Here is a 57671-nt window from a genome sequence, read left to right on the forward strand (position 1 = left end):
CCAGTCGAGCTCCACCTTCAGCTTGCCAATCTCGCTGTACAACAGTTCAGGTTCTCGATGTGCCGCGATCGGTGTAGGACCTCGCTTTCCTTCAAAGAGCGTTTTTGCCTGCTCTTGAAGTTCCTTCTTCCAATGCCCAACCGTAATAGGGTGGACCCCAAATTCTTGCCCTATCTCGTTGAGCGTTTTTATCCCTCGCAATGCCTCCAGAGCTACCTTGGCCTTGAACTCGGGAGTATGGAACTTTCTCTTCTTTCCTTCACTCATCTTTTCCTGTTCCTCGGGATTGCGTCTAGCTTAAACTACTGTCTTAAAACTGGGGTCCACTATACAAGACGGTGTTCATCTCGACAGCGAAGGTAGGATTATTAGCTAGCAGAAATTACTTGTAATTTGTGGGGTTACCCACGGCACAAGATAATCACCTGCAATTGCTTCTTTTTACAGGGTCTCCTCTCCGTGAGGGGACCCTGTTCGTTATTTTGGAGTGACAACATTATTTATAGCGATTTTCCTTTTGCAAAGATTTACCAAGTATCTATACTAGTCGACCAATAACGATTTTGTTTCATCCACGGAGGAAACAGTGCCTTGGAACTAAAAAGACATACCTACGCAGACCCTATAGTTTCTTATATCAAAAAGGGCATACTAAACGGAACCTACAAACCGGGTGACAAGGTAAAAGAACTGGACATCTCTAAAAAGTTATCCATTAGCAGAGCTCCCGTACGTGAGGCACTTCAGGTACTGATCAAAGAAGGCTTGGTGGTTTGGATCCCTCAAAAAGGAAAATTTATAACTAAACTCAACCCCAAACAAGTCAAAGACAGTTATTTCACTGGTGGCGTTCTCGAAGCTGCGGCTGTTTCAAGAGCACTTCAGCTATTCACAGAAAAGGATATAAGCAAATTAACTGAATTGACTGAAAAAATGAAAGAAATAGCTGATGGCAAGGAATCCGCCAATAAAATTGCTGAACTTGACGATAAATTCCACCAGATACTCTTTTCCCGGGTTGATAACGATTTTGTCGTCGAGTTCTGTCGCAGATCCTGTCAGGGACTGTCGAAGTTCCTGTTTTTTAAATATTGGATCAATATGTACACACCCCATGAGGTTTATTTGAGACATAAAGTAATCGTGGAAGCCATAAAAAAGGGGGATGCGACCGCATTGGAAAAACAGATTCGCTCACATTATTTCGACGCAGGTGAGAGAATGTCGATACTAAGCGCCAACGAAGAATGAGAAATGATTGCGATCTTCAATTCCCTCCGATTTTCCAAACACGAATCCTGCCCCCATACAAGGAAAACAATGTATCGTCCTTCCGCCCTTTCAACACCTATCGCTCTCAAAGGGGAGATTGAAAAAATCGGCATTTCGTTCAAGATCAAGGTGCGCAAGAAAATTTTATCGCAAGCATTTGACTCTGCCACAGGCAGCATTACTGGGGACCTGGGGGACTCTGGGCCAGCCCAACGCTCAAACCTGTGGTCTTGCCAGGAACCGCCCAACCAACCAGTTAGGTTATCGACCAAAGTCCGCTGTGGTATAGATCTCCGCAAGAAGATAACAGCTCTTGGCCCTTACGGTTCCACCTGCAGAAAAAATGAAACCGCAGAAAATGTCCTGCAACGCTTGCTGCAGTCGATTACGAACGGAGCCCGTTTTACCGCTGGGGACCGTTGCCCATCGCCATTGCTTCATTTTGGCGGTTGCTTCCCAGTATTGATTTCAGCTAAATAGCAATTGCGCTCTGATTATTGACAAGGTACCTTTGCTATTTCTGACTGATAGGCTTTTCATCTGAAACAGCCTTTTGGTACCCCCTCGTTTTTTGGTTGCTGCAATTCACCGATCCACCACCTTTATAGAGGAGTGACGCAATGAGCGTAATGGTTATCATTAAGCGTGTCTTCCGAATGGATCATACCGATGATTTGATTCCCTTGCTCAAGGAGTTGAGGAAAAGATCAGAAAAACAGCCGGGCTTTATATCGAGAGTGACATACTCAAAATTGAATGATCCAGGAGAATGCATAGTCATCAACGAGTGGGAAACTGCAGATGACTGGATAAACTGGATGAGCCGGGCAGAAGCGAAGGAATTGCAGTGGAAAATCGATTCTCTTATCGGGGAAAAAACCACATTTGAAATCTATAGACCCGAGGATTTCTGAAACAGCCCTCTTCTCCTTGTCCCAGATCAGCAAGCACATAGACCAACAGGCCGTGCTCAACTGACAGGGCCGCTGAAACGTGACTTGTATTGTTCCTGTGGTTCGTCGTTATTTTTTCTGGTTATTGTCCTGTATCGGCCGTAAAGAATCGACGCTCCCAAAGACACTTCTATTCATTTCCATTCAATGCATGATCGGTATCATGACCGGCGAGTTGCATCGCTTATGTTTCTGTTTTCTATCGTTTTTTATATGAAAATCGGCGGGACTGGTTTTAACCTGTCCCCCGCTAACTTTTAAAACCAACCGGCCATTCCGACCACGGCGCTGATTTTCATCGTTCGTTGTGACGCTCCGTCATGGGGGTTGAACCGGCCAGTCGTGCCGAGCGAGACGACGATTTTCATTGTTCGACGTGCCCCCGGTTATTGGATTTAGAGCGCAGATGGCGACAAATTTCCTGTTGAGTGGTTCCGGCCCTGTAAGAAAATTAATCCTGCAGCATACAGGACCGGAAGTATTTGAAGGGTGTCGTGCTGATCGGTTATGCCCGATTCCGGTTTCTCAAAGAAATTCCACCTCTCCGGACGTCAGATCGTAATAGGCGGGTACGACTTTCACTTTCCCGCTTTGTACCAAATCTGCAACAATTGGTTCTGACTGAGAGATTTTTGCTGAAACCTGCCGGGCCAGCTCTTTGGATGCATTGTTCACCTGGTCTCCTCCGGCGGCATCCGGTATCGTTTTGAGAGCAGTCTGAATGGCCGGACCGAGAGTGGCAATGTGACCTTCAAGAGTGGCACCGCTCGAAACTGCACCAATTGCCCCACAGCTCGAATGACCCATGACAACGACAACAGGAGTATGCAGGTGCTTGACCGCATATTCTATTGATCCAAGGGAATGATCTCCGATTATATTACCGGCAACTCGTACAACAAAAAGATCGCCCAGCCCTTGATCAAAGATATCCACAGGGGGAACCCTGGAGTCGGAACAGGAGAGGATCGTTGCTATCGGCTCCTGGCCCGCAATCAGACTCTGGCGGCTTTCTTCGCAATGGTTTGGATGTTCGAGTTTACCGGAAACAAATCGTTTGTTGCCGTCTTTGAGGATATGAAGAACCTCTTCAGCAGTGGGGTGTCCTGATTGTTTTTGGGTCATGTTTTTCCCCTATTTGCATATCAACAGGGAACCTTGAAAAATTGTCATTTCCCCCAATCTCGTCGTTGCGCAATCAAACTTTGTCATTGTAATATCATATATATGTCTGCGGAAAAATTTTCTTGCGCGCCTCGATTTTGAACGAAATTCCGATTTTTTCAAGCTCCTCAACAGTATCCGCTCTCAGCATGAGCGTCGTTTCTCTTGGTCCTCACAGGCTACAATGCTGACTGTGCAGCTCCCATCATATCTTCTTCATTTCTCCTTCGAAAAGGTTTTTCACTATCCTGATATGAGATTTTCGGCCAACAGTTCATTCCTCAGCTGTTCGGATTGGCCCTGGAGAGATTTACGCGTGTTATCTCGGTAAGCCGCTAATCTCTCCTCTATTTCCGGATACTTGATAGAAAGGATGGAGCAGGCCAGGAAGGCTCCGTTTTTGGCGCCGTCAATAGCTACTGTCGCAACGGGGATACCTGGTGGCATCTGCACCGTCGAGTAGAGCGCATCCTCGCCATTCAAAGCCCCCGAGGCGAGTGGCACACCAATTACAGGCAGGGTCGTATGGGCAGCGATGACGCCGGCGAGGTGGGCAGCTATGCCGGCGCCGGCGATAATTACCTCGATGCCGCGTCCTCTGGCGCTCTTCGCATATTCTGCCGTTTTATCAGGAAGACGGTGAGCGGAGCTGATATCCATTTCGAAGAGAACTCCCATCTCTTTGAGGATTTCAGCAGCTTTTTTCATGACGGGCAGATCCGAGGCACTGCCCATAACGATGCCGACAATGGGTTTTTCTTTCAAAACGTAAGGTCCTCCTATGCTGACTTCGACGAAATAATCATTGTTGAACACTACTAGTTAGGCAAGTTAGACTTTCTGTCTGCGAGCGGTGGAACCTGACCGGGTCAGGTTTCGCCGGAAAACATTCCTCGTCAGGGCTCTTCGTCCCCTGCCGGGACAAGAGGAGCCGCCTGTTCCATTCGACCTATGTCATCATGATGGCTGTATCGAGCGACAGGGGTTGTCTGATGCGTTCCGGTAATAGATAAGTCGCAAAAAGCTCTTGGTCAAATAGATAAATACAGTATTATACTTCGTAATATTCGAATCATTGAGGTCTCTATGGCATGGCTTAATTATCATCACCTTTACTATTATTGGACGGTTATGCGTGAGGGTGGCATATCTGCAGCCAGTGAAAAACTCAGCCTTGCTCAGTCCACCATCAGCGCCCAGTTGTCAAAATTGGAAGAAAGTCTTGAGGTCAAGTTGACCCAAAAGGTGGGTCGGAATCTGGAACCTACAGATGCAGGGCTGCTTGTCTTGAGATATGCAGACGAGATTTTTCCATTGGGCCGAGAAATGCTGGACGCATTGAAAGGACTCCCGGTCTTCGGGCCATGGTCCCTCAGAGTCGGAATCGTTGATGTGATGCCAAAACTTGTTGCCCAGAAGTTACTGGCGCCAATAAACCTCCTGCCGGAAAAGGTTCGGCTGGTCTGCCATGAAGGGAAAAACGAACATCTTCTGGCTGAACTGGCAATGCACAACCTTGACGTGGTCCTGACCGATACCCCTTTGCGATCGAGGCTGAGCATAAAGGCCTATAATCATCTTTTGGGGGAGTGCGGAGTTTCTTTCTTGGGAACGCACGCTCTGGCAAAACAACTTCATGGCACATTTCCCTCTTCTCTGAACAATGCCCCGATGTTGTTTCCCATGGGTATGAGCACATTACGAGGGATTCTTGACCAATGGCTGGAGAAAATGGATATCCAGCCGCTCATCGTTGGCGAGTTTGACGACAGTGCCCTTTTGAAAGTTTTTGGTCAAGCGGGCGATGGGATATTTATGGCCCCGACAGTTATCGAGGAAGAGGTGGTAAAGCAGTACCATGTTCAGGTAATTGGTCGGACACGAGATATCAAAGAAAGATTTTACGCCATTTCAGTAGAGCGAATTATCAAACATCCTGCAGTAGTAGCAATTTCAGAGGCAGCACACCAAAAACTGTTTTTTGCTATCAAGTGATCAGGAGCATGATGATTTTGGCAGGTCACTCTGCTCAATCGAACCTATTTCGTCGAAGTAATGGGGAGTTTGAAAAATCTGAAATTCCATCCAAGCTCGAGGCGTGCATCAAAATTTTACCACAGGCATACATTTGATATTCAAAGATTAAATTTGATTGCTCAATAATGAGATTGGGCGAAATGACATTTTTCAAGGATCCCTAACGTCTCAGCTGTCACTCTTCGACGATGATCTTCTGGTCCTGACCAGGGCCATATCAAAGTGGGTGTCAGACCTGATCGCAATTTTATAGGCAACTGGGGAGGACAGGTTAAAGCCTGTCCCGCCATTGGTCAGCTTGTGGAGGACAGCTTAAAACCCGTCCCGCCATTGGTGGAGATCGTGCCCTGAGCAGCAGCGTCTGTCTGCCGAAACAATGGTGAGAAGATGGTTGCCTGTTGACCGCTCTGGTGATAAACTATCGATATAGCAGCAGACGGGAGACGCTCCACGATGAACCTTTGCGGTGGATAAACCATGGGGTCAACGCTCGCTGAACAGGCCGGCCCGGAAAATCGGCTGGAAGATGAACAGATCAAAGCCCGTAGCCTGGACGAGTTGGTCCAGCGGTTTCTTCAGCTCGACACCGAACTCAACTCCAATATCCCAACGACGTTGTGGATCAGCGATCTGCACGGCGAAGGGGACCGGTTCAAATCAATCCTGCGCGGCCGGTTCGGAGTCCTTTATCAAACCTGCCGCGAAGCGCTGCCAAACACCTTTACCACCGACAAGATCCAGCACCTGGTGCGGATCATCCGCAGGCAGTTCTACCTGGAAGACCCGAACATCTCGATGGACAAGCAGGATGTCATCCTGTGCCTGATCGAGGTCCTCAAGTACAAGATGACCAATGTCCGCTACCGGGTCGAGGATATCGCCATGCCCGAGTTCCAGGAGACCATCGGCAGACTGCTCTCCGGGCTGCCGGTCCCGGATCCTATCTTCGAAGAGGAGATTATCTCGGTCCGCCTGATCCATCACCTCTGTCATGCCATTCGCAACGTACTGCTCGATCGCATTCAAGTCCTCGGCGACGTTTTCGATCGCGGGCCGCAGCCGGACAAGATCATCCGCTTTCTCTCCTCCGCCCCCTATCGCCGCATCGTCGACTACGTGCTGGGCAACCACGATATCCTCTGGATGGGCGCAGCGTCGGGTAACAGATCGCTGATTGCCGAAGCTATTCGCATTACCTGCCGCTATGATCACTTCCCGTTTATGGAACGGCTCGCTTTCGACGCGTCACGCCTTGCAGCCTTTGCCGAGAAGACCTATCCGGCCGACCGGGTCACCGGCAATTTCAAGGCCAAGACCGAGCCCGGCCGCGCCATGGAGAAAGCCCTGGCGATCATCCAGTTCAAACTCGAAGAGCAGACCATCCGCGATTTTCCGGAATACGAGATGTCCTCCCGGCTGTGGCTCGACAGGCTGGCCGCGCTGCTGAAACAGGGCGATACCGACGGACTCAACGACACCTTCTTCCCGACCATCGACCTCGATGATCCCGGTCGACTGACGCCGGAAGAGCAGGCGGTGATCGACGATCTGACCGAACAATTCCGCACCAATAGGAAGCTCAAGCGGCTGCTCAGCTACCTGTTCACCGTCGGCAAGACCTATTCGACCTACAGCAATATCCTCAACATCCACGCCTTGGTACCATCGACGCAGGACGGCGATTTTGAGGAGTTTCTCGGACGCAAGGGGCGCGCGCTGCTCGACTTTATCCAGGCTACCATCACCAGGGTCGGCAAAAACTATATCGCCGGCACTCCGCAAGACCCGAAAGACCAGGCCCTGTTCTTCTACCTCTGGTGCGGTCCGCGCTCACCCTTCTTCGGCAAGCACGCGATGAAGACCTTCGAGCGTTATTTTCTGATCGATAAAGAGACCCATGCCGAAAAGACGCTCTACTGGCAGCAGAACCTGGCGACCGATAGCTTCAAACGCAAACTGCTCGCCGAATTCGGCGTTAAACGGGTCGTTTATGGACATACGCCAGTCAACTACCTGAAAGGCAAACACATGGCCAGTGACGACGGGGTCGCCATCAATGTCGACGGCGGATTCGCCGCCGCCTACTACAATCGCGGCCACTCCCTGGTGCATACGCCGCACCAACTCTACGGCATCATCCTGCCGACCCCGGACGAAATCAAGAAGGCCGAACTGAAATTCGAATCGGCACCGCTCGATATCGAATTGATCGATGAATTTCAGCACCCGATGAAAGTGAAAGAAACCGCCGAAGGCAAAAAACTGAAAGACGAGAGAGAGGCCTTGTTGCGCCGGATCAAAGCGCTTGCAGTGGCTAACGGTCAGGGCTTTCTTCACCCCCCGCTCAACACCGACGGATAAATGGATACCAACTACGGCATGGAGATCGTCAGGGCGACGGAGATCGCCGCTCTGACCGCGGCACGCGAGCAAGGCCTCGGTGATTACCGGGAAATCCTCAATCATGCCCGGGCCGCCATCGCCAAGACCCTGAACAGACTACGAATCGACGGATTTGTCGTCAACGATCGATTCCAGAATCGTGACGATCTCTTTCCGATGCCGGCCACGCTCGGTCAGGGCGGGCCGACCATGGACCTGATGGCCATTGCCCTCGAGGCCCATCACTCGGCGGCCAACGGCGGCAACAATGCGACCAGTTATGCGGTCATTGCGCCGCGCGGCGTTATTCAGTCGGTACCGAACCTGAATATGTACAAAATCGTCGTCGGACCGCAGGTCGGCAACGTCATCGATATCAACCAGCCGCCGATTATCAATGTCAAGCGAGTGGCCCGCGCTCTGCGCAAATACACCGAGAATGTCACGGTCTGTATCCTCAATCAAGCCCGGCACAAGCAGTTGATCAAAGAGATCCGCGAGTGCGGCGCCCGCATCAAACTGATCGAGGAAGGCGAACTGTCCGGCTGTCTGTCGGCGATCACCGGTGAAAAGACAGACCTTTACCTCGGTTATGGTTATGCTCCCGAAGGGGCGCTGGTGGCAGCTGCCATCAGCTGTCTCGGCGGCTATTTCGAGGGTAAGATCTTCTACGAAAACGATCGGGATCGGGAGCAGGCCGAGGAGCACGGCATCAGTGATTTTGAAAAAATCTTCCGCCCCCAGGATCTGGTCCGTTCAAAAGAAGTGGCGATCGCGGCAACCGGCGTGACCGACGGAGAATTTCTCGAGGGTGTGCGATTCACATCAAACGGCGCAGTCACCAGTTCCTTTATCGCCCGCGCCGAAACCAAGACCTATCGTAAGCTGGAAACTCGTCATTTCTTCGATTATAAACCGGTATTCTGATCGTGCCTATCCAGGGGAGCAGTAATCCTCCAGGAATCGCCGGGCGTGACCTCTCTGTTCCGGTCAGGACTTCAGTACGACACCAACCGCCCCCGGTCGTCATCCGGACACTGATCAACAGAGCGTGCCATGAAAACCAACCTGTTCTGGTTGCAGTGCGGCGGGTGTGGCGGCGACACCATGTCGCTGCTCAACGCTTCATCACCGACGTTCATCGAGGCCGTCCGGGGACTCGGCCTGAATATCCTGTGGCATCCGAGTTTTTCGGCGCTGACCAGCCGTGCCTATCGCCATCAGCTCGACCGATTGGTGGCCGGCAGTGAGCACCTGACCGTCCTCTGCGTTGAAGGTGATCTGGAACTGATGATCGAAGTCAGCGACGGAATCGTGGTCGATGCCTGGAGCTGCGGCACGATGTATCGCGATTTTGAAAATATGCTCAAAGGGCGTGCACCGAGAGACAGCCTGGTCTTGACCCCCCGGGTCTGCGGCATTAGCGGCACCGCCCACCTGATTGCCGCAGCCGAGGCCCCCGACATGGTGTGCGGCGTCACCATCCCGGACAATGCCCTGCTGTTCAGGAACCTCGCCTCAATGGCCGAACTCCTGCAAAGCGATATGCGCCATGGGCTGTTGATGTTCATGCCCGATTTCACCAACCAATGCTACGAGCAAACTACTTTTTATCAAGAAGCCGTTGAACGCTATCGGCCGCTCAGTGGCAGTTCAACCATCGACGCGATTAAACACACCAGGCGCATTATCGAAATCGTCGCTATTATCGGCGGTCAGTGGCCGAACTCCTCCTACATGGTACCGGGCGGTGTCGCCGGAACAATGTCCAGGGACGACCTGATCAACTGCCGCTATGTGCTCAGCTGTTTTCGTGACTGGTACGAAACGAGTGTGCTCGGCTGTTCGATCAAACGATGGCAAGCAGTGACCTGCAGTAAAGACCTGGCGCTCTGGTATCAGGAAGCGGCAACGCACCGCGCCGGCGAGGTCGGCTTCCTGCTGCGCTGCTGCCGTGAGAGTGGTCTCGATCGGCTCGGTGGGGGACATCACCGTTTCATCAGCTACGGGCAATTCAACTACTCGGCCGGAGACGGACTACCACCCGGCGCCAAGGTCCTTGCCTCCGGTTTTTGTGACGGCGAACTCTTCGAGCCGTTCAATCAGGAAAATATCACCGAGCATGTCACCCACTCTCGATTCAGGGATTATCTCGGCGGCCTGTACCCGTTCAACGGAGAGACCGTACCGCTGAGCGACGCTGCCGACCAGGGCAAATATTCGCTGACGAAGGCCCCGCGCTATCGCGATAAACCCGCTGAAACCGGGCCGCTGGCGGAAATGCTCTGCAGCGGCGTAGCGCTCTTTCGTGATCTGGTCAAAACCGACGGGGTCAGCGTCATGACCAGACAACTCGCCCGCCTGGTCCGGGGCGTCATTCTCATTCCGGTCATGGAGCAGTGGCTGGCGGCCATCGATCCCGACGAACCGTTCTACACACCGGTCAAAACCATCCCCGACGGTCGCGGCTACGGCGTGACCGTCGGCTGTCGCGGGTCGTTCGGCCACTGGGTCACCATCGAAAACGAGATGATCAGTCGTTATCAGATCATCACACCGACCGCCTGGAACGGTTCACCGCGGGACACCAACCATGTCCGCGGACCATGGGAAGAGGCGGTGATCGGCACGCCGGTCGACGATCCCGACAACCCGGTACAGGTCGCTCAGGTCATTCGCTCGTTTGATGCCTGTCAGGTCTGTTCGGTGCACTGTATTCAAAAGTCATGACCGGACCAGCCGTTCAGCATGATCTTCTCGGTCTGATCGCCGAGAACGAGGCACTGATCAACGAATTGCGTGTTGCCCGTCAGGCCGCGGCAATCACTGCCGAGCTGGTGGCCGAGCAGTTTGCCAAGCTCGACGTTATCCTCAGGGAGCTGGATCAGCGGGCCCGCAATGAAAAAGTGCTCCGGCAGGATATGGCCCAGGCTCGCCAGGCGGGCGAAGCTGCCAATGTTGCTAAAAGTGAATTCCTCGCCAATATGAGCCATGAAATCCGGACGCCGATGAACGGCATCATCGGCATGACTGATCTGGTACTGGCCACGGAATTGACCGATAGCCAGCGGCACTGCTTGGTGATCGTGAAACATTCCGCCAACCGTTTGCTGCGGGTGATCAACGATATCCTCGACTTTTCCCTGGTGGAATCTGGCAAGCTGGAGCTCGACCCGACCGTCTTCGACCTCGCAGAGGCGCTGAACAGCGCCTTGACCATGTTCATCCCGGCCGCACAGCACAAAGGGTTGCAGCTGAACATCAGCATTGCCCCGACCGTTCCCCGGCAGGTCTATGCCGATGCCAACCGGCTGCTGCAAATCATCGTCAATCTGGTCAACAACGCGATCAAGTTCACCACTAGCGGCAGCGTTTCCGTGACCATCGCCCCGCATCGGAAATCCCGGCGCAAAACCCACTTCATTCGTTTCAGAATCAGCGACACCGGCATCGGTATCGCCCGGGAGAAACAGCAACAGATTTTCGAGTCCTTTCGTCAGGCGGACAGCTCCATCACCCGGCAATACGGGGGAACCGGTCTGGGTCTGGCCATATCCTGCCAGCTCGCCGAACTAATGGGCAGTCGAATCGAGATGAAAAGCGAGAAAGGACGCGGTTCAACCTTCTGGCTGGACTGTATCCTGCCCGCCGAGTCGCCGACGGAGCCGCATCTGCCTTCGGATGTTCCGATCGATAAAACTTCGTGGAGTACAGCCGATGATCTGAAGCACTTTCGCGTCCTGCTTGCCGAAGACGACTATATCAACCAGACCGTAGTCACCGCTCTGCTCGATCAGCTCGGCCTGTCGGTGACCGTCGTCGGCAACGGCCGAGAGGCGGTGGCCGAGTTGCTCGCCGATGACTACCAACTCGTCTTGATGGATCTGCAGATGCCCGACATCGATGGTCTCGAGGCGACCCGGCAGATCAGACTGCTGGAAGGGAACAAGGGGAAAATCCCGATTGTTGCCCTGAGCCCACGTGATGGAGAAAGACCGGGAAAAATGTCGGTAGGCCGGCATGAATGATTTCCTCAGCAAACCGATCGATAGTGATCAACTCAATCTCGTGCTCAGCACCTACCTCAGACCAACCGGCCACCGCTGACAACCAAACCATTTACAGATATGCCAGCTGTGTCGACAGCTTATTACCCCACCCAACACCAAGGAGAATTACCGATGACCACCCCTGTTACTCCCCCCGGCGCAATCCTGCAACGTGACCGGCAATCCTATGCCATCGTCCCCCGACTGCCCGGCGGCCTGCTCGACCTGAACACCCTGAAACGATTAGCCCAGGTCGTCGAGACCTACCAGATCCCGATCGTCAAAATCACCTCCGGTCAACGCATCGCCCTGGTCGGCATGAAGGCGGATCAACTAGACGCGATTTGGCGTGATCTCGGCCTGGACGCCGGCAAAGCGACTGAACTCTGCCTGCATTACGTGCAGGTCTGTCCCGGCAACACCGTCTGCTCGTTTGGTCTGCAAGACTCTCTTGGCTTTGGCATCATGCTTGAGGAACATTTCTCCGGTCGCGACTTTCCGGCCAAGGTCAAGATCGGCGTCTCCGGCTGTCCATTCACCTGCGCCGAAAGCGTGGTCCGGGATGTCGGCGTGATCGGCAAAAAAAAAGGTTGGACCGTCAGTTTCGGCGGCAGTTCGACCAGGACTCCTCGAGCTGGAGACATTCTCGGCGAGGGGCTGTCCGACGATCAGGCCAGGGATCTCATCGACCGATGCCTGCGCTTTTATGCCGAAAATGCGAACAAAAAAGAACGTACCGCTCGCTTCGTGACCCGCGTCGGCATCGATTCCATCCGCCAGGCGGTCTGTACCGATTAACCCGCCGCCACTTCTGTCGGCCCGTGCTATGAAGATATCCCGCCCAGCGCGGGCCGACATTTCTCCTTTTCCTTTGCCCCGCTCCTGCCGATACGATCGTTAGACATCGTAACCAACCGCTGCCCCAGCGCAGCCACAATACCGAAGCCTCGATGAACGATCTCGACTCTTTACATGATGAACAGCGGCAGCATCCGGTCCCGCCGTCCTGGCGAGGTCTGTCGGACGGTTTTTACTCGGGCGGTGACTCCGAGTTCATCTCGAACAAAGGAACGTTTCTCGGCGATGAAGACGCACTCAGGTCCTCCCAGCCGCGGATCAGCCACTGGTCGATTGCCTGGTCCGATCTGATGATGACCATGTTCGTGTTGTTTCTCTCACTGTTTGTCTATCAGGCCGCTCACCGCGAATTTCTGGTCAGTGACGAAATCGAGGTAATCGGCGGAGAAACGGCGAATGCCCTGGAAATCGCCGATGAGCCCTCGGCTACACTCCCGTTCGTGCCGATCAGACCGGCGGCACCATTGATAACTGCCGGGACCGTCAGGAAAGTCGAACCGATCCGGCTTGCCGAGCTCGACAGCGATCTGGCTTTTTTCGATGACCAGGCCCGGGGCGGCAAAAAACGCGTCGCGGCACACCTGTCTGCGGACGGGCAGGAAGAGGCGCCTCCAGCGATTCCCGACGACGCAATAACAGCGGCTGCTCCCTCTCCGCCATCCCTGGCTGATTCACCATTACGCCAGCCTGCTCTGCCGGACGACATATCACCGGACGTATCAACCAAGCAGGCAGAGCAACACGATTTCGTGCCGGATTTTACCGTCGATAAGGCACTGCTCGAACAACTCGACCTTGATCGATTCGCCTCGATCAACCTGGTGCCGGATCACGCCATGCGCATCATCCTCACCGGTGACCTGCTCTTTGCCACCGGCCGCGCTGAATTGTCGACCTCGGCCATCGGATCGCTGCAAAAAATTGCCACCGTGATCAAAGATTCCCCCTATATGATCAATGTCATCGGCCACACCGACAACGTGCCGATGCAATCGCCGCGTTACGAGACAAATTGGGAACTGTCGGTGGCCCGGGCCTCCCGGGTAGCCCGGTTTCTGATTGAAGAGATAGGGATGAACCCGCAGCAGTTCGTGGTCAGCGGCTACGGCGCCCAACGACCGTTGCACCCCAATGCAGACAGCAGCCGGCGTGCCGCCAACCGCCGGGTCGAAATCATCATCAGCAGAAGATTGCCGGCTCCACTGGCCGTCTCTGTCGCCAACCACCTTCAGCCAGCACGAAATTCTGATGAGATATAAAAACGTTATCGGCCTGTTCCTGTTCTCCTCGCTCTTTGTCGCCGGCTTTTTGATCAACGGCAATCTTGGCCTCTATTTCAATATCTCCGGTCTGCTGATCGTCATCGGCGGGACCACTGCAGCGGCTCTGCTCAGTTTCAAGACCGAACAGCTGAAAATCGTCTACAAGGTGATGAAAGCCTCCTATCACCGTCCGGTAAAAGAGGAAACCGAGATAATCAATATCCTGATCGACCTATCGATCAAGTCTCGTATCGACGGCATCCTCTCCCTGCAAAAAGAAGAAAACGAGACTACCATTCTCTTTCTGCGCCGTGCCCTGAGCTGCCTGGTCGACGGTTACGGCACGGAACAGATCAGAGATATTCTCAACACGGAAACCTATTTCTTCAAACTGCGCCGCGACGACCTGCAGCGGGTCCTCCGGTCGATTGCCGATTTTTTCCCGGCTTTCGGCATCATCGGCTCGGTGGTCGGCCTGATCGCCATGCTCGGCGGTATCGGCGACACCGCGGTCATCCTCAAAGCGGTCCCGATCGCGCTGACCTCCACCTTATACGGACTGATTTTTGCCAATTTTTTCTTCCTACCCTTTGCTGCCAATCTCCGCGAACGAACCAACCACGAATTGCTGCTGCAAAAAATCATCACCGAGGGGGTCATCGCCATCAATTCGGAGATGAATCCGGTCATCCTGAAAACCAGGCTCGAATCCTTCCTCACCCCCTCGGCCCGTGACCACGACCTGGTATCCTACCGCAAGATCCGTGAACGATTTAACATCCAGGTCCAGGAGAAAAACACCATCCAAGAAGCATGACACGCCGTCCTGCGGTGTTGCGACCGCCACCTGACTCCTCCTGCAGGAAGCTGACCAACATACTGTTTTTTCTCTTATTTCAATTACTCTTCAGTTGTCTGCTTTTTCTGTGCAACACAGGCGTGTTCATGGTATTTTTTCAGACGGTTTGACACCCTTCCTGACGTTTCATCATCTGCAAACCTGGAGTCTATCGCCATGCAATTCAGGCCGTCGCCATTGTTTTGTCCGCTGTCCCCACTTGTGTCTGTCGTCGCAGTAATCACGGCAGCTTTTCACCCAACATCAACTCCGGAAGACCGCTCATGAGTGCCGGTTTTGTTCATCTGCACGTCCACTCGCAGCACAGCCTGCTCGACGGTGCGATCAGGGTTTCCGACCTGCTCGCCAAATGCCGGGAATACGAGATGGATGCCGTGGCCCTGACCGACCATGGCGCCATGTACGGAGCCCTGGAATTCTATACCAAGGCGAAAAAGGCCGGCGTCAAGCCGATTGTCGGCTGCGAGTTCTATGTCGCCCCCGGACACCGCAGCGAAAAAAAGACATCCGAGGCAGGTCCGGCCTTTCATCTGATCCTGCTAGCCATGAATTACGAAGGCTACCGGAACCTGATGAAGCTCTCGAGCATCGCCCAATTCGAAGGATTCTACTACAAGCCGCGCATCGATATGGAGGTGCTCGAGCGCTACAGCGACAATCTGATCGCCCTGAGCGCCTGCCTGCACGGTGAAGTGCCCTGGCTGCTCAGTCACAACCGGCCGATCGAGGCCCGCGACAAGGCACTGCAGATGCAGCGGTTATTCGGCGATCGCTACTATTTCGAACTTCAGGAAAACGGCATCCCCGAACAGAAAGTCGTCAACGAAGGCTTGATCGGGCTGAGCCGCGAACTCGGCATCAAACTACTGGCCACCAACGATTGTCACTACCTGAACAAAGAAGAAGCGCACGCCCACGAGGTCCTGCTCTGCATCCAGACCGGCAAGACCATCAACGACAACGACCGCTTCAAGTTCCCTTCCGACGATTTCTATTTCAAGTCGCCCGACGAAATGCGGCAGCTCTTCTCCTATTGCCCCGAGGCTGTGGCCAATACCGTTGAAGTTGCCGAGCGCTGCAACCTGGAGATCGAACTCGGCCAACATCATTTCCCCCGCTTTCCGATCCCCGAAGGCGAGACGCTTGAATCGATGTTCACCAAGGCGTGCTGGCAGGGTCTGCAGGAACGTTTCGCGGTGATGCGACAGGACAAAACGCTGTCGCCCGATGTCGAGAAAGCCTATAGCGAGCGGCTCAAGAAAGAAATCGACGTGATCAACAAGATGGGCTTTCCCGGTTACTTCCTGATCGTCGCCGATTTCATCAACTGGGCCAAGGACCGGGACATTCCGGTCGGGCCCGGCCGGGGCTCCGGGGCCGGCAGTCTGGCCGCCTACTGCCTGCGCATCACCGACATCGACCCGCTGCCTTACGGCTTGATTTTCGAACGATTCCTCAATATCGAACGCAAATCGATGCCCGACTTCGATGTCGATTTCTGCCAGGACCGGCGCGGCGAAGTGATCGACTATGTGCGGAGCAAATACGGCGGCAATGCTCATGTCGCCCAGATCATCACCTACGGTTCAATGAAGGCCCGCGGAGTTATCCGTGATGTCGGCCGGGCGCTGGATATCCCGTTCGGCGACGTCGACAAGATTGCCAAGCTCGTCCCCGAGCAGCTGAAGATGACTATCGCCAAGGCCATCGATGAAGAGCCGAAATTGAAGGAAGCGGCGGCCCGCGACCCGCAGATCGCCGAGCTGCTCAACGTCTCGCAGACCCTGGAAGGACTGGCCCGCCACACCTCGACACACGCCGCCGGGGTGGTTGTCTCCCCGGAACCGATGGTCGAATACCTGCCGACCTGCAAAGGAAAAGAAGACGAGACCATTACCCAGTATGACATGAAACACACCGAGATGACCGGGCTGATCAAGTTCGACTTTCTCGGACTCAAGACGCTGACCGTCATCCAGAAGGCCCTGCGCCATATCAAATCGGATTGCGGCACCGATCTTGATATCTCGACCATCCCGATGGATGATCTGAAGACCTACAAGCTGCTCTGTGCCGGCGATGCACTCGGGGTCTTTCAGCTGGAGAGCAGCGGCATGCGCGAGCTGCTGGTAAAACTGGCGCCGGAGCAATTCTCCGACTTGATCGCCCTGATCGCTCTTTACCGCCCCGGGCCGCTCGATTCGGGTATGGTCGACGACTTCGTCAACACCAAACACGGCCGGCAGGAAGCCCATTATCCACTGCCGCAACTCAAGCCGATTCTCGAGGAAACCTACGGGGTCATCGTCTACCAGGAACAGGTGATGAAGATCGCCAACGTACTGGCCAACTACAGCCTCGGCGATGCCGATACGCTGCGTCGGGCGATGGGCAAGAAAATCGCCGAGGTGATGGACCAGGAAAAAGAAAAGTTCATGGCCGGCGCCCGGCAAAACAATATTCCGGAGGACAAGGCTGAACATATCTTCGACCTGATGGCCAAGTTCGCCGGGTATGGCTTCAACAAGTCACATTCCGCGGCCTACGCGTTGATCGCCTACCAGACGGCCTATCTCAAGGCCCACTACCCGGCCCAGTTCATGGCTGCCCTGCTCTCCTGCGACATGGCCAATACCGACAAGGTCGTGCTCTATATCAACGAGTGCCGGGAACACCAGATCGACGTGCTGCCTCCGGATATCAACGAGAGCGTTCAGGACTTCAGCGTTCGCCAGGACCGAATCCGTTTCGGACTGGCGGCGGTGAAAAATGTCGGCGAATCGGCGCTGGCCTCGATCATCGAAGAACGGGAAAAAAACGGTTTCTACACGTCGTTGGTCGACTTCTGCAACCGGGTCGATTCCCGGCGGGTGAACAACCGGGTCATCGAGAGCCTGATCAAATCCGGCTCTTTCGATTCGCTCGGCGCCAAACGCTCGCAATTGATGGCCATCCTGCCGAAGGCCATGGACCAGGCCAAGGCCCATCAGCGCGATCGCCTCAGCGGTCAGCTCTCTCTCTTCTCCGTCGGCCCGCAGGAAACAACCGGCGATATGAACGACATCATGCTGCCGGACGTAGCGGAATGGGATGAGCGCCAGAAACTGATCTTTGAGAAGGATACGGTCGGCTTTTATATCACCGGTCATCCGCTGGACGACACCTTGCAGGAAATCAGAACAGTCACCGACAGCGATATCGCCAACCTCGATAATTTCAACGAAGGCCAGCCGGTCAGGGTCGGCGGCCTGATCAGGAGTTGCAAGCAACTCAAGAGCAAACGAGGTGATGCGATGGCCTTCGTGACACTCGAGGACATTCTCGAAGCCGTCGAGGTCATGGTCTTCCCGGAAACCTATGGTGTCTGCCAGCATCTGTTGAGCACGCCGGACCCGGTGATCATTCGCGGCACCGTCCAGAAAAACGAGCGGGGCGTCAAGATCATCGCCGAGGAAATCGACCTGCTCGCCGAGGCCCGCGTCAAATACACCGAGGCCGTCCATGCCCGACTGAGAGCCGACAGCGTCACGCGGATCAGGCTCGACGAACTCAAGCAGATCCTGTTCAGCTATCACGGCACATGCCCGTTCTCAATCACCCTTTATTTCCCCGGCGAGGGGGAAGTGGATGTCGAGATCAACCGGGATTTCACGGTCAGGCCCTGCCGTGAACTGAGCGAGCGGGTCAGCGCGTTGTTCGGTTACGACCCATTGGCGTTTCGCAAAAAAGCACTGGAGGCGCCGGTCAAACGGCGCGGCAGGACCCCCGCCTGATCGGCGGCAATATACTGTTTTTAAAAAGGAATGAAGCTCACCGGGCTGTCCGGCCCTGCCGACCATGACGCCGATCATCACAGTTCGTTGTGACGTCCCGTCACGGAAATCAGTCCGACGGGGGGCGACACAGACCGCAATCGGGACATTCCAGCTGACCGTCCGTCAAGACATGGCCGCAGGCGGCGCAACGCGCCACTTCGGCCTGTTCCGCCCCGTGTCGCTCAGCCTCGGCCGCTGTCTGCAACTCAGTCAATCCGGTCAGTCGCCGATAGTCTTCCTGCAGCAACCGTTGTGCCGCTTCAGCGTCACGAGGCCTGATCTGCAGCTGTATGGAAGCCGGCGGGCAACAGCCGCCACCCGCTGGCGGTCCGTCCCCGACCAGTACTGCAGCAATACCGTGCCGGCCGAGCAGCCGACGCAACCGCTTGCCCTCCGCCAAGGTCACCTGGCGAATGGTAACCACCTCCTCACCGGCACCAATCTCAACCGTATCGTCGCCGTGCCGTTCTTCAAGCCGCGTCCCGTCACTACCGCTGCCCCTGCCCGTCGCTGGCACGAGTTCGCACCCACAGGCAGCGCAGTTGTGAAAACCGGCCCGGTACTCATCACCGCATGACGGGCAGACGAGCAGTCGATCCGCATCGTCCGGCGGGCTACCTCCATTCTCCCGGCCTGATTCGCCCCGCCCGAAGATCTTCGCCAGTAATCCTGCCATATTGTTTTGCTCCGCTGTATCCGCTACGCTACAGAATGAACCGGCTCAGATCTCGATCCTCGATGATAGTCTGCAATTGCCGCCTGACATAATCTGCGGTGACGACAAAGCTGCCTTCCGGCCGTTCCGATGCATCATACGACAATTCGTCGAGAACCCGCTCCATCACCGTATGCAGCCGCCGGGCTCCGATCTCTTCAGTGTTTTCGTTGACCTCGACGGCAATCCGGGCCATTTCCCTGATCGCACTGTCATCGAAGGAGAGCTCGATCCCCTCGGTAGCCAGCAAGGCGATATATTGTTTGGTCAGCGCATTTTCCGGTTCAGTGAGGATCCTGACGAATTCCTCCTCACCAAGCGGCTGCAGTTCGACGCGGATCGGAAACCGCCCCTGCATCTCAGGGATCAGGTCGGACGGCTTGCTGACATGAAAGGCGCCGGACGCGATAAACAGGATGTGATCCGTCTTCACCGGACCGTGCTTGGTGGTGACCGTAGTGCCCTCGACAATCGGCAGCAGGTCGCGCTGCACACCTTCACGGGACACATCCGGACCATGGATCATACCGCCGCTGCGTGAAGCGATCTTGTCTATTTCGTCGAGGAAGATAATACCCGATTGTTCGCTGCGCCGCAGGGCCTCCTTCATCACCTTGTCCATATCGACCAGTCGCTCCATCTCCTGCTGCTTCAGAGCTGCCATCGCCTCGGGGACTTTGAGGCGCCGCTTTTTCTTCTTGCGCGGAAAGATCTTGCTGAAGGCATCCTGCAGGTTCGACTGCATTTCCTCCATGCCCGAGGTAGTCATGATCTCCACCATCGGCATCGATTTCGCCTCATCAAGCGTCAACTCCACCTCCCGTTCGGCAAATTTACCGGCTCGCAGCATCTGCCGGATGCGCTCCCGGGTCGAATCTTCATGATCGCCGGCAGCAGCCGCCGGAGCGTGCTGCTCCTGGGTGACCAGAGTGAACGAGGTGGCGCCTTCCGGCCCGGTATCCGACAGCGGCCCGCGCCGGTTCGGCGATGGCGGCAACAACAGATCGAGCATCTTGTCCTCGGCCGCAGCCTCGGCCAGCCCCTCGAGACGCGCCTGTTCCTCGGCCTTGACCATGGTGATGGCGATTTCCACCAGATCACGGACCATCGATTCGACATCACGGCCAACGTAGCCGACCTCGGTGAATTTCGACGCTTCGACTTTGACGAACGGAGACTGGGCAAGCGTCGCCAGACGGCGGGCGATTTCCGTCTTGCCGACTCCGGTCGGGCCGATCATGATGATATTTTTCGGGGCGATCTCCTCCTGCAGCGGTTCGGGCACCTGGCGACGCCGCCAGCGGTTGCGCAGGGCGATGGCCACCGACCGTTTTGCATCGGCCTGGCCGACGATGTATTTGTCCAGCTCCGCGAGTGTTTCCCGTGGCGTCAGGGATTGTCTGTCAATCATATCTTTTCCAGCACAATTGAATCGTTGGTGTAAATGCAGATGGAGGCGGCGATGTCCATCGCCGTCCGGCAAATTTCTTCCGCGTCCAGCCCGCTCTTGCGGACCAGGGCCAGGGCGGCGGCATGGGCATACGGGCCGCCTGAACCGATGGCCAGCACGCCGGTATCAGGTTCTATCACATCACCGGTACCGGATATGAGCAGTGAATGGTCTTTGTCGACGGCCACCAGCATCGCCTCGAGGCGACGCAGCATACGGTCGGTACGCCAATCCTTGGCCAGTTCGACTGCGGAGCGCAACAAATTGCCGTGATACTGTTCGAGTTTTTGTTCGAGCCGGTCATACAGTGTAAAGGCATCGGCGGTAGCGCCGGCGAACCCGGTAACGACCTGCTCGTGATAGAGACGCCGGACCTTGCGGGCATGGTGCTTGACGACGGTATTGCCCATCGACACCTGCCCGTCGCCGGCGACGACGACCTGACCGTTATGGCGAACAGAGAGAATGGTGGTTGATTTGAATGTCATGATACGCTCTGGTTGAATGAATCGTTTGTGGGGCGACCGGCCGTCACCTGGTCGTGTCGCCGAGAGGGTGGGCCTTGTCGTAGACCTCGGCCAGTCGGTCGATGGTCAAATGAGTGTAGCGCTGGGTGGTTGAAAGGCTGGCATGCCCGAGCAATTCCTGAACACAGCGCAGATCGGCTCCCATTTCGAGGAGATGGGTGGCAAACGAGTGTCGCAGGGCGTGGGGTGTCACCGCCTGCCTGATGCCGACCCGCAGCGCGTAATTACTGACCAATCGTTCAACACTCCTGCTCGTCAACCGACCTCCCCGTCCATTGAGAAACAGTGCTTCGCTGTCCACCGGTCGCTGTTTTTCCAACCGACTGCCGATCAGCCGTTGCCGGTCCACCAGCCATCGTCGCACCGCCTCGATGGCCGGACCGCCAACCGGGACGAGCCGCTCCTTGTTCCCTTTGCCCCTCACCCTAAGCATTTCAGTATCGAAATCAAGGTCGTCGACAGAGCCGGAGACCAGTTCTGCAACCCGGATTCCGGTTGAGTAGAGCATCTCGAGAATGGCCCGGTCCCGGGACATGAAACGATCACTCCGATCCGGCGCGGCCAGTAATAAAAACACTTCGTCCACGGTCAAAAACGTCGGGATGGAGTGTCCCGTCTTCGGGCCGGCAATCCCGCAGACCGGATCGCTATCGATGATTTTTTCACGCTGCAGAAAGCGAAAAAAACTGCGCAGCGACGACAACTTGCGAGCCACACTGAGCGGGTTGTTGCGGCCGTGAAGGCTGGCGACAAAACGGCTGATATCGGCTGCCCCGATGACCTGCACCGCTGTATCATCGGCGACACCGGCCGAAAATTCAACCAGATCACGCCGGTAACCGACCACAGTGTGAGGCGAATACCCCTTCTCCGACTCCAGCCAGTTGCCGAATAGGGTTATCGCTTCTTCCAGCTTCATCTCGGCGGTGTTCGGCATGACGGTCATCCTTCACCGCGTACTGATCGCGGTCCCATTGTTTGCTTGCGTTCCCCTCGGCGATTAGACTATAGTCCGAGCAGTATAACCGGCAAAAGGCCATTTTCAATCAGCAAAACAACCCCGGCAAACCAGCCGCCGATCATCACCATCATGTCCAAAAAATCTTTTGAAGCAGCCTTGGCGCGACTGGAAGAAATCACCGAAGAGCTGGAAAGTGGTGACCTCAGTCTCGATGTCAGCCTGAAAAAATTCGATGAAGGCATCAAGCTGGCCGAGTTCTGTAATGCCCGTCTTGCCGAGGCACGCACCAAGGTGGAAATCCTGCTCGATAAAAACGGCCGTCTGACTGCCGAGCCTTTCGATGAACGACAAGCAGACAGCGATTAAGAACTACCTCGCCGCCGGAAAAGCGACCGTCGAGGAGGCCCTTGACCGGCTGATGCCCGCCGCACAAGGCCCCTTCGCGGACCATATCGAGGCCATGCGCTACAGCCTGTTCGTCGGCGGCAAACGGATCAGGCCGATACTGTGCCTGGCAGCGGTGGAAACGATCCGCGATGACGGTACCATGCTGCAGGCCATGCTCCCTGTCGCCTGCGCGCTGGAATGTATCCATACCTATTCGCTGATCCACGACGACCTGCCGGCCATGGACAATGATGATCTGCGCCGCGGGCGACCGACCAACCACAAAGTCCACGGCGAGGCCGCCGCCATCCTGGCCGGAGACGGACTGCTCACCTTTGCCTTCGAACTGCTCACTCGCCCTGACAGCAACCTGACTGCTGCCCGACAACTGCGCATCATCGAACTGATCGCGCGAGCGGCCGGGCCTGAAGGCATGGTCGGCGGGCAGGCGCTGGATATCGCCAACGAAAACCGGAAGTACCCGTTTTCCTTGTTGCAAACCATCCACCGCAGCAAAACCGGGGCGCTCCTGACCTGTTCCGTCCAAGCCGGAGCTGTCGGCGCCGGGGCAACACCGGCGCAGGAAACGGCCCTGGTCGACTACGGCGCAGCGCTCGGGCTCGCCTTCCAGATAGTCGATGACCTGCTCGACGCCACCGCAACCACCGAACAATTGGGAAAAACGGCCGGTTCCGACGAGGTGCGCGGCAAGGCGACCTACCCCGGCTATTTCGGTATTGCCGGTACCCGTGACCAGGCCCGTCAGGCCGTGGAATGGGCCAAAACGGCGCTCAACCCGCTCGGAGAACGGGCCGAGCGGTTGCATGACCTGGCCGACTATATCCTCTCCCGTTCGTTTTAAGCTGCCAGCAGCGGCGCCGCCTGTCCCGAACACGTCCTGTCTTCCTTGATTTTTCTGGAGATTGTTGCGGGCAGGACACCAATGGATTATTGTTATGGTTCGTGAACAGGCCGGTCAGCACACCTCCCTGTTCCAGGAAACCATCCTCCCTGTTGACCTGTTCGGAGACGGCCTCTGTCTCTCTCCGATCTCAAAGCCGGGTAGATGTACACAACCACGACCAGCGTCCCCTCGTGAGACACCAGGACCCGACTATCAATCATGCTGCTTCCATCATCACCGGCAAAAAACGGTTCCGCCCTGCTTGACACCATCAATTCCCCGGCCGATCTCAGGCATCTACTCATCCCCGAACTGGAGACACTGGCGGCCGAGATTCGCGACGTTATCATCGAAACGGTAGCCGCGACCGGGGGGCATCTCGGCCCCAGCCTCGGCGTCGTCGAGCTAACCCTGGCACTCCACTACGTCTTCAACACTCCACATGACCGACTCATCTGGGATGTCGGCCATCAAGCCTACGCCCATAAATTAATCACCGGACGCCGGGGTCGCTTTCATACCCTGCGCCAGCACCAGGGCATCAGTGGCTTTCCGAAGATCAGCGAAAGCGAGTACGATGCCTTTGAAACCGGCCACTCGTCGACTTCGATCTCCGCCGCCCTCGGTATGGCCATGGCCAAGGATCTCAAAGGAGACACCGGCAGGGCCATCGCGGTCATCGGTGACGGATCGATGACCGCCGGCATGGCTTTCGAGGCGCTGAACCAGGCGGGGCATCACGACAAACGGCTGATTGTCATACTCAACGACAACGAGATGTCGATTTCTCCCAACGTCGGCGCGTTGAGCAGTTTCCTCAGCCGTAAGCTCTCCGGCCGCACGATGCGCCGCCTCAAGGATCATCTTGTCGAGCGTCTCGGACAATTATCCAACGTCGGTGAGAACATTCTGACCGTCCTGAAGAAAAGCGAGGAAAGTTTCAAGAGCTTCTTCACCCCCGGCATGCTGTTCGAGGCACTGAAATTCGACTATATCGGGCCACTGCCCGGTCACAACCTGGTCGATCTGATCGACACCTTCGAGACCGTCAGGGACACCATCCAGGGACCGGTACTGATCCACACCCTGACCACCAAGGGGAAAGGATATCCTCCAGCGGAAAAAGATCCCGGCACCTTTCACGGAATCGGCCCGTTTGATATCACGAGCGGCAAAAAGAAAGCGAGCGGGACCAAGCAACCTAGCTATACCGATGTATTCGGCGACACCATCACCCGGATCGGCGCAACCAACGAAAAGGTGGTGGCAATCTCTGCGGCGATGGTCACCGGCACCGGTCTGACCCGGTTCGCCGAGACGTTTCCCGACCGGTTTTTCGATGTCGGTATCGCCGAGCAGCACGCCGTCACGTTCGCCGCCGGGCTCGCCATCGAGGGTTTCCATCCGGTTGTGGCGATCTATTCCACGTTTTTCCAACGCTCCTACGATCAGATCATCCACGATGTCTGCATTCCCAACCTGCCGGTGACGCTTGCGATCGATCGAGCCGGAGTGGTCGGGGCCGACGGTCCCACCCATCATGGCGTATTCGATCTGTCATTTCTGCGGATCATTCCAAACATGATCATGATGGCCCCGAAGGACGAGGGGGAACTGCAGCACATGCTCTTTACCGCGCTCAATCATCACGGTCCATCCGCCCTTCGCTATCCGCGTGGCGTCGGGGAAAACGCAGCGCTGACCGACGAGTTCAAACTGCTGGAGATCGGCAAGGGGGAATTACTCAGGGCCGGGGGGGACATCACTCTGCTGCCGGTCGGCAACCGCGTCCACCCAGCCCTTCGGGCCGCTGCCGGGTTGGAGAAACTCGGAATCCATGCGGCGGTCATCAATCCGCGCTTTATCAAACCGCTGGATCGGGAGTTGATCTGCGACTGGGCCGCACAGACCGGACGGGTGGTCACCATCGAGGACAACGTCCGCCAGGGCGGCTTCGGCAGCGCTGTCCTGGAACTGCTCAGCCGCTGCGGCCTGAGCGGCGTCAAAACAAGCCTGCTCGCCCATCCCGACCGTTTCCTCGAGCACGGACCGCAGAAAACCCTGTGGCGCAACAGCTCGATCAATTCGGTGGCCATCACCGAAGCGGCACTGCGCCTGATGAATCAATAAAAAAGCGGGGTCAGGCTTGACAAGTTGACACATGTCAACTTGTCAAGCCTGACCCCGCTTTTCTTACACCCGAAAATACTCCCGATACCACTGCACGAATTTCTCGATCCCGTACTCCAGCGATGTGGCTGGACGGTAGTCGAAATCGCGGACCAGATCGTCGACGTCGGCAAACGTGGCCGGTACATCCCCGGGCTGCATCGGCAGCAGGTTCTTTTCCGCCTTCCTGCCAAGGCAGTCTTCCAGCACCTCGATATAACGCAGCAGTTTTTCCTTGTTGTTGTTACCGATATTGTATACCCGATACGGACAATAGGAGGTGGCCGGATCGGGACTGTCGCCGGACCACTCGGGATCAGCCGACGGCACCGAGGCGATAACCCGGACAACGCCTTCGACGATATCGTCGACATAGGTAAAATCGCGTTCCATATTGCCGTAATTGAAGACATCGATCGGCTCGCCGGCGAGAATCGCCTTGGTAAAGAGAAACAACGCCATGTCCGGGCGACCCCACGGCCCGTAAACGGTGAAGAAGCGCAGTCCGGTGGTCGGCAGGTTGTAGAGATGGCTGTAGGTGTGGGCCATCAATTCATTGGCCTTCTTCGAGGCGGCGTAGAGAGAGACCGGATGATCGACATTGTCGTGCACCGAAAACGGCATCCGCGTATGGGCTCCGTACACCGATGACGACGACGCATAAACGAAATGCTTGACCCCGCCGTGCCGGCAGCCTTCGAGGATATTGACGAACCCGACCAGGTTGGTGTCGACGTAGGAATGCGGGTTGATCAGGGAGTAGCGCACCCCGGCCTGAGCGGCCAGGTTGACGACGACATCGAAGCGATAGCGCTCGAATAATTGCTGCATGCCCGGCCGATCGGCAATGTCGAGATCTTCGTGGACGAACAACTCGCCCTCGGCCAGGGCGGCCATTCTGTCGCGCTTGAGCTGCGGATCATAGTAATCGTTGAGGTTATCCAGACCGACGACCCGAATACCGGCTCCCGTCAGTCGCTGCGTAAGATGGGCGCCGATGAAGCCGGCCGCTCCGGTAACAAGGATTGTTTTCATAAGTCCGACGGTTTGAGGTGATAGAGAAAATCCCCTGACGGATCTCGCCAGGGGATGATGAGCGGGTGTATTCTCGAGGATCGATCAGTCGTCGAAATCGCCCTGCGGTCCTTTGTCGCTGTCGAGCAATTGGGCCTTCTCAACAATCTTCTCGTGCGTCCAGTCGGCCGGATCTTCAAGGCGCTCGGCGGTCGTGCCGATATCATACGAACCGGCGTCGGCGAGGAGTTCCATGGCCAGCGGTGCGGTATCGCCGGCATTGAACACCGACACCAGCATCTGGTAAACGAACTCCTCGACCCGCTTGCTCATCCGGTCGCGGATCTCCCGAGGCTGGGCCAACAACCAGTTGTCGATGGGCAGGTTGAGTTTCTTGAAATTACCGCCCCGCCAGCCGTTTTTCTCAGCCAGCGCCACCATCTTATCCCAGACCTCGGCGGTAACCCCGGCATCGGCCACCTTACGGAAGCTGCCGTCTTCGTTCATCAGGGCATTGCCGTAATCGTTCACTTCGACCCCCCAGGACACCATCTGCAACGCGGTGGCCACATTAGCCTTGGTAGTGTTGGTCTGTGACGCTATGGCCCGTAGCCGCTCCGAGCTGTTGCCCGAGGTTCCATGCTGCGCCCCGGCAACACCGTAGGGTTTGAGATGCTCGTGAATCCGGGCCGTCAAATCCACCTGGATGCCTTCACCGCTGGCCTCGATCCCATGTGCCGAGCCATTGTTCAGCGCGATCCAGTTCGGAAAGATGTCGTGCGCATTGAGCCCCTTGATCAGGAAGCCGGCATCCTCGACGGTCGACAACCCTTCGGCACCCTTGATCTCGCCTACTTCGGTCTCAAGCCCGGCCCAGGATGGAACGAACGGATTGAGTTCGAGATTGGCAAGCAGGTTGCGATCGTCCGGCATGTGCGAGGCATCGATGGCAATCGAGGTGATGCCCGCATCGAACAGGGTCGGGATCTCGATCTTGGCAGCGGCGACATCTTCAGGTGATTTGAGACCGTAGTGATCGGCATGGACCGCAACGGGGATGGTAATACCAAGCTCGTTACAGGCGGCATCGACCAGCCGGGCAAGATTCCAGAAATTGACCGGACAATAGGTCGATTCCGATTTGGCGATCTCAATAATCAAAGCGGCGTTGGCCCGCTGAGCGGCCTGCAGCGCTCCCCTGATTACCAGGTAGTTTCTGCCGTTGGCGGCCATCGTCATCGCCTTGCCCTTACGACGGAGCGCCTGGTCAATCACCTTACCGCTGACCAGAAGCGCCCGCGAATGCGGAAACAATTTCTTGATCGTCGGCGGGCGGCCGACAGCAAGTGCCTTGTCAAACAGCGTCTGCGCAGTCATGACTCCCTCCCGTTGATAATTCGTAAGGGAACGTTGAAAAATTGTCATTTCGCCCAATCTTATCGTTACGCAATCAAATTTTATCCTCGGAATATCATGTATATGCCTGCGGTAAAATTTTCTTGCGCGCCTCGATCTTGAACGAAATCCCGATTTTTTCAAGCTCCCCATAAACCACCGGTGTTAAACGCGTCAGCTAGTATCGGCAGCGACCCGTGTCCTGTGGACCGCTCCTGAACCGCGCGCTTTTGGCCCGACCACAGATCTGCGGCAACGGGCACCACCGGCTTTCAATGTGTCGATCGATGTTCTTTCTCCCATCTCCTTTTATAATGCACCCGACCGGACAAATCCAGCCGTTGCCTCGACGCTTTATTGCTTTTTGGCAAATCCTCCGAAGGTTTCCCGGCCGAATAACCAGACCGCTACAACGCTGATTTCGTAAAGGACCAGCAGCGGGCCGGCCATCATCAGCTGGTTGACCACGTCCGGCGTTGGCGTCAGTACCGCGGCAATGACGAAATTGATCAGAATGGCATATTTCCGGTGACGATTGAGGAAGGATACAGAAACAAGCCCGGCTTTGGCGAGGAAAACCATTAAAACCGGCATTTCGAAGATCACCCCGAAAGCGATGAGCAGGCGAATGGCCAGCGAGAAATATTCTCCGACCGCCGGCATCGAGGCGAGAAATTCGGTGTTGTATCCGACCAGAAAACGAAAAGCCGGCGGAAAGACGAGAAAGTACCCGAATGCGGCACCGGAGAGAAAGAATACGGTGGAAATAACTGTAAACGGCAGGATCGCCCGTTTCTCATGACTGTACAGTCCTGGCGCCACAAAGCGCCAGATCTGATAAAAAATAACCGGGCTTGCCAGCAGCAGGCCGCACACCAGGGCGAGCTTTAGGTAAAAAAAAACCCTTCCTGGTACGAAATGAAGATCAGGCTCGACCCCTCCGGCAGCACCTCGACCAGTGGCTTGAAAAACCAGGTTCCGATCGGTCGGATGACCAAATAGGAAATACAAAAACCGACAAACACTGCGATCAGGGAGTAAATGAGGCAGCTGCGCAACTCCCGAAGGTGCTCGGTCAACGGCTGGTCTTGAAAGGGCTCCACCTGATTGCTCGTCATCGTCTACCGGACTCCTCGTCGTAAAGAAGTGAAAACGACCGCTTCCGTGCGGCCACGAGCCCTCAATACCATCTGATCACATTTTTTGCAATGACTCGCCCCGCTTCTGCACACACTTTCTGCACCCTCCCCATGACTGACAACGGGACAGGTTAACGTCAGTTCCCCGGGCTGGCCGGTTCTGTCGGAGACTGCATCGTGAAGGCCCGGCAGGACGGAGAATGAGGCCCGAAGGGCGGCGGACAGGACGTCCGCCGCCGGCGGCCAGGCCATGGATGCCCTGTCTGCCGGCCTCGGAGGCCAGCCGAACAGGCCGCAGCGCAGCAGCCGGAGGCAGGGCCGGCCAGCCCTACCAACCGCGACTATTGAAAATGAGCGGGGGGCAGGAGGTGGCAGGAGTTACCGGAATACAGAAGTTTCCGGAGGACAGGTTAAAACCTGTCCCGCCGTTGGTTTTGACCTGTCCCGCCGTTGGTTGAGACTCGTCGCGCCGTTGGTTGAGACGTGCCCCCGATGGTTGAGATTTACCGACAGGGAGAAGAATATCGTAGCATTATAGCACCCGGTGATGCTAAAAAGATGGAGAAGACCGGATACTTCCCACCATCAATCACTGTTACTGAGCCGATCATCATGGGAACCATACTCGTCGTCGACGATGAACAGAGCATGCGTGATTTCCTCAAAATCTTCCTGAGCAAGGAGGGGTACCGGGTGCTGACCGCCGAAAACGGCGAGCAGGCGCTGGCCCGGATAGAGGAAAACCCAGTTGATCTGGTCATCACCGATATCCGCATGCCCGGAATGAGCGGCCTGGAACTTCTCGAGACAATCAGAGAAACCGCCACCGACCTGCCGGTCATCATGATCACCGCCTTCGCCTCGCCCAACGATGCGGTGCAGGCCATGAAAAACGGTGCCTTCGATTATATCAGCAAACCGTTCAACGTCGATGAGATCAAAACGGTCATCGCCTCGGCGACCCGACGAACCGACCCGGTCGCCCGGCAGGACCAGGCCGAGCAGCTCTTTCCGAACATTATCGGCAAGAGCAGAGAAATGCTGAAGATTTTCGATATGATCAAGCGTATCGCCCCAACACCGGCCAACGTGCTCATCTACGGAGAATCGGGCACCGGCAAGGAACTGGTGGCCCAGGCCATCCATGCCAAGAGCAAGGCCAGCGCCTCGCCGTTCGTGCCGATCACCTGCAGCGCCATTCCCGAAGAACTGATGGAGAGCGAGTTGTTCGGCCATATCAAGGGCTCGTTCACCGGAGCCATCGCCGACAAACCGGGACTCTTCCAGGAGGCCCACAACGGCACCGCTTTCCTCGATGAGATCGGCGAGTTGACTCCGATCATCCAGACCAAACTACTCAGGGTATTGCAGGAACGGGAGATCAAACCGGTCGGCGGCACCAGGATCATTCCGATCACGGTGCGGATTATCGCCGCCACCAACCGGATTCTCGAAGAAGAAATCATGGCCGGACGATTCCGGGAAGACCTCTTTTATCGCCTGGCCGTGGTGCCGATCAGGGTCCCGTCCCTGCGTGAACGCAAAAGCGACATCCCATTACTGGTCGATCATTTCCTGGCAAAATACTCCCGGCTCCTCGGTAAAGAGATTCGCGAGGTGTCCTCCTATGCGCTGCAGGTGTTGATGAACTACGATTTTCCGGGCAATGTGCGGGAACTGGAAAACATCATTGAACGGGGCGTCGCGCTGGAGTCTTCCAACATCATCTTGCCGGAAAACCTGTCTTTGACCGGATCGCTGCGTCTGCAGAAAACCGCCGAGCAACCGCCCGATAAGACCTTTCAGGCGGTGGCAGACGAAGAGGAGTTATATCGCCGTGGGCTCGACGACGTTATTGCCGACCTGGAAAAACGGCTGATCAGCCATGCCCTGACGCAGTCAGGGAACTCGAAGACCAAAGCGGCTGAACTGCTCCGCGTCAGTTTCCGTTCCCTACGCTACAAAACCAAGAAATATCAATTGGACTGATCCGGCAGGCAACCACGCAGCCAACGTTCAATGAAACTCTTCTCTCAATTCAACCTCGGCCGGGGAGGCGACTCCTTCGGCGATCTGATGAAGCAGCAATTGCTCTGGCTCCTGCTGCTGCGCGTGGTGCTCTATACCCTGCTGCTGCTGATCAGTCTGCTGCTGACGGACGAGCGTTTCGACGTTATCACCATGCCGCCGAGCCTGCTGATCCTGTTCACACTCGGCATCTATCTGATCACTGTCGCAACCGCGTTTCTGCTCATCCACACCTACGGCGAATTTCGCCGGTTCGGCTTCATCCAGACAATCCTGGACGCACTGTTCGCCTCCTTGCTCGTCTATCTCACCGGTGCCTCCCAATCGATCTTTTCTTCGGTCTATTTTTTCCCGATCATCGCCGGCGGACTACTGGTACCAATCAAGGGCGGCTTGATCGGTGCCGCTGCATCAACCCTGCTCTACGGGGTGGTCCTCGCTCTCGAGTATTTCGGTATTGTCCCCGATTACCTGGAATATTTTGGACTCCTCGAGTCTCACAACCTGTTTGCCAGCATCAACCATTTTGCCACCAAAGGACTCTCATTCTTCCTGGCCGGCGTGATCAGCGCGCTGTTCGGAACCCGGCTCAAATCAACCACCGACGCATTGACCAGCACCCGCTACGATTTTACCCGGTTGACCCTGCTCTACAAAGAAGTCTTCGATAATATTTCCACCGGTATCATCACCTTCGACGGCACCGGCACCGTCACCTCGGCCAATACCGCCGCTGCCGGCATTTCCGGAATAAACACCGCCGACATGGTCGGCAGAAAACTAGCCGCCATCTTCCCGACAATCGACTTGGAAAGCCAGTCCAGTCGCAATGTCTGTGATTTCCAGTGCCCCAACGGCCAGACTATCCGTCTCGGTTATGCCTGCTCCGGAATCCAGCCTCCGGAACCGGCCCGGCAAACAAACGAGGCGTCGGAACAGCAGACCTACATCTTGACACTGAAGGACATCGGGGAAATCGAACGGTTGGAGGCCCAGATGCGCCAGGCTGAGAAACTTGCCGCCATCGGCATGATGAGTGCAAGCATCGCCCACGATTTTCGCAATCCGCTGGCCGCCATCTCCGGATCAGCGCAGGTGCTCGCCCATGAATTCGCATCGCGTGAGGACGATCGCCGGGAAAATTACGAACTGACCAGAATCATTTTGCGTGAATCGGATCGGTTGATCAAGACCATCGCCGATTTTCTCAAATTTGCCCGTCCGGACACGGTCGATCGCGACTGGTTTCTGCTCCGCCCCTGTATCGAAGATATCCTCCAGGTTTGCAAGGCGGACCCGAAATGGCCGAAAACCGCCCGCATCGACGTGCAGGTCGATGCGCATTTTCGCGTCTGGGCCGACGAAAAACAATTGTTCACCGTCCTCAGCCACCTGATCAATAATGCCATGGCCTTCTGTCCGAAGCAGCGGGAGCATCTGGAAATCACGGCTCAGCAATTACGCATCGCCGATCGGGGCGACATGAGTTCCATCACCGTTTTTGACAACGGCCCCGGTATCAAAGCAGACGAGACGAAAAAGATTTTCGAACCGTTTTTCACGACTCGGGCCGACGGCACCGGACTCGGCCTGGCCATTGTCAAACAAACCGTCGAAGCACACAACGGGTTTATCGTGGTAAGCGATTCACCGCTCGGCGGTGCCGGTTTCTCGATCTTTTTATCCCTGTCTTCACTGGACGACACACCGTTGTCGTCCTGATCACGCCTTCTCTTTCCAGACGCTGGCCCCAAGCCCGCTCAGTTTCGCGACCAGATTCTCATAGCCCCGTTCAAGGTGGTAAATTCGGGCTATTTCAGTGCGGTTGGCGGCGGCAAGTCCGGCGATTACCAGTGAAGACGAAGCCCGCAGATCGGTGGCCATGACCGGGGCGCCGCTGAGGCCGTTCGGACCGCGGCCGGTAACCACCGCGTTGTTGCCTTCGGTCCTGATATCGGCGCCCATCCGCCGCAATTCAGCCACATGCATGAAACGGTTTTCGAAAATCGTTTCCCGTATCACGCACATACCATTGCTCAACGTCATCAGCGCCATGAATTGCGCCTGCAAATCCGTCGGATATCCGGGATAGGGCATGGTCTTGATATCGACCCCTTTCAGGCGATTCCGGTCCCGCGGCTCCAAGCAAAGCGTTACGGATCGCTCGCCGACGGTAACGCGGGCTCCGGACTCCGCAAGCTTGTCGAGCAGGGCGGGCAGATGCTCCGGTCGACAATCTCTCACCGTTACTTCACCGCCGGCGGCCGCTCCGGCGATCAAGTAGGTACCGGCCTCGATGCGATCGGGAATGATTTCGATCTCCGCCGGCTGCAATTGATCGACACCGCGAATGGTCAGCTGACTGCTGCCCTTCCCGTCGATCTCGGCCCCCATACCAACGAGCATGTCGATCAGGTTGCCGATCTCCGGCTCCCGGGCCGCGTTCCTGAGAATGGTCGTTCCTTCGGCCAATACCGCCGCCATCAGAATATTTTCGGTGCCGGTCACCGACGGGATGTCGAAATATACGGTCGTCCCCTGCAACCGTCCGTCGATTAAGGCCTCAACATAGCCATGTTCGAGATGGCAGGTAACGCCGAACCGTTCAAAACCGTTGATATGAAAGTTGATCGGCCGCTCACCGATGGCACAGCCACCGGGCAGCGAAACCTTTGCTCGCCCCAGCCGTCCGAGCAGTGGTCCGAGCACCAGTACCGAAGCCCGCATGGTCTTGACCAGATCATAGGAAACCTCCGTGTAGGCAATCGAGCTGCTATCGATAAACAGTGTGCCACCGTCCCGCCGCCAGGTGGCTCCAAGTTCGTCGAGCAGCGACAAAATGGTCCTGGTATCACGGAGATCCGGAACGTTTCTGAGCACATGGACGCCGGGAGCGAGCAATGTTGCAGCTATCAACGGCAATGCGGCATTTTTGGCGCCGCTGATGACGACCTCTCCCTCGAGCGGCCGCCCTCCTTCGACAATCATTTTTTCCATGGCACTATCGTTATTCAGGCTGCGCGAATATGAACGACACGATCCCGACCGGCATAATCCTTGAGGATCTCGACAAAGCGATAACCGGTGGTTGATCGTGCCCGGGAAAACAACGTCCTGATCGCATTTCCCTGTTCTTCGCCTATTTCTATAAAGCAGTCACCGCCGGGTGCAAGCAGGTCCGGCAGGGCCGACGCAATCGCGGTGATCACCTCCATGCCGGAAGCACCGCCGTCAAGGGCGAGACGCGGCTCGAACCGTGCCACCTCAGGCTCGAGTCGATGGTCCACGTCGTCCCGACGGATATACGGAGGATTGGTAACGATCAGGGAAAACATCCGTTGTTGCCGCAGGCATGTCACCAGATCTCCCTGGACCAAAGCAACCCGATCAAGAACCCCATGTCGCCGGCAATTGACGCGGGCCACGGCCAATGCCACAGCGGAAATATCGACGGCGATGACCTCCCGCAAGGCCTCGCGGGCCAGAACAACACCAATCACCCCGGAACCGCAGCAGAGATCGAGCCATCGCCCAGACTGGCAGGTGAAGTTTCTGCGAGCCAATGCCATCTCAAGCAAAAATTCGGTTTCCGGTCGCGGAATCAGAACGGCCGGCGTAACGACAAACGGCAACGACCAGAACTCTTTCTCACCGGTGATATAGGCGAGCGGTTCCCGGTTCAACCGGCGCCGAAGCAGCGCCGAGAAAAGGCGGTGCCGTTGATCATCGACTGTTTCCCGAGTTGCCAGGTACAACTCGGTCCGGCCGATACCGAGACAAAAACCGAGCAGCAATTCAGCCTCAAGCCGTGCCTCGTCAATGCCGGCTGCCGCCAACGCGGCTGCCGCCTGCTGCAGGTGCTCTGCGACAGTCGAACACGCCACACCGTCGCCACGCCCACTCATCGTCCTTAGCCAGTTCAGCTCAACGCTTTCAAACGCTGGGCCTGATCGTAGGAAACCAACGGCTCGATGACCTCATCGAGCTTGCCGTTCATAATCGATTCGAGTTTGTAGAGCGTCAGGTTAATACGATGATCGGTCAATCGCCCCTGCGGAAAATTGTACGTGCGGATGCGTTCGCTGCGATCGCCGCTGCCGACCTGACTTTTCCGGCTCTGTGACATCTTGTCGTGCTGTTCTTGCTCAAGACGGTCGAGCAAGCGGGCCCGCAGCACGGTCAGGGCCTTGGCCTTATTCTTGTGCTGTGATTTTTCATCCTGGCAGGTCACAACCAGGCCGGTCGGCAGGTGGGTAACCCGCACCGCCGAGTCGGTGGTATTGACGCTCTGGCCTCCGGGGCCGGATGACCGGTAAACATCAAACTTCAATTCATTGGGATCGATATCCAGCTCGACTTCGTCGGCCTCGGGCAGGATGGCGACGGTCACGGCCGAGGTGTGAATCCGACCTTGGGTCTCCGTTTCCGGTACCCGCTGGACCCGATGGACGCCACTTTCGAATTTGAGTCGGGAATAGACGTTATCCCCGCTGATCAAGGCAATGATCTCTTTAAAGCCGCCGATACCGAGCGGGTTGGAAGACATGACTTCGACGTGCCACCCCATCGTCTCGGCGTAACGGCTATACATGCGAAACAGGTCGGCCACGAACAGGGCCGCTTCATCGCCGCCGGTGCCGGCGCGAATCTCGAGAAAGGTATTTTTCTCGTCGTTGGGGTCCTTCGGCAGCAGGAGGAGCTTGATCGCCTGCTCCAACCGTTTTTCTTCGGCCTGCAACTCTTCAATCTCCGTACGGGCAAGATCGCGCAGTTCATCATCTTCAGAATCGTCCTGGATAATCAAACGATTACCGGCAATCTGCCGCTGCACCTTTTCATAAGCGGCGTAGAGACCGGCCAATCGACTCAGCTGGGAATGCTCCTTGACGATCCGCCGGTACTCTTGCTGATTGTGTACCAGTGCCGGGTCGGCGAGACGTCCTTCGAGTTCGGCGAGTTTGTCGGTGATGTCGTGCAGAGATTCAAGCATGAACGCATCCGAACACTACGTAAAATAAATAAAAAAGTCCACAGCGACGATGATCATCACTGCGGACTCCCAATCGCCGGCACGAGCGTTCTGCCGTGCCGGTTTGCATATAGCTAGGCGTTGTTTTTCGTTTCGTAATGCTTGGCGTAGCGGCGACGGAACTTCTCGATCCGGCCGGCGGTATCGATCAGTTTCTGCTTGCCGGTAAAAAACGGATGGCAAGCGGAACAAATTTCAACCTTGAGTTCCGGCAGGATGGAGCCGATCTCGAAGCTGTTGCCGCAGGCACACGTGGCAGTGATGGTATGGTATTTCGGGTGGATATCCTTTTTCATGGTGGCCTCAGCCCTCCCAAAGCGTTGTCAAATAGTCATCAGGTACAACTTATACAATCAAAGAGAGTAATTTTACTCCATCGAGAAAAAAGTACAAGCGAAAAATACTCGAATTGCCTGGCACGGACGGAGCGTCAACTGTTCATCGAATCAAGGAAATCGCGATTTGTTTTCTGAGCCCGCAATTTGTCGAGCAGGAACTCCATGCCGTCGGCAGGGTTCATGGCCGAGAGGAGCTTTCGCAAGATCCAGACACGATTGAGCACATCCTCTTTAAGGAGCAGATCTTCCTTCCGTGTGCCGGAGCGTTTGATATCAATAGCCGGGAAAATACGTTTATCGGCCATCTTCCGATCGAGAATGAGTTCCATATTGCCGGTTCCCTTGAACTCTTCGAAGATGACCTCGTCCATTTTCGAACCCGTTTCAACCAGGGCCGTGGCTATGATGCTCAGGCTGCCGCCTTCTTCGATATTACGAGCGGCACCGAAAAATCGTTTCGGCCGGTGCAGGGCGTTTGCTTCGACACCGCCGGAAAGGATCTTGCCGCTGGCGGGGGTCACCGTATTGTAGGCTCGTGCGAGCCTGGTAATACTATCGAGCAGGATGACTACATCTTTTTTGTGCTCAACCAGTCGTTTTGCCTTTTCAATAACCATCTCGGCAACCTGGATGTGTCGCTGCGGCGGTTCGTCAAAGGTGGAGCTGACCACCTCGGCGGCCTTGACGCTCCTCTGCATCTCGGTGACCTCTTCCGGTCGCTCGTCGATAAGCAGCACTATCAGGTAGACTTCCTTGTGGTTGCGGACAATCGAATTGGCAATCTTCTGCATCAGAACCGTTTTACCGGTACGCGGCGGAGCAACGATCAGTCCGCGCTGACCTTTGCCGATCGGAGCGAACAGGTCCATCACCCGCATAGAAAAATTGTCAGGCTGCCACTCCAGGTCGAATTTCTCCTCCGGGTGGAGTGGCGTCAAATTACCAAACAAAGTCTTCTGTTTGGCAGCTTCAGGGGGATCGAAGTTGACGCTTTCGACTTTGAGCAGCGCGAAATAGCGTTCACTCTCCTTCGGCGCTCTGACCATCCCCTCGATCACATCCCCCGTCCTCAGGTTGAGGCGCCGGATCTGCGACGGCGACACATAAATGTCGTCGGGACCGGGCAGATAATTGTAATCGGGAGCACGGAGAAACCCGAAACCATCCGGCAGAATCTCAAGAACACCATTGCCGCGCAGCTTTCCTTCCTTGTCGGCCTGAGCCTGAAGGATGGCGAAGATCAGTTCCTGTTTTCGAAGAGAACTGTAGCCTTCTACATTCAGCTCACGGGCATGCTGCACCAATTCTTCGATCTTCTGCAGTTTGAGTTCCGCCAGGTTCATCACTGTTGGTCTCTCCTTCTTCTTAATGACAGGGAATTGTTATGATGGCTCGGATGCTTCCGAGTGGATACGGTCGCACCGGGAAAGACCGGGCCGCTGGATAGGCCCCACCGGCCGGCCGACACGCACTTATTCATGCGGGACTATCCCGCACGGGTTTACACTTAAAACAGATGTCGGTAATTAATCGTTTTAATCGGTCGTCAAGAGTTGGCTGGCAAGGCGATTTGCAGGAGCAAATGTATTGTTTTTAAATGCCTTCTATCAATATATACCCGGTTCACACGGGCGCCACGTTCTTTGGAAACTATGTATCAGATTTTCAATAGATTATTTCAGGCGGGAGTCCGTTTTGATCGTTTCATCCCTTATACGTACTCTTGCCGGGGGTGTCAAGTCTTTTAGAGCTCGTATTGCGATTTTGCGGTATCCTGAAACGAGATCGCAAAAAGTCGGCCAGTCTCGCCACCTGAGCCGTCAGCGCAGCACGATCTCCATCGTTGATAATCAGCCAGTCGGCTTGACTCCGCTTCTGCTCGGCAGGCAGCTGCGCCGCCATGATACGCTCGATCTGATCGGCGGGCACTGCATCTCTGGCTGTAACGCGTTTGAAAACCAGCTCTCGCGGCGCATCGACACAGACGATGAAATCAAAGTCATCGTGCCAGCCACTCTCGAACAATAGCGGCACTTCAGCGACGACGCAGCGATAGCGGCCGGCAGCACGACCGGCGTTGAGCAGTTCCCGGCGCACGAGTGGATGTAAAATCGCCTCCAACTCCCGGCGCGCTGCCTCGTCGGCAAAAATCGCTCGCCGCAACCGGGCGCGATCGATCGGGCCTTCCGGCCGTTCAAGAAAGGCCGCTCCGAAATGCTCAACGAAGAGGCGATAACCGGGATGTCCGACAACGAGTTGATCGCGGCATAATTGATCGGCGCTAAATACCGGCGCCTCCAGCTCGCTGCCGAGCAGTGTGGCCACCGAACTCTTGCCGGTACCGATGGTACCGGTGATGCCGATCAGCATGAACCGTCCTCCACCAGCGCCAGCGCAGCGGTGAAATCGGCCGGTAACGGAGCCTCGAACACGAGATTTTCACCGCTTACCGGGTGAGCAAAACAAAGTCTCCAGGCGTGCAGCATCTGGCGAGGAAAACGCTCATTTTTCCGATTGCTGCCGTACAGTCGGTCGCCGACAACAGGATGGCCGATGGCGGCGAGATGCACGCGGATCTGGTGGGTGCGGCCTGTTTCAATGGTTACTTCCAACAAACTGATTTGGTGAAAGACCTGGCGCACCCGCCATCTACTTATTGCGGATCGACCGTTGGCAGGACAAACCGCCATTTTCTGCCGGTGCACGGGATGCCGGCCTATCGGCGCCTCGACCGTTCCCTGGCTATCTCCGGGAACCCCATGCACCAACGCCAGATAGGTCTTGTCAACGCGACGCTCCTTGAAGGCGCTAACGAGCTGTCGATGAACAGCAGCGGTCCGGGCGACGACGAGCACGCCGGAGGTATCTTTGTCCAATCGATGAACGATCCCCGGACGCGCGGCATCACCGACTCCGGCCAGTGCCCGGAACCGATACAGCAGACCGTTGATCAGGGTGCCGTCGCGATTACCACTGCCGGGATGGACGACCAATCCCGGCGGCTTGGCCACCACCAGGAGTGCATCGTCTTCGTGCAACACGGTAAAGTCCACGGGTTGGGCACGAGGCGCAACGGTTTCCGCCGCTTCCGCGGCAAGATGCCCGGCGATTACATCGCCGCCCTTCAACCGATGCCCTGCTTTGACGGCAGTCCCGTTGAGCACGATCGATCCGGCTTTGACGGCAGCGATGATCCGGGCTCGCGAAGAGGCGGGCAACATGCGTACCAGAAAATGATCAAGGCGAGTCCCGTGATAACCATCGGGAACCGTAAATGAAACCGGTGCGGAATCGGTGTGCGCTATAGGCTGTGCCATGAATGTGGACGAGCCAGGACGGATGACGACAAGCGGAAAGGGTGGAACAACTCGTTCAGGTAAAGATGTTTTCTATCTTTCTGCAAATTTTATCTTCTTCCACATCCTGGGCAATGGATAATTCCTTGACCAGTAAGCCCTTGGCGGTATCGAGCATTTTCCGTTCACCGTAGGAGAGATCCTTGTCGGCACTGAGAAGAAACAGGTCACGCAGGACGGCGGCAACCTCGAAAATCGAGCCCGTCTTGATCTTCTCCATATATTCACGGTAACGGCGATTCCAGGTCTGGGAATCGATTTCGATCGCCCGGTCTTTCAGGATGTCAATAACTTCCAACGCTTCCTGCTTGTTGACGATTGATCGCAGACCAACATGCTCACTGCTCGCCGTAGGGATCATGATCCTCATTGAATTCCCAAGGATTTCGAGCACATAAAAGGTCTGGTTGGTACCTGCTACTTTCTGGCTTTCAATCGCTCTGATAACCCCGACACCATGGGCGGGATAGACTGCCATATCACCTTCTGCAAACACCGCAATCCCCCTGGACAGATGAATAGTAAACAACGAAAACGGCCCGTGCAGGCCGGCACCTTCGTGAGCGTATCTGGTTCATGTGGCAATCACGGGTGGACGGATCAAAGCTGCTGATCCACTCCAATGTTGGAAATGAGTAAAGCGCTCAGACAGAACTGGACTATACCACGATTTTTTGAAAATAGCCTGTTTTTTTGGCGTGCCGCGCCCGAAGGCGCGCACAGAGAGCCTCGTGATAGCGGTAACCGGCCGAAATCACCTTGCCTCTGACAAGCGGGATGGGGGTGGTGAGAAATGCAGAATTGCTCACTTGATACGGTTCAGCATTGTTCGTGCCTGAGCCAAATCGCCACCGAGCAAGGGGTCGAGTCCCGCTTCGATCTGGCCGAATCGTTCTGCCATCAGCTCAAGTTCTTCGGTGGAAAAACGGGAAAGCACATAGGCGTCGACCGGCATCTCCGGGTGCACCGTAGCAGTTCCGGGCCGGCCGATACCGATTTTCAGCCGGACAAAATCACCGCAACCGAGATGCTGGACAATCGACTTGATGCCGTTATGCCCGCCGCTACCGCCTCCTGTAACCACTTTGACCCGGCCCGGGGCCATGTCGATATCGTCATGAACAACAATCAGTCGTGCCGGTTCGATGGAGTAAAACCGTGCAAAAGCGGCGACTGAGCGGCCGCTCAGGTTCATAAAGGTCTGAGGTTTTACGAGAAATACCCGGCGCTGTCCGATGCTGCAGCGGAGCAGCTGGGCCTCCCACTTTGTTGTCTGAAAAGCACCATTGACCCGATCGGCGAGAAAGTCGACGAAGAGAAAGCCGACATTGTGTCTGGTCAACCGATAATTCGGGCCTGGATTGCCCAGACCGATAATCGCGGAAGTCTCTTCGGCCATCATCCGTGTCCGACTGGTGGGTAAACCGGCGGTAAAACATCCTGTGTCGAAATAAAAACATCCGAAAAGGACGAGTCCTTTTCGGATGTTTTTATTGGCGGGTGAACCTGGCTTGCCGGTCGTTTACGCTCAAGGGGCAACGATTGAGATACAGACGTCATCCGGATCACTGACCAGGGTAACGCTCTCAGGAACGGCCAATTGCCCGGCAGTAATTTTGTCGCCGATGGCCAGCGGCCGCACATTGACCTCGCAATCGTCGGGAATATCGAGCGGCAGGCCTTTGAGCTGAATGGCGGTGTTTTCAATCGTCTGGATGCCGCCGAACTCGACTCCTTTAGCCTTACCGGTAAAACGGAGCGGTACGGAAAAAACCGCCGGCTTATCGAGGTCGATTTCCTGAAAATCCGCATGGAACAGAAAATCACGCACCGGATCGGACTGGAGTTCTTTGACGATGACATTACGCTCCGAACCGTCGTCGATCTTCAGGGTCAACACCGCATTGCGTCCCTGCAGGTCAACAAGTTCCTGAAACAGCTCTTTTGTTTCAAACTGCAGAGGCATGGCCTCTTTGCCGTGGCCATAAGCGATTGCCGGCGTCCGACCGGCTGCACGCAGCCGTCGCATCGGCCCTTTGCCGAACGAGTCTCTGAGCGCTGCCGTTAATTCCTTCCTGATCATCCTGTCCTCCTTCGTCCGGATTTCGTTTCCTCATGCAGAAGAAGCGGTACCGTCGTTGTTTTCAAACGTTGTTTTTCTCAGACGGTATATCGTCTATCGTCGTTGTAGCATGAATCAAAATATCCCGAACCTGCCGCAGCTGAAATCAGCCCAGCGGGAACGGGTATCAACTCCGCAGATGCGGCGGTTAGACAAATAATGAACTGACCGAATCTTCATTGTGGATTCGGTGAATGGCCTCGGCAAGCAACGCCGATACCGACAATACTTTTATTTTTTCACAGGCTCGGGCCGCATCGCGCAAGGGGATGGTGTTAGTCACCACCAGCGACTTGATTCCCGACCCGGTGATACGCTCGATAGCCGGACCTGATAGGACCGGGTGGGTACAACAGGCATGAACTTCTCTTGCCCCGTGCTCGAGCAAGGTCTGCGCGCCGTTGCACAAGGTGCCCGCGGTATCGACCATATCATCGAGCATAATGGCTATCTTGTCCTCTACATCGCCAATAACGTGCATGGCCTCACTCTGGTTCGGTCGATCACGCCGCTTATCGATGATTGCCAGTCCGCAATTGAGCCGCTTGGCGAACGCCCTGGTCCGTTCGACACCACCGGCATCAGGAGAAACCATGATGATATTTTCGAAATTCTCTTTGATATACTTGATCAGTACCGGAGCCGCATACAGGTGATCCACCGGAATATTGAAAAAACCCTGGATCTGTCCGGCATGAAGATCCATGCACAGCACCCGGCGAACCCCGACGGCCATCAGCATCTCGGCGACGACCTTGGCCGAAATGGGGACCCGCGGCGCCACCTTCCGATCCTGCCGTGCATACCCGTAATACGGCAACACTGCGGTAATCCTTCTGGCCGAAGCACGCCGCAACGCATCTGCCATGATCACCAGTTCCATCAGGTGATCGTTGACCGGTGTACAGGTGGGCTGAACGATAAAGGCGTCGGTTCCGCGAACGTTCTCCTTGATCTCGACGAAAATTTCCCCATCGCTGAATTTCCGGACTTCCGCATCGGAAACCGTCATCTCGAGGTGTTTGGCAATTTCTTGTGCCATCAAGAAATTGGCATTGCCGGAGAAAATTTTCATAACATTACCACCCATATCACTAATCCTGTAATCTCGTTGATATCGTCGAGCACTGCGTAACATTGTTGTGGCTGGGGCGGCAGGATTCGAACCCGTCGCGCACAGCGCGAAAAACTGTGGCTGGGGCGGCAGGATTCGAACCTACGAAATGCCGGGATCAAAACCCGGTGCCTTACCGCTTGGCTACGCCCCAGCAGCAACTCTGGTCAGGAAGACTGTGCCGGCAAACTCCGCCGCAATGCGTTCGGCCACCGTTGTCAATGAGGCCTCCGTATAGAGACGCTCGGCAAACAGGCCAAACACCGTCGGACCACTGCCACTCATCAGTGCTCCTTCGGCACCCGCCCGCAGCAGTTCTGTCTTGATCCGGCCGATGACCGGCCAACGCTCTACGGCAACACGTTCCAGGTCATTGACCAAGTGTGCCGGAGAAACAGCGGTCCGTTCATTAATACGAAAACCACGAATTTTAGATTTTTTCCCCTTTGTTGTCAATGCGTAATTTTCAAAAACCGTCTTCGTCGATACGGCAAAACCCGGATTGACGAGCAGTACGAAGAATCCCTGCAACGATGCGGTTTCGATAAGCACCTCGCCGATACCGGTGGCCTCGACAGCTGTCGCCCGGTGGACAAAAAAAGGGACATCAGCGCCAAGCGAACAACCGAGTTCGATCAATTCCCGCTGACTGAACGGCTCGAGCAACAAGCCGTTGAGAGCCCGCAGTACAGCGCCGGCATCGCTGCTGCCGCCGCCAAGACCGGCAGCCACCGGAATCCGCTTGACAAGCTCTATCTCGACACCGCAACAATCCGTGCTTGCCGCTGCCTGCAGGAAACACTCCGCCGCCCGAGCCGCCAGGTTGTCTCCAGCCGACTGCAGGTCAGGATCGTCGCAGCGGCAGACGATTCCCGGTCGCTCGGTAACCTGCAGCTCAAGTCGATCGCAGAGTTCAAGTTTCTGCATGCGGGTGACCAGGTCATGGTAACCGTCAGGTCGCTGCCCGATCACATGCAGCGTGAGATTGATTTTTGCCGGCGCCCGGAGGCTGAAGGGCCGCTGCCCGATGACCCCGGGACGCCAGGCACGGCGTACCTTTGTGCCGAGATGCCTGCTTTTCACCGCTGGTTTTACGGTTTTTTCCTGACTGCATTGACAAAACGGATCTTGACATCATAGAGGATGTTTTTCAGCAGTTCGTTTTCCTCTTCCGTCAGGTTTCCTTTGGTTTTTTGTTCCAGCACAACCAGCGTGTCGATCGCGTGTCGGGCCAATTCGAAATTGACGACCCGTCCACCGGTTTCCGGATCTGCCAGTTCACCGAGGTGGTAGAGTGCGGATGTGTTCAAAGACATGACAAAGGTCGAAAAGGTGACCTCGGGCATGACGCATCGTCCCTGCTGATCGGGAACCTTGCCTTCGCCGCAGGGTGCTTTGTCGGTTTTCTGTTCGCTCATCATGGTCCTGTTTCCCCTCGCAGGTTGATAAAGGCGGATGAAGCCATAGTAGCCAGGCTCGATCAGAGGTCGAGCGCCTGGGCATCGGAAATGTTGTCGAGCGCCCGCACCCGCTCAAGCAGCTCGCTAGTGATCAATTGGTCGGTACCGAGAAAGATGATGTTTTGCTTGCTTTTCTCTTCCTGGCCGACCGTCATGCGCGAAATATTGACCCGGGCCTTGCCGAGCTCGGTCCCGAGCGCGCCGATCACGCCGGGCACATCGTTATTGAAGACGAGCAGCATCGGTCCGGACGGCAAGGCCTCGAGACGGAATGTGTTGAGGCGTACCAGCCGTGGTTCGTTCTTGCCGAAAACGGTGCCGACCAGGACATTCTCGCCGGCATCGGTGATCACCTTCACCGACAGCTGGTTGATGAAATCCTCGGTCCGGTCGGTTCTCGATTCGACGATCTTGATCCCCCGATCCCGCGCAATGATCGGTGCATTGACATAGTTGACCGCTTCTTTGAGGATCGGCATGAACAATCCCTTCAGGAAGGCGACCGTGATCGGGCTGATATTGAGGTCGGCCAGAGCCCCGCCGTATTCGAGCACCACCTCCTGGACCCCGCCGCGGGCCAGTTGCATGTGCATATTACCGAGCATTTCACCCAGGGTGATATACGGCCCGACCTGGGCCAACACCTCATCGCTGACCGACGGCACGTTGACCGCATTGGTAACCGTGCCCTTGAGCAGGTAGTCCGCAACCTGTTCGGCGATGGCAACGGCCACATTCTCCTGGGCCTCGCTGGTCGAAGCGCCGAGATGCGGCGTACAGATGAAGTTGTCCAAGCCGAGCAACGGGCAATTTTCCAGCGTGGTCGGCTCCTGGGCATACACGTCGAGTGCGGCGCCGGCGATCTGACCGCTCTTGAGCGCTTCGTACAGGGCAGCCTCATCACATACCCCGCCGCGGGCACAGTCGATGAGCATGCCGCTTGGTTTCATGGCGGCAAAGAACTCGGTCGACAGCAGGTGTTTGGTCTCCTTGGTGAGCGGCACATGCACAGAGATATAATCGGAGCGAGCCGCCAGCTCTTCGAGACCGACCAGTTCCACACCTATCTTTTCCGCCACCTCCCGCGGCATGTGCGGATCGTAGGCGATGGTCTTCATCTTCAGCCCCTGGGCCCGGTTGGCGGCAATGCTGCCGATCCGGCCGATGCCGACGACACCGAAGGTCTTGCCGCTCAGCTCGTGGCCCATGAATTTCTTCTTTTCCCACTTGCCGCTCTTCATCGATGCGGTCGCCTGCGGAATATTGCGCGATAGGGCCATCATCATCGAAATAGCCAACTCGGCAGTGGTTGTTGCATTGCCGTCCGGAGCGTTCATGACGATCACGCCTTTCTGGCTGGCAGCCGGTATATCGACATTATCGAGTCCGATACCGGCACGACCGACTACTTTCAGCCGGCTGGCGGACTCGAGCAGGTCGGCGGTAACCTTGGTGGCACTCCTGATAATCAGTCCCTCGTAACCACCGATGACCGCCTTGATCTCATCTGGCCCCAAGCCGGTCTTGACATCAACCTCCAATCCCGCCTGTTTCAGGATATCGACCCCGACCTGAGCCAGGTTGTCACTGATTAAAACGCGCATTTCCACTCCTCGCTGACAAATCTCTCCACTGAATCGTCTGCCTGTGCCACAACAGGCACATCGACGAGCGCCACACCCTTTGCAGCACTAATAAACCGGAAAGTATACTGTTTCGTTAAAAAGAGGACAATCAAAAATACCACCGTTTCACCGTCGCCCCCCTCTTTCACGCTTCGGCAACACCGATCTTTTCCGGCAGAGACGTTCATATCCGTTGAAGAAACCGGCGCAAAACGATATAACCCCCCAGTGATTGAAGTCATGGGGGGTACCTGAAAATCAGTTTTACAGGCTGAAATCCCCGGGCTGGTTGGCTCTCTCGGAGGCTGCCTCGTGAAGGCCCGGCTGGGCGGAGAATCAACCAGCCCATCCGGCCACGATGCCGATTTTCATTGTTCATTGTGATGTCCCGTCATGGTGGTTATATGAAATGAATGCTAACATGAATGCTGTTCCCGGCATCACCAAGACCACCGCAATCCGTTGCCGGCAAGACCGATTGTCAAAGAGACCGGCAGGCCGAAGTACTACCAGACACACCCAGGAATAATCATGCAAGAAACCCGTCTTCGTTTTCCCCCCAGCCCGACCGGCTATCTGCACATCGGCGGTGCCCGAACGGCACTCTACAACTGGCTCTATGCCAGAAAGACCGGCGGCAAGCTGATCCTGCGCATTGAAGACACCGACGTCGACCGCTCCACCCGGGAATCGATCGACGGTATTATCGACGGCTTGACATGGCTCGGCATCGACTGGGACGAAGGGCCGTACTTCCAGACGGAATTCAGCGACGACCATCGCAGTGCAGCCGCCCGGTTCCTGGCCGACGGAGCTGCCTACAAATGCTTCTGCAGCAAAGAAGATCTCGAAGCAAAGCGGGAAGCGGCGCTGGCCGCCAAAGGCGATGTCCGTTACGACGGGACCTGCCGGACGTTGAGCAGGGAGGACCTTGCCGCCAAAGAGCGCGCCGGCCTGCCGTATGTGCTCCGCTTCAAGACACCGCACCGGGAAGGCACAATCGGATACGACGACAAGGTACTCGGCCGGATCGAGAGCAACTACCGGGAAATCGACGATTTTGTTGTCGTACGCTCCAATGGAGCACCGCTCTATCTGCTGTGCAACGTGGTCGACGATATTCGCGATCGCATCACCCACGTGGTTCGCGGCCAGGACCACATGACCAACACCATCAAGCAATTGCTGCTCTATGAGGCGCTCGGCGCACCCATCCCGGTCTTCGCCCACATGCCGCTGACACTCGATACGAAGAAAGCGAAGATATCGAAACGGAGTCATGGCGAGATTGTCGCGGTCCAGTTTTACCGGGACCACGGCTTCATCCCATGGGCCTTCAACAATTTCCTGGTACTGCTCGGCTGGTCGCCCGGAGACGATCGGGAATTCTTTTCCCGGGAAGAGCTCATCGAAGCCTTCAGCCTGGAACGAATCAACAAATCGGCATCGATCTTCAATTATCGCAAAGGCGACCCGAAGTTCTTCACCGATCCGAAAGCGATCGCCATCAATGAGCACTACCTGCGAACCATGCCGATCGAGGAGTTGGCGCCCCTGGTCAAAGAGGAACTCACCACCGCCGGCCTCTGGGACAACGCCTACGATGCAGACCGACACTCGTGGTTTCTGGCCACGATCGAATTGATCCGCAGCCGCTTCCATACCCTCAAAGACTTCAGCTCCCTCGGCAGGGCCTATTTCAGCGACGATTTCCAAATCGACGAAAAGGCCTTTCGCAAGAATCTGGCCGCCACCCCGGATCTGCAGCTCTGGCTGCCCGAACTGGCCCGGGAGTATCAGGCAATGCCGGATTTTTCGCTGGCCGAGACCGAGCGGCTGGCCCGGGCCGCCGCAGAGCGAGCCGGCGTCAAACCGGGCATCGTTATCAACGCGATGCGTACCGTGCTCACCGGGCAATTGGCAGGACCGTCGATGTTCGACATCCTGCTCGCCCTCGGCCGGGAAACCGTCGTCAAACGAATGCAGGCAACGCCCGAGCTTTATCACCCCTTTCAGCCCCAACAGCCCTGACGTGATGAACAACGATACCCCCACCGACCGCAGCAGACCCCTTGATTTCATCCGGCAGATCGTCGCCGAAGATCAGAAAAGCGGTAAGCATCCGCAACCGGTTACCCGGTTTCCTCCGGAACCAAACGGTTTTCTGCACATCGGTCATGCCAAGTCGATCTGTCTCAATTTCGGCATCAGCAACGAGTTCGGCGGCCGGTGCCACTTGCGGTTCGACGACACCAACCCGAGCAAAGAAGAGGCCGCCTACGTCGAATCGATTAAGCGCGATGTCCGGTGGCTCGGCTTCGACTGGCACGAGCACCTCCACTACGCTTCAGACTACTTCGAACAAATCTGCCACTTTGCCGAGCGATTAATCGAACTCGGCAAGGCCTACGTCTGCGATCTCACCGGTGAGCAAATCCGCGCCTACCGCGGTACCCTGACCGAGCCGGGCCGAGAGAGTCCGTATCGCAACCGATCCGTCGAGGAGAACCTGCGCCTGTTTCGGGAGATGCGGGCCGGTATCTATGGTGACGGCGAGCGCGTCCTGCGCGCCAAAATTGACATGGCGTCGCCGATCATCCTGATGCGCGATCCGGTCCTCTATCGGATCCTCAGGGCGCCGCACCACCGGACCGGCGACGCCTGGTGCATCTACCCGATGTACGATTTCACTCATTGCCTCTCCGACATGCTGGAGTCCATCACCCATTCGCTCTGCACACTGGAGTTTCAGGACAATCGTCAGCTCTACGACTGGGTTCTGGACACCCTGCAGACACCGTGTCATCCGCGGCAGATAGAATTCGCCCGGCTAAACCTGACTTATACGGTAATGAGCAAGCGCAAGCTCCTGCAGCTGGTCACCGACGGCCATGTCGACGGCTGGGACGATCCCCGGATGCTCACTATCTCCGGCTTGCGCCGGCGCGGCTATACGCCGCGGGCTATCCGTACCTTCTGTGAGCAAATCGGCATCGGCAAAAAAGAGAGCTGGATCGACATGGGCGTCCTGGAAAACGCAATCCGGGACGATCTCAACGAAACCGCCCCGCGAGCAATGGGAGTGCTCGACCCGGTCAAGGTCGTTATCGACAACTACCCGGACGACCAAGTCGAGTTCATCGAGGCCAGGAACCACCCGCAACGGCCCGAACTCGGCAGCCGCAGTCTCCCGTTCAGCCGGGAACTCTATATCGAACGCGAGGATTTCCGCGAGACCCCACCCGGCAAATTTTTCCGCCTCGCCCCCGGTCGTGAGGTCCGACTCCGTTACGCCTACTACATTACCTGCGTTTCCTGTGAAAAAGATCCGCAAACAGGCGAGATCACCGTCATCCACTGCACCTACGACCCGCAGACCAAGGGCGGCAGCTCGCCGGACGGCCGTAAGGTCAAGGGCACCATTCACTGGCTGTCGGCAGCCCATGCCGCCCCCTGTACCATCAATCTCTACGATCGTCTGTTTGCGGTCGAGCATCCCGACGGCGACAAGGCCGTCGACTTCAAAGAGCATCTCAACCCTCATTCCCTGCACACCCTTACCCGCTGCCTGGTCGAGACGTCCCTGGCCGATCTCCCTCCCGGCAGCCAAGTGCAATTCGAGCGCCAGGGTTATTTTTGCCGCGACCTTGACAGCGGCACGCCCGATCATCCGGTCTTCAATCGAATCGTCACCCTGCGCGATTCCTGGGCAAAGGTCAACAACTAGAAAACCGACGTCGGGACACCATGCATATCGTCAATCTGCGCCAGATGAAGAAAGACCAGTCCGGCACCATCGTTGCGGTCAAAGCCACCGGCATACTCGGCCGGCGCATCAGAGAAATGGGACTGGTTCCGGGCACCGAAATCACGATCAAAGGCCGCGCCCCGCTCAACGATCCGGTCGCCCTCCGGGTCATGGACGGGACATTGACCCTGCGCAACAACGAAGCAGACTTTATCACCGTTCAGATCGATACTCCGTAAACCCGCTCCGGATGTCATCCTGTCACATTTTTCCGTCCGTTTTTCCGTGCCGTGCAGAACGTCATGACACGCTGATCCGATAATAGCTTTCGCTGACTTTTAGGAACCCCTCATTTTTTTTGCACCTCATTGCAATACGTATTGACAGGGCTTAATGTTTGTTGTACCTAAAAGACACATTTTCAGCGGCCGGAACCAATCCGGTTCACCGGAAAATGAAGGACGAAGGGAAAGGACATGGTCAAAAAGTGGTTCGGACAGGGATGCGGTTTCGGGCGAAAGAATCACAACGGCCGGTGCGGGCTCAAGGCCTGCTCCGGTGTACCGCTGAGTGCCAAGCGAACCTGCGGCAGGACCAAAGTCTGCTCGATCACCGGGGATCGAAAACATTGTGCCCGACTGGCCGCCATGGGACTCTATCCCGGAAACGAAATTGAATTGGTCAGTGCGCCCGACGGAGAGAATTGTCTGGTCAGAGTGCATGGCGGAACGATTTCCATCGATCGTGACACCCTGGACCATATCGTGGTAACCGACTGACGGCGCTTAGTCTGTCACCTTAATTCGCGACACCGGCTGCGGCCGGTTTTTTCAGGTCCTTTTTATTAGGACACCCTAACTATTGACAAGGAACACCTATGTGGCAAACAATTCTCATCTGGCTCATTATCGCACTCTGCGCCTTTTTCATCGGCCGGCGATTTTTCCGCCAATGGCGTTCCGCACTGAGCGGCAAAACGGTTTCCTGTTGTCTTGACTCAGGCTGCAGTTGTTGTCCATCGGCAACATCCTGCCCGACCGATCACAAAGAAAAGCAGATCAACGCCGGGAGCTGACATGACCACCACCTCCATCCGTAACCTCAACTGCGGCCAAAGCTGCGTCATTTCAACCATCCGCGCCGAGGGCGAACTCGGCAGGCGCATCAGAGACATGGGCCTGGTCCCTGGAACCGTTGTCACCATTTACGGCCGGGCACCTCTGAAAGACCCGGTTGCCCTGAAAGTTGGCGGCACCATTGTTACCTTGCGCAACAGCGAAGCGGATCATATCATGGTAACGTCGGACTGAACGGCAAGCCACCACCGTTTCGGCACTCACTTGAGCCTTTTGCAAAACTTAGATTTTCGTTCAAAATCAAGGCATGCGAAAAATTTCACCGCAGGCATGGATGATATTCCGAGGATAAAATTTTGAGCATAACGCAGAGTTTGGACGAAAAGATTGTTTTGCAAATGGCTCACTTGTAACGCTCTCACAACCGGACAACACGCATGACGAATCCAATCCAGAGCTATACCTTTGCCCTGGCCGGCAATCCCAACGCCGGCAAGACCACCCTGTTCAACCACCTGACCGGCGCCCGGCAGCATGTCGGCAATTATCCCGGCATCACCGTTGATCGTAAAGAAGGCTATCTCAACGATAACGGGCGTAAAATCACCATTGTCGATCTACCCGGAACATATTCCCTGACCGCCTATTCGGCAGAGGAACTGGTGGCCCGTGATTTCCTGGTCAATGAAAAGCCGGAGGTGGTGATCAATATCGTCGACGCGTCCAACCTGGAGCGTAATCTGTATCTGACCACCCAATTTCTCGAACTCGGCGTACCGTTGGTCATTGCGCTGAATATGGTTGATGTTGCTAAAACCCGAGGCATTACGGTGCAGGCGGAAAAACTCGAGGAGATACTGGGTGTTCCGGTGGTACCGATCGTCGCCCGATCGGGCCTCGGAACCCGCGCCTTGCTCGATGCCGCCTGTCGCATCGCCGCCGAGGGAAATGCTTGGCAACCACTGGACATCTCCTACGGTGACGACCTCGACGCGACGATTCTGCGCCTGGTGGAGGTGATCACTACCAGCCGCTTCCTGACAGCGCGTTACCCTGCCCGTTTTACCGCAATCAAGTACCTGGAGAACGACGAACAGATCCTCGACCGCGGCCGTGACGAATCACCGGCCATCGCCGCAGAACTCGAGGCCGATGTGGCGCGGGTATCGCAGCACCTGCAAAAAACGCTCAATGTCTTTCCGGAGGCCATCATCGCCGATCATCGGTACGGCTATCTCAAGGCCGTTCTCCGCGACGGAGTCATCACCCATGCCTTTGATGTCGACCGCCTTTACACCTCTGACAAAATCGATAAAGTCGTCACCAATCGGCTACTCGGCCCATTGATCATGATCGGCATCCTGCTCGGCCTCTACCAGTTCACGTTTTCCTGGAGCGAGATACCGGTCGTCTGGATGGAATCATTTTTCGGCTGGCTGGGAGCGACGGTGGAGAACCTGCTGGCCGAGGGGCCGCTCCGCTCGCTGCTCGTCTCAGGCATCATCGACGGGGTCGGCGGTGTCCTCGGGTTCGTACCGCTGATCCTGTTCATGTTCTTCGGTATCGCGGTCCTTGAAGATTCCGGCTATCTGGCCCGGGTTGCCTACATGATGGATCGTGTCTTCCGCTCATTCGGCCTGCACGGCTCATCGGTCATGCCCTTTATCGTTTCCGGCGGCATTGCCGGCGGCTGTGCAGTCCCTGGCGTCATGGCCACCCGAACCTTGCGTTCACCAAAGGAGAGGATGGCGACCCTGCTCACCGTGCCGTTCATGAATTGCGGCGCCAAACTGCCGGTTCTGGCACTGTTGATCGGCGCCTTTTTTGCCGATCACCGGGCACTGATGATGTTTCTGTTTACCATGCTGGCCTGGCTTGTCGCCCTCTGCGCCGCGAAATTTCTCCGCCTGACCGTGCTGCGCGGCGAATCGACACCGTTTGTCATGGAGCTGCCTCCCTATCGGTTCCCGACCCTGCGCGGCTTGCTTATCCATACCTGGGAACGAACCTGGCAGTATATCAAGAAAGCCGGCACGGTGATTTTGGCCATCTCCATCCTGCTCTGGGCGATGATGACGTACCCCGGTCTGCCGGACGCCGAACAGCAGAACTACACCGAGCAGCGTCAACAGGTCATGGCCGCCTACCCGGAAACGATGGACGAACAAGGTGGCGTCGAGGCGAAGCACCAGGTCGACGCTGTCGATGAACGGGCCGCTCTGCTGGCGGCCATCGACCGCGAAGAATCAGCCGCTGCGCTTCGTCATTCAGCGGCCGGCCGGATCGGCCTGGCCCTGGAATCCCTGTCCAGGCTCGCCGGCTTCGACTGGCGTACCAACATAGCCCTGATCGGCGGTTTTGCCGCCAAGGAAGTAATCGTTTCGACGCTCGGCACCGCCTATTCCATGGGGGATGTCGACGCCGAGGAGAGTGCCTCCCTGAGCAAGCGTTTGCAGCGATCGGACGACTGGAATCGGGTCGTCGCCGTTGCAGCGCTGGTCTTCATTATGTTCTACGCCCCCTGTTTCGTCACCGTGGCCTGTATTGCCAAGGAATCTTCCTGGCGCTGGGCCGCCTTCTCGATGACCTTCAACACCATCTTCGCGTTCGGCCTGGCAGTTCTCGTCTATCAGGTCGGTACCATCCTCGGACTGGGCTGACCGCAATGGCACCGATTCGGGATGCGCACCACAACAGATTAAGGGAACTTGAAAATTCGGAATTTCGTTCTAGATCAAGGCGCGCAAGAAAATTTTTTCCGCAGGCATACAATTGATATTCCGAGGATAAAATTTGATTGCGCAACGATGAGATTGGACGGAATGATAATTTTTCAAGGTTCCCTTCAGACCGTATTCCGATTCCCGAAGGTGGTGTTAACGAACGTTGCTGCCCAGCTCGGGCAGCAACGCAAAGAGAAGCAGCAAGGCCAATACGGCCAGCACTGCGGAAACCAGCCTGGTCAGCCACGGCGAGCTGCGGCCTCGCTCCGGGCGGCTGCCCAGATGCAGGCTGACCAGGCGTTGCAGTTCCTCCGGCGATGGCGGCAGTGACGGTTTTCGGTCGGCAGCCGAGCGGGTCACCCGCTTGTCATCAGTCGTCCGTCCATCAGCCTGATCCGAATCCTCTTCGCTGGTCATCCTGGGCCTCCTTCTCGCCGCCATGCCGCCTGCACTCGCCTACCTCACACTTCAACGACGGCCCCACCCCGGCGCGGATCACCGGCACCGCAACAGCCGGGGACGACGCCATGGACTCCGCCGAAATAGACATCTTGCCGGGACCAAACCCTGAGCGGCGCCAACGCCGCAAGACACTGGACGACCGGTTCGGCAAGGCCCGGTTCAAGCTGGATCACCGTACCGTCCCAGTGCAGTCGCGGCGCGCAAACCGCAGCAGCGACCGACCGCCGGCCATCGACGACCTCGCAGATAACCCGAATCAACGCCGTTCTGATCCGTTTCGAACCGCCGCTGCCAATCACCAGAATGACCCGGCCATCCCGGCAGAGCAGTGACGGGGACATCATTGACAGCACCCTTCGGCCGGGGGGATCGACATGGAAGCCGCCGGGATGGAGGTCATCTTCGCCCATCATGTTGTTGAGCATGACCCCGCTGCCCGGTGCGAAATATCCCGATCCCTCACCGTTGGAGCAGGTCATCGAAGCGCAGTTGCCCCAGCGGTCGGCGATACTGATGTGGGTGGTGCCCCGAGAGAACAGCGGAGCCTCGCCGTCCGCCGATAGTCGAGCCGTATCATCGATCACGGTCTCCTCGCGGAGGGAATCGATGCGGCGTTGCACGTCGACCAACCGGGCCAGCCGCTCTGCTTCGTCGTCATCACCGTCGGCGCCAGCCTCCTGTTCGAGCATTGCCAGTGATCGACCGATCAAGGTGCCGCCCAGAGACGGTCGGGCTGCGGTCACCAGTTCGTGATTCCGGTAGGGAAATCGCAGCGGCGCTCGTTCATGTACCCGATAGCGGGCCAGATCCTGCCGGGTCAGCAAGCCGCCCTGAGTCTCCATGTCACGATCGATCGCCGCCGCCAGCTCACCGTGATAGAACCCCCGGCCGCCTTCGACGGCAACCCGTTCGAGAAACCCAGCATACTCAGAATTGACCAACCGATCCCCGGCCTGCAGTAACACCCCGTCGGGTGCGTACAAGGCTCGGCCGGCAGCGCTCCTGGTCATGATCGGCTCAAGTAGCGAGAGAAAATGCGCCTGCTGCCGGTTGACTTCATGGCCGAGAGCGGCCTGCTTTCCCGGTTCAACCAGCGCCACAAGGGGCATGCGCCCCAACCGCTGCCGGATGTGCAGCAACCCCTGCAGCGTGCCCGGCACGGCCACGGCGCCGAGGCCGACGATGAACTCCTGGGATGAATCGGAGAATTGAACGGCAACCGGCGTAAAATCGAGGTACTCTCGCGGCAACCGGCGTCCGGCGCCGGGGGTATCGACAAAAAAGTCGAAAAACAGATCCTGGCCGAATTCCTCGCTGTGGCCGACCAACAGCCCACCGCCGCCAAGACTGGTGAGCGTCGGTTCAACCACCGCTGAAACAAATCCGGCAGCGACCACCGCATCAAACGCGTTACCTCCGGCCCGCAGGATCTCCGCCGCCGCTTCGCTAACCAGTGGATGACCCGAGGCGACGACCGCTTTTGGGCCACATCTCATTTCCAGAACCCCTGCTGCACCTCGCGGATCACCTCTTTAAAATTCCCGGTCTGCCGATAAATCCGGCGCTGCAGATCGGCCCCGGTCCCTCCGGAAATGATCGAGTCAAGATAATCGAGATAGGAAATCGAATTGAGCTGCACCGACGACTCGGTGACCTTTTTCTTCAGCAGCATCGCGGCCAGCCGTAGATTCATTGCATGGCTGCCGAGCAGACCGGTCGGATCGATGAAACGCCCTTCCAGGCCATAGCGAGCCGCCTGCCATTTGTTCGCCTGCAACAGACTGAGCTGCAGAGGCCGAGTCTCGCCGGCCCGGTCGACCAGCCAGGCGACCGTTCCCTGGATCAACGCGACGATGGCCAGGATGTCGTTGAACCGTGTCGGCAGATCGCAGATTCTGATTTCCACGGTACCGAACGTACCGTTTGGTCGAACATCCCACCACACGTCGTGAATCGTCTCGATAACGCCGTGTCGTTTGAGCTCATCGAATTGAGTGGCGAAGGCCTGCCAATCGGGCATATATTCATAGATGCCGGCCAGCGGCAGCACTTCGAAGAGCTTGGTGCGGTAAGACATCAAGCCGGTATCCTTGCCCTGAAAAAACGGCGACGACGTGGACAGGGCGAGGAAGACCGGCAAAAACGCCTGAATCGCATTGCAGACCCGAATAGCGGTGTCCCCGTCCACCATGCCGACATGGACATGCAATCCCTGAGAAATAAAACGACGGCCGATGATCTGCAGCTCCTGCATGATTCGCAGGTACCTGCTGTCATCGGTCAACTCCTGACCGGCTGCGCGAGCGAACGGATGAAGACTGGCGGCATAGAGGAGGCAGCCGTTGTCCTCGGCAAGTTCATCGGCCAGCGAACAGGTCTGCAGCAGATCGTTTTCAACGGCGCGAACATTGTTGCAGATACCGGTCTGGATTTCCAGCATCGACTTGATCAATTCCAGGGCCAGGCGCGGTCGCAACAGCTGCGGGGCGAGATTGAGCAACTGGGGACCGAAGGGGACCAACGAACAATCGCTGCGATCGATGATCTGGAACTCGATTTCGACACCGAGTGTAAACGGCGCACTCGGTTGGAACTGATAGGATTCAGCGGCCATCTGTCGAACGATCTCCCGTGAGGTTCACCGTTCCCGGTTGCAACAACCACCGCCAGGCGACCTGAGCGAGCCAGCGGGCCCCGATCTCCAGACAGCTTTCGTCGAAGGTGAAGGTATCACTGTGCGCCGGCCCCGAAGCACCGGCCGGCGCCGCTCCGAAACGGACCAGACATCCTGGGACGCGTTGCTGATAGAAGGCAAAATCTTCACCGCCGAGACTGGCCGGCCCCTGGGATATCACCTTGTCGATGCCGGCGGTCTCCCAAGCGGCCGCACGAGCGATCTCGGTCGCCGCAGCATCGTTGAAAACCGCCGGCAGACACTCTTCGAAGGTCAGTTCGGCCTGTACCGCGTACATCCCTGCCAACGCACCGACGATACGGCGCAACCCGTCGATGGTCCGCTCCCGGGTCGCCGTATCGGTCGAACGGATGGTCCCTTTGAGCAGGGCCTCGCCGGCGATGACGTTATGGGCGCTGCCCGCTTGGAAACTGCCGATGGTGATCACCTCCGCCCGGTTCGGGTCCACCTCCCGGGAAATCAGGGTTTGAATGGCCATTACCAGGCCGGCGCCGGCAACCACCACATCGGCGGCCTCGTGCGGCCTGGCAGCGTGTCCGGCTCGGCCGCGCAAGGCAATGGTAAACGGATCGGCATACGCACA

Annotated in this window: 52 protein-coding genes, 1 tRNA gene and 1 pseudogene (1 of these 54 running past the window's edge); 24 read left to right on the forward strand and 30 right to left on the reverse strand. The window is 56.6% G+C overall.

Annotation, left to right across the window (positions count from 1 at the left end):
- Nucleotides 1-267, reverse strand: a 267-nt coding sequence (locus BUC26_RS10325; protein WP_073375807.1) for an IS3 family transposase, incomplete at its 3' end; no start/stop codon positions are given.
- A 324-nt stretch (nucleotides 268-591) separates the two neighbouring features.
- Here BUC26_RS10325 and BUC26_RS10330 point away from each other — a divergent pair.
- The 3 genes from BUC26_RS10330 to BUC26_RS10335 all read left to right on the forward strand — a co-directional run bounded on the left by BUC26_RS10330 (nucleotide 592) and on the right by BUC26_RS10335 (nucleotide 2186).
- Nucleotides 592-1251, forward strand: a complete 660-nt coding sequence (locus BUC26_RS10330) for a GntR family transcriptional regulator (RefSeq protein ID WP_073375809.1) — start codon at nucleotides 592-594, stop codon at nucleotides 1249-1251.
- Between the two features lie 3 nt (nucleotides 1252-1254).
- Complete coding sequence (locus BUC26_RS22975; protein ID WP_161949835.1) at nucleotides 1255-1752, forward strand: hypothetical protein; 498 nt, start codon at nucleotides 1255-1257, stop codon at nucleotides 1750-1752.
- 140 nt (nucleotides 1753-1892) lie between these two features.
- Entirely contained in the window at nucleotides 1893-2186 is a 294-nt protein-coding gene (locus BUC26_RS10335; RefSeq protein WP_073375810.1) for an antibiotic biosynthesis monooxygenase family protein, read from the forward strand.
- A 564-nt stretch (nucleotides 2187-2750) separates the two neighbouring features.
- Here the strand turns inward: BUC26_RS10335 and BUC26_RS10340 are convergent.
- On the reverse strand, nucleotides 2751-3350 hold the full coding sequence (locus BUC26_RS10340; RefSeq protein ID WP_073375811.1) for a carbonic anhydrase: 600 nt from the start codon (nucleotides 3348-3350) through the stop codon (nucleotides 2751-2753).
- Nucleotides 3351-3632: 282 nt separating this feature from the next.
- Nucleotides 3633-4124: a 5-(carboxyamino)imidazole ribonucleotide mutase gene (gene purE / locus BUC26_RS10345; protein WP_073375947.1), complete on the reverse strand. Its 492-nt coding sequence runs from the start codon at nucleotides 4122-4124 to the stop codon at nucleotides 3633-3635.
- Between the two features lie 351 nt (nucleotides 4125-4475).
- Here purE and nhaR point away from each other — a divergent pair, with 351 nt between their 5' ends.
- The 9 genes from nhaR to dnaE all read left to right on the forward strand — a co-directional run bounded on the left by nhaR (nucleotide 4476) and on the right by dnaE (nucleotide 18609).
- Entirely contained in the window at nucleotides 4476-5384 is a 909-nt protein-coding gene (gene nhaR, locus BUC26_RS10350; RefSeq protein ID WP_073375813.1) for a transcriptional activator NhaR, read from the forward strand.
- Between the two features lie 519 nt (nucleotides 5385-5903).
- Nucleotides 5904-7787 carry a fructose-bisphosphatase class III gene (locus BUC26_RS10355; RefSeq protein ID WP_073375814.1) on the forward strand — a complete coding sequence of 628 codons (1884 nt, stop codon included), beginning with the start codon at nucleotides 5904-5906 and terminating at the stop codon, nucleotides 7785-7787.
- The gene (locus tag BUC26_RS10360) at nucleotides 7788-8735 is read left to right on the forward strand and encodes a fructose-bisphosphatase class II family protein (RefSeq protein ID WP_073375815.1); all 948 of its coding nucleotides are present in this window, start codon (nucleotides 7788-7790) and stop codon (nucleotides 8733-8735) included. It begins immediately after the preceding gene.
- A gap of 129 nt (nucleotides 8736-8864) precedes the next feature.
- The gene (locus tag BUC26_RS10365) at nucleotides 8865-10538 is read left to right on the forward strand and encodes a nickel-dependent hydrogenase large subunit (protein WP_244155832.1); all 1674 of its coding nucleotides are present in this window, start codon (nucleotides 8865-8867) and stop codon (nucleotides 10536-10538) included.
- The gene (locus BUC26_RS10370; protein ID WP_073375817.1) at nucleotides 10535-11836 is read left to right on the forward strand and encodes an ATP-binding protein; all 1302 of its coding nucleotides are present in this window, start codon (nucleotides 10535-10537) and stop codon (nucleotides 11834-11836) included. Before BUC26_RS10365 ends, BUC26_RS10370 begins: the two co-directional genes overlap by 4 nt.
- Nucleotides 11837-11989: 153 nt before the next feature.
- Nucleotides 11990-12655: a nitrite/sulfite reductase domain-containing protein gene (locus BUC26_RS10375; protein ID WP_073375818.1), complete on the forward strand. Its 666-nt coding sequence runs from the start codon at nucleotides 11990-11992 to the stop codon at nucleotides 12653-12655.
- Nucleotides 12656-12807: 152 nt separating this feature from the next.
- On the forward strand, nucleotides 12808-13974 hold the full coding sequence (locus BUC26_RS10380) for an OmpA family protein (RefSeq protein ID WP_073375819.1): 1167 nt from the start codon (nucleotides 12808-12810) through the stop codon (nucleotides 13972-13974).
- Nucleotides 13964-14794, forward strand: coding sequence for a motility protein A (locus BUC26_RS10385; protein ID WP_073375820.1), 831 nt, complete (start codon nucleotides 13964-13966; stop codon nucleotides 14792-14794). The genes BUC26_RS10380 and BUC26_RS10385 overlap by 11 nt, the downstream gene beginning before the upstream one ends.
- A 305-nt stretch (nucleotides 14795-15099) precedes the next feature.
- On the forward strand, nucleotides 15100-18609 hold the full coding sequence (gene dnaE, locus BUC26_RS10390) for a DNA polymerase III subunit alpha (protein ID WP_073375821.1): 3510 nt from the start codon (nucleotides 15100-15102) through the stop codon (nucleotides 18607-18609).
- A gap of 109 nt (nucleotides 18610-18718) precedes the next feature.
- Here the strand turns inward: dnaE and BUC26_RS10395 are convergent, their stop codons facing one another.
- The 4 genes from BUC26_RS10395 to BUC26_RS10410 are packed head-to-tail and all read right to left on the reverse strand — an operon-like array spanning nucleotide 18719 to nucleotide 22280.
- Nucleotides 18719-19327: a zinc ribbon-containing (seleno)protein DG gene (locus tag BUC26_RS10395; protein WP_073375823.1), complete on the reverse strand. Its 609-nt coding sequence runs from the start codon at nucleotides 19325-19327 to the stop codon at nucleotides 18719-18721.
- Between the two features lie 28 nt (nucleotides 19328-19355).
- Nucleotides 19356-20777 (reverse strand): ATP-dependent protease ATPase subunit HslU, encoded by a 1422-nt coding sequence (gene hslU / locus BUC26_RS10400; RefSeq protein ID WP_073375824.1) that lies wholly within the window; start codon nucleotides 20775-20777, stop codon nucleotides 19356-19358.
- The gene (gene hslV / locus BUC26_RS10405; RefSeq protein WP_073375825.1) at nucleotides 20774-21304 is read right to left on the reverse strand and encodes an ATP-dependent protease subunit HslV; all 531 of its coding nucleotides are present in this window, start codon (nucleotides 21302-21304) and stop codon (nucleotides 20774-20776) included. The genes hslU and hslV overlap by 4 nt, the downstream gene beginning before the upstream one ends.
- 43 nt (nucleotides 21305-21347) lie before the next feature.
- On the reverse strand, nucleotides 21348-22280 hold the full coding sequence (locus BUC26_RS10410) for a tyrosine recombinase XerC (protein WP_279626283.1): 933 nt from the start codon (nucleotides 22278-22280) through the stop codon (nucleotides 21348-21350).
- 153 nt (nucleotides 22281-22433) lie between these two features.
- Here BUC26_RS10410 and xseB point away from each other — a divergent pair, with 153 nt between their 5' ends.
- The 3 genes from xseB to dxs all read left to right on the forward strand — a co-directional run bounded on the left by xseB (nucleotide 22434) and on the right by dxs (nucleotide 25725).
- Complete coding sequence (gene xseB / locus BUC26_RS10415) at nucleotides 22434-22670, forward strand: exodeoxyribonuclease VII small subunit (protein WP_073375827.1); 237 nt, start codon at nucleotides 22434-22436, stop codon at nucleotides 22668-22670.
- Nucleotides 22645-23553 carry a polyprenyl synthetase family protein gene (locus BUC26_RS10420; RefSeq protein WP_073375828.1) on the forward strand — a complete coding sequence of 303 codons (909 nt, stop codon included), beginning with the start codon at nucleotides 22645-22647 and terminating at the stop codon, nucleotides 23551-23553. The genes xseB and BUC26_RS10420 overlap by 26 nt, the downstream gene beginning before the upstream one ends.
- A gap of 261 nt (nucleotides 23554-23814) precedes the next feature.
- Nucleotides 23815-25725, forward strand: coding sequence for a 1-deoxy-D-xylulose-5-phosphate synthase (gene dxs, locus BUC26_RS10425; RefSeq protein ID WP_073375829.1), 1911 nt, complete (start codon nucleotides 23815-23817; stop codon nucleotides 25723-25725).
- A gap of 63 nt (nucleotides 25726-25788) precedes the next feature.
- On the opposite strand, the gene BUC26_RS10430 is transcribed toward dxs, so the two are convergent.
- From BUC26_RS10430 to tatC, 3 genes and pseudogenes are all read right to left on the reverse strand, one after another.
- Nucleotides 25789-26799, reverse strand: coding sequence for an NAD-dependent epimerase (locus BUC26_RS10430; protein WP_073375830.1), 1011 nt, complete (start codon nucleotides 26797-26799; stop codon nucleotides 25789-25791).
- A gap of 84 nt (nucleotides 26800-26883) precedes the next feature.
- Nucleotides 26884-28155, reverse strand: coding sequence for a class II fructose-bisphosphate aldolase (locus BUC26_RS10435; RefSeq protein WP_073375832.1), 1272 nt, complete (start codon nucleotides 28153-28155; stop codon nucleotides 26884-26886).
- A 372-nt stretch (nucleotides 28156-28527) separates the two neighbouring features.
- A pseudogene (gene tatC, locus BUC26_RS10440) lies at nucleotides 28528-29291 on the reverse strand (twin-arginine translocase subunit TatC).
- Nucleotides 29292-29924: 633 nt separating this feature from the next.
- Between tatC and BUC26_RS10450 the strand changes: the two are divergent.
- Nucleotides 29925-31301: a sigma-54-dependent transcriptional regulator gene (locus BUC26_RS10450; protein WP_073375834.1), complete on the forward strand. Its 1377-nt coding sequence runs from the start codon at nucleotides 29925-29927 to the stop codon at nucleotides 31299-31301.
- Between the two features lie 30 nt (nucleotides 31302-31331).
- Nucleotides 31332-33062: a two-component system sensor histidine kinase NtrB gene (locus BUC26_RS10455; protein WP_073375835.1), complete on the forward strand. Its 1731-nt coding sequence runs from the start codon at nucleotides 31332-31334 to the stop codon at nucleotides 33060-33062.
- On the opposite strand, the gene murA is transcribed toward BUC26_RS10455, so the two are convergent.
- From murA to BUC26_RS10535, 16 genes are all read right to left on the reverse strand, one after another.
- Nucleotides 33063-34337 (reverse strand): UDP-N-acetylglucosamine 1-carboxyvinyltransferase, encoded by a 1275-nt coding sequence (murA, locus tag BUC26_RS10460; protein WP_073375837.1) that lies wholly within the window; start codon nucleotides 34335-34337, stop codon nucleotides 33063-33065. It abuts the gene before it with no gap.
- A 14-nt stretch (nucleotides 34338-34351) separates the two neighbouring features.
- Entirely contained in the window at nucleotides 34352-35245 is an 894-nt protein-coding gene (gene prmC / locus BUC26_RS10465; protein WP_084540593.1) for a peptide chain release factor N(5)-glutamine methyltransferase, read from the reverse strand.
- Nucleotides 35246-35259: 14 nt separating this feature from the next.
- Nucleotides 35260-36330, reverse strand: a complete 1071-nt coding sequence (gene prfA / locus BUC26_RS10470; protein ID WP_073375838.1) for a peptide chain release factor 1 — start codon at nucleotides 36328-36330, stop codon at nucleotides 35260-35262.
- Nucleotides 36331-36443: 113 nt separating this feature from the next.
- Nucleotides 36444-36665 carry a 50S ribosomal protein L31 gene (gene rpmE, locus BUC26_RS10475; RefSeq protein WP_073375839.1) on the reverse strand — a complete coding sequence of 74 codons (222 nt, stop codon included), beginning with the start codon at nucleotides 36663-36665 and terminating at the stop codon, nucleotides 36444-36446.
- Between the two features lie 134 nt (nucleotides 36666-36799).
- Nucleotides 36800-38050: a transcription termination factor Rho gene (gene rho, locus BUC26_RS10480; RefSeq protein ID WP_073375840.1), complete on the reverse strand. Its 1251-nt coding sequence runs from the start codon at nucleotides 38048-38050 to the stop codon at nucleotides 36800-36802.
- 361 nt (nucleotides 38051-38411) lie between these two features.
- Nucleotides 38412-39077, reverse strand: coding sequence for a dephospho-CoA kinase (gene coaE, locus BUC26_RS10485; RefSeq protein ID WP_073375842.1), 666 nt, complete (start codon nucleotides 39075-39077; stop codon nucleotides 38412-38414).
- Nucleotides 39071-40024, reverse strand: a complete 954-nt coding sequence (locus BUC26_RS10490; protein WP_084540594.1) for an RluA family pseudouridine synthase — start codon at nucleotides 40022-40024, stop codon at nucleotides 39071-39073. The genes coaE and BUC26_RS10490 overlap by 7 nt, the downstream gene beginning before the upstream one ends.
- 55 nt (nucleotides 40025-40079) lie before the next feature.
- Entirely contained in the window at nucleotides 40080-40559 is a 480-nt protein-coding gene (locus BUC26_RS10495; RefSeq protein WP_279626285.1) for a CarD family transcriptional regulator, read from the reverse strand.
- A gap of 309 nt (nucleotides 40560-40868) precedes the next feature.
- Nucleotides 40869-41465 carry an aminoacyl-tRNA hydrolase gene (pth, locus tag BUC26_RS10500; RefSeq protein ID WP_073375844.1) on the reverse strand — a complete coding sequence of 199 codons (597 nt, stop codon included), beginning with the start codon at nucleotides 41463-41465 and terminating at the stop codon, nucleotides 40869-40871.
- A 126-nt stretch (nucleotides 41466-41591) separates the two neighbouring features.
- The gene (locus tag BUC26_RS10505; protein WP_073375846.1) at nucleotides 41592-42146 is read right to left on the reverse strand and encodes a 50S ribosomal protein L25; all 555 of its coding nucleotides are present in this window, start codon (nucleotides 42144-42146) and stop codon (nucleotides 41592-41594) included.
- A gap of 187 nt (nucleotides 42147-42333) precedes the next feature.
- The gene (locus BUC26_RS10510) at nucleotides 42334-43260 is read right to left on the reverse strand and encodes a ribose-phosphate pyrophosphokinase (RefSeq protein ID WP_244155834.1); all 927 of its coding nucleotides are present in this window, start codon (nucleotides 43258-43260) and stop codon (nucleotides 42334-42336) included.
- 117 nt (nucleotides 43261-43377) lie between these two features.
- Nucleotides 43378-43453: transfer RNA gene (locus BUC26_RS10515), tRNA-Gln, on the reverse strand.
- Nucleotides 43444-44382, reverse strand: coding sequence for a 4-(cytidine 5'-diphospho)-2-C-methyl-D-erythritol kinase (gene ispE / locus BUC26_RS10520; protein ID WP_084540595.1), 939 nt, complete (start codon nucleotides 44380-44382; stop codon nucleotides 43444-43446). Before ispE ends, BUC26_RS10515 begins: the two co-directional genes overlap by 10 nt.
- A gap of 8 nt (nucleotides 44383-44390) precedes the next feature.
- The gene (locus tag BUC26_RS10525; protein WP_143165980.1) at nucleotides 44391-44720 is read right to left on the reverse strand and encodes a DUF1844 domain-containing protein; all 330 of its coding nucleotides are present in this window, start codon (nucleotides 44718-44720) and stop codon (nucleotides 44391-44393) included.
- Nucleotides 44721-44779: 59 nt separating this feature from the next.
- Nucleotides 44780-46363 carry a phosphoglycerate dehydrogenase gene (gene serA, locus BUC26_RS10530; protein ID WP_073375849.1) on the reverse strand — a complete coding sequence of 528 codons (1584 nt, stop codon included), beginning with the start codon at nucleotides 46361-46363 and terminating at the stop codon, nucleotides 44780-44782.
- Entirely contained in the window at nucleotides 46351-46626 is a 276-nt protein-coding gene (locus tag BUC26_RS10535; protein ID WP_073375851.1) for a hypothetical protein, read from the reverse strand. Before BUC26_RS10535 ends, serA begins: the two co-directional genes overlap by 13 nt.
- 289 nt (nucleotides 46627-46915) lie before the next feature.
- Between BUC26_RS10535 and gltX the strand changes: the two genes are divergently transcribed.
- The 7 genes from gltX (at nucleotide 46916) to feoB (ending at nucleotide 53868) form a co-directional block, all read left to right on the forward strand.
- Complete coding sequence (gene gltX, locus BUC26_RS10540) at nucleotides 46916-48415, forward strand: glutamate--tRNA ligase (protein WP_073375852.1); 1500 nt, start codon at nucleotides 46916-46918, stop codon at nucleotides 48413-48415.
- 4 nt (nucleotides 48416-48419) lie between these two features.
- Nucleotides 48420-50111, forward strand: coding sequence for a glutamine--tRNA ligase/YqeY domain fusion protein (locus BUC26_RS10545; RefSeq protein ID WP_073375956.1), 1692 nt, complete (start codon nucleotides 48420-48422; stop codon nucleotides 50109-50111).
- A 20-nt stretch (nucleotides 50112-50131) separates the two neighbouring features.
- Nucleotides 50132-50371: a FeoA family protein gene (locus tag BUC26_RS10550; protein ID WP_073375853.1), complete on the forward strand. Its 240-nt coding sequence runs from the start codon at nucleotides 50132-50134 to the stop codon at nucleotides 50369-50371.
- Between the two features lie 237 nt (nucleotides 50372-50608).
- Nucleotides 50609-50911 carry a FeoA family protein gene (locus tag BUC26_RS10555; RefSeq protein WP_073375854.1) on the forward strand — a complete coding sequence of 101 codons (303 nt, stop codon included), beginning with the start codon at nucleotides 50609-50611 and terminating at the stop codon, nucleotides 50909-50911.
- A 98-nt stretch (nucleotides 50912-51009) separates the two neighbouring features.
- The gene (locus BUC26_RS10560) at nucleotides 51010-51207 is read left to right on the forward strand and encodes a FeoB-associated Cys-rich membrane protein (RefSeq protein WP_073375855.1); all 198 of its coding nucleotides are present in this window, start codon (nucleotides 51010-51012) and stop codon (nucleotides 51205-51207) included.
- Between the two features lies 1 nt (nucleotide 51208).
- Nucleotides 51209-51442: a FeoA family protein gene (locus BUC26_RS10565; protein WP_073375857.1), complete on the forward strand. Its 234-nt coding sequence runs from the start codon at nucleotides 51209-51211 to the stop codon at nucleotides 51440-51442.
- A 203-nt stretch (nucleotides 51443-51645) separates the two neighbouring features.
- Nucleotides 51646-53868 carry a ferrous iron transport protein B gene (feoB, locus tag BUC26_RS10570; RefSeq protein ID WP_073375858.1) on the forward strand — a complete coding sequence of 741 codons (2223 nt, stop codon included), beginning with the start codon at nucleotides 51646-51648 and terminating at the stop codon, nucleotides 53866-53868.
- A gap of 216 nt (nucleotides 53869-54084) precedes the next feature.
- Here feoB and BUC26_RS10575 read toward each other — a convergent pair whose 3' ends face one another.
- The 4 genes in view from BUC26_RS10575 to BUC26_RS10590 are tightly spaced (at most 44 nt apart) and all read right to left on the reverse strand, a layout consistent with a single transcriptional unit that may run on beyond the window.
- Nucleotides 54085-54348 (reverse strand): hypothetical protein, encoded by a 264-nt coding sequence (locus BUC26_RS10575; RefSeq protein ID WP_073375859.1) that lies wholly within the window; start codon nucleotides 54346-54348, stop codon nucleotides 54085-54087.
- Between the two features lie 44 nt (nucleotides 54349-54392).
- On the reverse strand, nucleotides 54393-55889 hold the full coding sequence (locus BUC26_RS10580; protein ID WP_073375860.1) for a gamma-glutamyltransferase family protein: 1497 nt from the start codon (nucleotides 55887-55889) through the stop codon (nucleotides 54393-54395).
- Nucleotides 55886-57007: a carboxylate-amine ligase gene (locus tag BUC26_RS10585; RefSeq protein WP_073375861.1), complete on the reverse strand. Its 1122-nt coding sequence runs from the start codon at nucleotides 57005-57007 to the stop codon at nucleotides 55886-55888. The genes BUC26_RS10580 and BUC26_RS10585 overlap by 4 nt, the downstream gene beginning before the upstream one ends.
- On the reverse strand, nucleotides 56997-57671 hold the 3' portion of the coding sequence (locus tag BUC26_RS10590; protein WP_244155835.1) for a M20 metallopeptidase family protein. Its footprint extends 564 nt past the window's final position; 675 of the gene's 1239 nt are visible here — the last part of the coding sequence; its start codon lies beyond the right edge, outside the window; it ends in the stop codon at nucleotides 56997-56999. Before BUC26_RS10590 ends, BUC26_RS10585 begins: the two co-directional genes overlap by 11 nt.

This window comes from Desulfofustis glycolicus DSM 9705 (genome assembly GCF_900130015.1).
Classification (GTDB): Bacteria; Desulfobacterota; Desulfobulbia; order Desulfobulbales; family Desulfocapsaceae; genus Desulfofustis; species Desulfofustis glycolicus.

What these genes read in the sequence shown, in the direction of transcription:
- BUC26_RS22975 (WP_161949835.1), top strand. Translation starts at nt 1,255, where the DNA reads ATGATTGCGATCTTCAATTCCCTCCGATTTTCCAAACACGAATCCTGC.
- BUC26_RS10335 (WP_073375810.1), top strand. Translation starts at nt 1,893, where the DNA reads ATGAGCGTAATGGTTATCATTAAGCGTGTCTTCCGAATGGATCATACC.
- BUC26_RS10340 (WP_073375811.1), bottom strand. Translation starts at nt 3,350, where the DNA reads ATGACCCAAAAACAATCAGGACACCCCACTGCTGAAGAGGTTCTTCAT.
- purE (WP_073375947.1), bottom strand. Translation starts at nt 4,124, where the DNA reads ATGGGCAGTGCCTCGGATCTGCCCGTCATGAAAAAAGCTGCTGAAATC.
- nhaR (WP_073375813.1), top strand. Translation starts at nt 4,476, where the DNA reads ATGGCATGGCTTAATTATCATCACCTTTACTATTATTGGACGGTTATG.
- BUC26_RS10355 (WP_073375814.1), top strand. Translation starts at nt 5,904, where the DNA reads ATGGGGTCAACGCTCGCTGAACAGGCCGGCCCGGAAAATCGGCTGGAA.
- BUC26_RS10360 (WP_073375815.1), top strand. Translation starts at nt 7,788, where the DNA reads ATGGATACCAACTACGGCATGGAGATCGTCAGGGCGACGGAGATCGCC.
- BUC26_RS10365 (WP_244155832.1), top strand. Translation starts at nt 8,865, where the DNA reads ATGAAAACCAACCTGTTCTGGTTGCAGTGCGGCGGGTGTGGCGGCGAC.
- BUC26_RS10370 (WP_073375817.1), top strand. Translation starts at nt 10,535, where the DNA reads ATGACCGGACCAGCCGTTCAGCATGATCTTCTCGGTCTGATCGCCGAG.
- BUC26_RS10375 (WP_073375818.1), top strand. Translation starts at nt 11,990, where the DNA reads ATGACCACCCCTGTTACTCCCCCCGGCGCAATCCTGCAACGTGACCGG.
- BUC26_RS10380 (WP_073375819.1), top strand. Translation starts at nt 12,808, where the DNA reads ATGAACGATCTCGACTCTTTACATGATGAACAGCGGCAGCATCCGGTC.
- BUC26_RS10385 (WP_073375820.1), top strand. Translation starts at nt 13,964, where the DNA reads ATGAGATATAAAAACGTTATCGGCCTGTTCCTGTTCTCCTCGCTCTTT.
- dnaE (WP_073375821.1), top strand. Translation starts at nt 15,100, where the DNA reads ATGAGTGCCGGTTTTGTTCATCTGCACGTCCACTCGCAGCACAGCCTG.
- BUC26_RS10395 (WP_073375823.1), bottom strand. Translation starts at nt 19,327, where the DNA reads ATGGCAGGATTACTGGCGAAGATCTTCGGGCGGGGCGAATCAGGCCGG.
- hslU (WP_073375824.1), bottom strand. Translation starts at nt 20,777, where the DNA reads ATGATTGACAGACAATCCCTGACGCCACGGGAAACACTCGCGGAGCTG.
- hslV (WP_073375825.1), bottom strand. Translation starts at nt 21,304, where the DNA reads ATGACATTCAAATCAACCACCATTCTCTCTGTTCGCCATAACGGTCAG.
- BUC26_RS10410 (WP_279626283.1), bottom strand. Translation starts at nt 22,280, where the DNA reads ATGCCGAACACCGCCGAGATGAAGCTGGAAGAAGCGATAACCCTATTC.
- xseB (WP_073375827.1), top strand. Translation starts at nt 22,434, where the DNA reads ATGTCCAAAAAATCTTTTGAAGCAGCCTTGGCGCGACTGGAAGAAATC.
- BUC26_RS10420 (WP_073375828.1), top strand. Translation starts at nt 22,645, where the DNA reads ATGAACGACAAGCAGACAGCGATTAAGAACTACCTCGCCGCCGGAAAA.
- dxs (WP_073375829.1), top strand. Translation starts at nt 23,815, where the DNA reads ATGCTGCTTCCATCATCACCGGCAAAAAACGGTTCCGCCCTGCTTGAC.
- BUC26_RS10430 (WP_073375830.1), bottom strand. Translation starts at nt 26,799, where the DNA reads ATGAAAACAATCCTTGTTACCGGAGCGGCCGGCTTCATCGGCGCCCAT.
- BUC26_RS10435 (WP_073375832.1), bottom strand. Translation starts at nt 28,155, where the DNA reads ATGACTGCGCAGACGCTGTTTGACAAGGCACTTGCTGTCGGCCGCCCG.
- BUC26_RS10450 (WP_073375834.1), top strand. Translation starts at nt 29,925, where the DNA reads ATGGGAACCATACTCGTCGTCGACGATGAACAGAGCATGCGTGATTTC.
- BUC26_RS10455 (WP_073375835.1), top strand. Translation starts at nt 31,332, where the DNA reads ATGAAACTCTTCTCTCAATTCAACCTCGGCCGGGGAGGCGACTCCTTC.
- murA (WP_073375837.1), bottom strand. Translation starts at nt 34,337, where the DNA reads ATGGAAAAAATGATTGTCGAAGGAGGGCGGCCGCTCGAGGGAGAGGTC.
- prmC (WP_084540593.1), bottom strand. Translation starts at nt 35,245, where the DNA reads ATGAGTGGGCGTGGCGACGGTGTGGCGTGTTCGACTGTCGCAGAGCAC.
- prfA (WP_073375838.1), bottom strand. Translation starts at nt 36,330, where the DNA reads ATGCTTGAATCTCTGCACGACATCACCGACAAACTCGCCGAACTCGAA.
- rpmE (WP_073375839.1), bottom strand. Translation starts at nt 36,665, where the DNA reads ATGAAAAAGGATATCCACCCGAAATACCATACCATCACTGCCACGTGT.
- rho (WP_073375840.1), bottom strand. Translation starts at nt 38,050, where the DNA reads ATGAACCTGGCGGAACTCAAACTGCAGAAGATCGAAGAATTGGTGCAG.
- coaE (WP_073375842.1), bottom strand. Translation starts at nt 39,077, where the DNA reads ATGCTGATCGGCATCACCGGTACCATCGGTACCGGCAAGAGTTCGGTG.
- BUC26_RS10490 (WP_084540594.1), bottom strand. Translation starts at nt 40,024, where the DNA reads ATGGCACAGCCTATAGCGCACACCGATTCCGCACCGGTTTCATTTACG.
- pth (WP_073375844.1), bottom strand. Translation starts at nt 41,465, where the DNA reads ATGATGGCCGAAGAGACTTCCGCGATTATCGGTCTGGGCAATCCAGGC.
- BUC26_RS10505 (WP_073375846.1), bottom strand. Translation starts at nt 42,146, where the DNA reads ATGATCAGGAAGGAATTAACGGCAGCGCTCAGAGACTCGTTCGGCAAA.
- BUC26_RS10510 (WP_244155834.1), bottom strand. Translation starts at nt 43,260, where the DNA reads ATGAAAATTTTCTCCGGCAATGCCAATTTCTTGATGGCACAAGAAATT.
- BUC26_RS10525 (WP_143165980.1), bottom strand. Translation starts at nt 44,720, where the DNA reads ATGATGAGCGAACAGAAAACCGACAAAGCACCCTGCGGCGAAGGCAAG.
- serA (WP_073375849.1), bottom strand. Translation starts at nt 46,363, where the DNA reads ATGCGCGTTTTAATCAGTGACAACCTGGCTCAGGTCGGGGTCGATATC.
- BUC26_RS10535 (WP_073375851.1), bottom strand. Translation starts at nt 46,626, where the DNA reads ATGACTTCAATCACTGGGGGGTTATATCGTTTTGCGCCGGTTTCTTCA.
- gltX (WP_073375852.1), top strand. Translation starts at nt 46,916, where the DNA reads ATGCAAGAAACCCGTCTTCGTTTTCCCCCCAGCCCGACCGGCTATCTG.
- BUC26_RS10545 (WP_073375956.1), top strand. Translation starts at nt 48,420, where the DNA reads ATGAACAACGATACCCCCACCGACCGCAGCAGACCCCTTGATTTCATC.
- BUC26_RS10550 (WP_073375853.1), top strand. Translation starts at nt 50,132, where the DNA reads ATGCATATCGTCAATCTGCGCCAGATGAAGAAAGACCAGTCCGGCACC.
- BUC26_RS10555 (WP_073375854.1), top strand. Translation starts at nt 50,609, where the DNA reads ATGGTCAAAAAGTGGTTCGGACAGGGATGCGGTTTCGGGCGAAAGAAT.
- BUC26_RS10560 (WP_073375855.1), top strand. Translation starts at nt 51,010, where the DNA reads ATGTGGCAAACAATTCTCATCTGGCTCATTATCGCACTCTGCGCCTTT.
- BUC26_RS10565 (WP_073375857.1), top strand. Translation starts at nt 51,209, where the DNA reads ATGACCACCACCTCCATCCGTAACCTCAACTGCGGCCAAAGCTGCGTC.
- feoB (WP_073375858.1), top strand. Translation starts at nt 51,646, where the DNA reads ATGACGAATCCAATCCAGAGCTATACCTTTGCCCTGGCCGGCAATCCC.
- BUC26_RS10575 (WP_073375859.1), bottom strand. Translation starts at nt 54,348, where the DNA reads ATGACCAGCGAAGAGGATTCGGATCAGGCTGATGGACGGACGACTGAT.
- BUC26_RS10580 (WP_073375860.1), bottom strand. Translation starts at nt 55,889, where the DNA reads ATGAGATGTGGCCCAAAAGCGGTCGTCGCCTCGGGTCATCCACTGGTT.
- BUC26_RS10585 (WP_073375861.1), bottom strand. Translation starts at nt 57,007, where the DNA reads ATGGCCGCTGAATCCTATCAGTTCCAACCGAGTGCGCCGTTTACACTC.